The organism is Soehngenia saccharolytica DSM 12858 (genome assembly GCF_059568515.1).
The window spans coordinates 1-57,671 of sequence record NZ_JCANTN010000002.1 but is presented as its reverse complement, the minus strand read 5'-3'; the positions used below and the strand labels follow the sequence as shown (position 1 = coordinate 57,671).

Sequence of the window (57,671 nt, the reverse complement as noted above, 5' to 3'; positions counted from 1 at the left end):
ATCTGCAAAATCAAGATTTATCAAATTTGGAACTGATATCAAATCAGATATTCCTTGTATCCCTTGTTTAAGTACTTCATCCGCCATCATAAATGCATCTGCCATAGATGTCTTTTTATCTGATATTTGAAGTAATCTATCATTCGGTATAGTAATTAATGTATCCACTGTGTTTTTAAGATCTTCTATTCCTTTTTCTGCTTGCAATAATCTTTTCTTGCCTTCAAATGTAAAAGGTTTTGTTACAACGCCAACAGTTAGTATCCCCAGTTCTTTAGCTATTTCTGCAACAATTGGAGCAGCTCCAGTTCCAGTTCCTCCTCCCATTCCAGCAGTAATAAACACCATATCGGCACCTTTTAAACACTCTAATATGTCATTTCTATTCTCTTCTGCGGCTTTTGCTCCAATCTCAGGATTAGCTCCTGCTCCTAACCCTTTAGTTATCTTTTCTCCCAATTGAATTTTTATCTCAGCTCTTGATGAATACAATGCTTGTTTGTCTGTGTTTAGTGCTATAAATTCAATTCCTCTTACCCCAGATTCAATCATTCTATTAACAGCGTTATTGCCACCCCCACCAACACCTAAAACTTTAATCTTTGCAAATTGTTCTACATCAACATCAAAATCGAACATAAACTTTCCTCCATTCATATAGTGGTTCTATTATTATCTTTAATTGTTTTTCTCTTAGAAGTAATAATTCGTCTGATTTTAGCAAAATTGTCAAAAAGTCTATTGCCAAATGTAAATATTGCTGCATAATATAAAGGAACACCTAGTCGATCGCCAATATATGCCAAAAAGGCTGCTAGTATAGCATTCCCGATAAATCCTGATACAAATATCGTAGCATCAAATTTTCCCTCTAAGTTTGCTCTAATTCCACCAAAAATAGAGTCCATGCAAGCCAGAATTGCAACAGAAACGTATAAAGTGTAGGCTGAATTATAAGTAAATGGCAATAGAAATCCAATTAAAACTCCAATGAGCACACCTATTAATGCGTATACCATCTATCCACTCTCCCTTATTGAACTGCCTTTGCATAAAAGTAAGAGAAATCTCCACTATATGCTGGTATGATTAATTTGTCTTTAGAATATGGCTGAATGCCAATACCATAAACTTTCGTGAGCATTTCTGCGTAAGTCCCTGGTGCGCTTACAGAAGCCATTAAAAGTTTAGGGTCGCCTATTGCCGTTATTATGAAAGGCGTGCCTAAGCTTCTTCCATTTACTCTTATTACAGGTCCTGCACATTTAATATCTGAAAAAGAAAGCACTCTTTCGCCATTAATACTTATCGCTTCAGCTCCTGCCACTCTTAAATCATTTAATATATTTTGCATGTCTACATCATGTATTATACCATCATTAAAATCAAAGGACAATTCATCGGAGTTAATATTATCGAACATAACAATCTCAATTCCTGGCCCTGCTACTGTTTTATATCCTGCAAGGAGCATGTTTTTATCTCTTTCATCTTCTAAAACGGATATTATATTTTTTTCACTATAATCAGTATTCTCTATCAGATCCAAATATTTTTGTTTATCCTCTATATTTAATTTTAAATCATCAATGTCGGTTTTTAATGATTTTGCCTCAAGCTCGAGTCTTTGTATTGAACTTATAGTTACTGGTGTAACCATTTGAATATTCATTTTAACTTGAGATGCAAATAATATTCCTACCAATGCGCTAAAAATTCCAATTGTCAGTTTTGGGTTATACTCTTTCATATTATCTCTCCACTACTTATTCTTCTTCTACTGGCTTTGCATATATAAATTCTTTGGCCTTTCTATATCTTTCTATCTTTATATCTTGATTCTGTGTTAAATTTACAACATAATCGTAATTTCTTAATTGCCATACTATCCCCCATTTTATATTTAGTGCCGACTCCAATGTGTCTGGATTTCCAATTGCCTTAATTACAATCGGAGCTCCTGTTGAAGCCCCATTAATCTCAATGTGGTTTCCGGCTCTAACTATCTCAGTAAAAGATGTGTATCTCTGATCGTTTATGCTAATTGCCTCTGCATCTGCAGCATTTAATACGCTTATAACTTGCAGCAATAAATCCAACTCATCGACTATTCCATAACTATCCGATATTTGTGGGTCTATTGGTGGGTCGTTGATCTCCAAAATAATCCCAGGCCCGTGAACATCAGTATAACCTGCTAGCATTCTATATTTCATAGCGTCTTTATATAAATTCTCAGCATAAGTGTCATGAGAAATCCCTTCTTTTTCATATTGTTCAACTTTTTTTTCCAATTCTTCTAGTTGCTTAGTTAACAATTCTTTTTCACTTTTTAATTTAGATACCTCATTTGCTAATTCTTGAGCTCTCTGCGTAGGCAATACTCCATTCCCAACTGTTTTGTTAATGGTTTTAAATTGAACTGACAATATGAGCCCTAATACTAATGAAACACCAATAATTGCCAATTTTTCTCTTTTTTTGTTCATTTTATATTGCTCCTTAATTATCATCTCTTACTAAGATTGGATACTCTCCTTTATTCATAATTATCATTTTAGTAGGGATATTCTTTTTTTCAATGTCGTTTATGATTTCACCAAGTTGTAATAATTTATATTTTATATTATATAACGAACCAAACTCAACTGGTATATTTTTATTTAATATAATTTTAATATTTTGCTCATCTGAGAAATCTATCGATTTTATCTTGTTAATTATATTTATTATTTTCTCATCTTTAAATATTTCTACAAAATCGCTATCTATATTTAATTCTTGCCCTTCTTTTAAATCCTCTATTTGTAAGTTAGTTATTATAGTTAATCCTTCAAATGATTCTGATCTTCTTTCCAACAATATTCCATTGATGTCAAAGACATAGTATTTATCATCATAAAGAACTTCAACATATGGAGTTCTTTCCTTAATTGAAATCCTAATAGTCTTTGGCAAAACCTTGTCAATGTTTACTTCTTCTATATATCCTATTGTCATAATCCTATCGGCTACAGAAAATCTGTTTATCTTAAACAAATTATCTCCCAAATCTATGCCTGTTTTTTCAATTATCTGTGCCTCTGTAATTATATTATTACCAGTTATTTCTATTTTTTGAACATTAAATAAATCAATCCTTATAAGTGCATTATATAATACGACAATGAAAATAATAAACAGTGCTATTCTTCTAAAGAATCTCTTTTTTCTTCTCTTTTTTTCTACTCTAGTGAGCTTATTCATAAGATCCCTACTATCTTAAATATTGGTCCAACTCATCTACTATTTTTTCTGTAGCATTTGTATTCATAAGTTTTTTCGCATTATGTCCCATTTTTAAAAGCTTCTCTTTGTCATGTATTAATTCAAATATAGTTTTACTTAGTGCTTCCCCATCAATATCTTTTTCTTTAATTACCACACTTGCCCCAGCCTCTTCAAATACTTTAGCATTATACTCTTGGTGATTTTCAGCAGTATATGCTTTTGGAATCAATATGCTTGGAATTCCCAAAGCGCTTATTTCAGCCAATGTAATTGCACCAGCACTAGCAATGGCTAATGTGGCAATATTTAAAGCTTTTGGCAACTCGTATAAATAAGGGAATATTTTAATATTTTTGCAAGAGCTTACGCCCAGTTTATCTAATTCTTCTTCAAAATTATCATAATGAGATTTTCCAGTTATGTGAATTAATTGAATATCATTCTCACCTGATATGTTTTTAATAAAATTTAGAATCGCTTCATTTAAGCTTTTTTGTCCTCCACTTCCACCAAAAGACAATACTATTGGTTTGTCTCTTTCAAGATCAAATTCTTTATAAGCAGCATCTTTATCTACCAAAAATAATTCTTCTCTTATAGGATTCCCAGTTAATATAATTCGATCTGGATTTTTGAAATACTTCTTAGACTCATCAAAAGTTACAAAAACCTTGCTAGCATATCTAGAAAGAATCTTGTTTGTTATCCCGGGATAAGCATTTTGCTCATGTATACAAATCGGAACTTTCTTTACTTTACCCATGTATGATATAGGAAAACAAACATATCCGCCAGTAGCTATTATGAGTTTCGGTTTTATTTCATCTATTATTTTCCTCGAATCATTCAATCCAAGTAACAGCTCTTTTGCTGATGAAAAAGATTCTTTATTTAAACTTCTTGGCATGCCTTTGACTCTTACGTATCTATATTTGTATCCTTCTCTTTCAGCTAGATCTTTTTCCATCCCATTGGGTGTTCCAACATAGTATATGTCTACATTGTCTTTGTATCTTTTTTTTATTTCATTTGCAATAGCTAAAGCAGGATAAATATGTCCTCCAGTGCCACCACCACTAACTATTATGTTCATTTTTTTTACTCCCACCTATTTTTGTATATCTTGATATATTTAATAAAATGCCAATACTTGCTAGATAAAAAATTAAAGATGTACCTCCAGAACTTATAAATGGTAAATTTATTCCTGTTGGTGGTATGCTAGAAGTTACAACAGCAATGTTCATAAATGCTTGTATTGCTATCAATGAGCCTATACCACATGAAACAAAAAAAGCAAATTTATCATTCGAATTCTTTGCTACATTAAATGCTCTGAAAATTATTATTGCATAAAGGGCTAGTATAAATGTAGTTCCAACAAGTCCTAATTCCTCTCCAATTATCGAGAAAATAAAATCATTATAAGCCTCTGGTATGTAAAAGAACTTTTGCTTGCTTTTCCCAAGTCCAACTCCAAACAGTCCACCCGAGCCTAAAGCATATAATGACTGAACTATTTGATAGCCATCCCCCAATTTATCTGCAAAAGGATCCCTAAAAGATTTTATACGCTCCAATCTGTATTCGTTTCCTTCAGAATAGATAGCTACTCTTATAAAAATAGTTGCTAATACTCCTGATATTATAAAAACATAATATGGCATTCCAGCAATAAAATACATGCTTAGCATTGTCCCTGCCACTGTTATAGATGTACTTAAATCCTTTTGTAAATAAACTAATCCCGTTGACAATCCAATTACTAAAAACGCTGGGATCAATCCATCTTTTAAAGATGAGACTTTTTCTTTCTTGTTTTCTAGGAATGATGCAAAAAATATTATGCTTCCAAGTTTTATTGCATCTGATGGCATAAAAGTAGTAAAACCTAAGTTTAACCATCTTCTTGCACCTTTTAATTCTATTCCCAATGGAGTAAATATAAGCAATCCGAGTATAATCGTAAATACATATATCAGCGTTGAATGCTTTTTCCAAATATGGTAATCAATATTCATCAATACTATCATAGTTATTAAGCCTAATATTGCCCAAATAAACTGTCTCTTGAAAAAATATAACGCATCACCAAATTCAAGTAAAGCCTTTGGAGAACTTGCACTATAAACCATTATTACTCCTATAAAAACTAACATTATGGTAGAAAAAAGAATATAAAAATCTGGTTCATGTTTTCGAAATTTGCTTTTCATTCAACTCACTCCATAATGTCATTAACAATTTTCTTGAAATGATCTCCTCTTTCTTCGTAGTTCTTGTACATGTCCCAGCTTGCACACGCAGGAGACAAGAGCACTTGGTCATTTGGAGAGCTCATGTTATGTGCAATGTCAACAGCTTCCTTCATATCATTTGCAATAAATACATTTAAAAAATCATTGTTGTAAGCAGTATCTCTAATTTTTTCTTTTGTTTGCCCAAGCACAATCAATACCTTGCACTTATCTTTAAGCGCTTCTATCAATCGAGTATAGTCAGCATTTTTATCATAACCACCAGCAATTAATATGATTGGCCCTTTGAGTGCTTCAATAGCCTTAATACTCGACTCCACATTTGTTCCTTTTGAATCGTTGTAGTATTCTACATCATTTTTGGTGGCTACATATTCTATTCTATGTGCGACTCCTCTGAAAGTGCTAAGAACTTTTTCTATTGAATCATTAGATATTCCTAAATACTTGCATATAGCTAAAACGCCACAAATGTTTTCTAAATTGTGTTTTCCAGGTAATTTAATTCTTTCAATGTCAATTATTTCTTCCTCAATATGTTCATTCCTATAAATAATCTTACTGTCCTTGACAAAAATACCTTCATCAATAGTGTTATTTACGCTAAAATACATAAGTTTTGGCTTTCTATTTATGTTAATATGCCTCAATATATCATCGTCATAGTTTAAAACAAGCAAATCTTCTTCTTTCTGATTCGCAAATATCTTTGATTTTGCAGCAATATAACTGTCCATAGAGCCATGCCAATTCAAGTGATCCTCGGTTATGTTAAGTATTAACGCAACTTTTGGCCTAAAGTCATTAGTATATTCTAATTGAAAGCTGCTTAATTCTACAACAAAATGATCATCATGAGAACAATTTGTAAGTCTTTCGATAATAGGAGTACCTATATTGCCTAATGATTCAACTTTAAGTCCTTCTTGCCTAAGTATTTCAGTTAGCAATACTGTAGATGTAGTTTTTCCATTTGTACCAGTTATTCCGTATATATTTGAACTTTTTCTGTAGTGATACGCTAATTCAATATCTGAAATTATGGGTATTAATGATGATTTAGCTTTTAATATCACTTCGTGATATGGTGGAAAGCCAGGACTTGTTATTACGATGTCCATATCCTTTATCAATTCACTTTTCGAATCTAATATAACTATATTGCTAATTCCAAAATTATCCAGTTTTTCAACAATCTCTGTGTATGGTAGGTCATCATATACATAAATGTTATTTGTCTTAGATCTTAGAAAATTCAAAACAGAAATTCCCGTCAAACCAACACCTAGTACTAATACTTTCTTGTTTTCCAATATCATTTCTACACCATCCTATACACTAAATATGCCAATAAGTGCAAATATAATGCTTAAAATCCAAAACATATATACTACATTTATTTCTTTCCATCCTAATTGCTCAAAATGATGATGAAGTGGAGCCATCTTAAAAACTCTTTTCCCTGTCATTTTAAAACTGACCACCTGAATTATTACTGATAAGGCTTCAACAAAAAAAATCCCACCTACAATTGGAATTAAAAGCAATTTTCCTGAAAGCAATGCTATTGATGCTACTGCACCACCCAATGCTAATGATCCTGTGTCTCCCATGAATATTTTAGCAGGATGGTGATTAAAATATAAAAATCCCAATAAACCTCCAACAAGTGAGGAGCAAATTATTGAAAAATTATTTAGTCCCGACTTGTAAGCTATGTACGAAAAAGCAGAAAAAAATATTACCGAAATTCCGCTTGCTAATCCATCTAAACCATCAGTCAAATTAACGGAATTTACAGTTCCCAAAATCACAATCAAGAGAAAAGGTATTGTTAATACGCCTAAATCAAGATATCTGCCTGATGTAAAGGGAATCCAAAATTCAGCAGAATTCTGCGTATTGATCATATAATATGCCAACAAAATGCAAGAAAAAACAAGTTGTCCGATGATCTTTTGAATAGCTGTTAATCCAAGATTTCTCTTGAATTTCACCTTTAAAAAATCATCTAAAAACCCAACTAATCCGAATCCCAAAGTAATGAACAATATCATAATGCTATCGCTTGTTTTAACACCATAAATGATGTATGAAATTAGCAAAGCAATTAAAAATATTATGCCGCCCATGGTTGGAGTCCCAGATTTTGCCATATGGGAAATAGGCCCATCTTCTCTGATACTCTGTTTTGCCTTCATATCAGTTAAAATTTTGATAACTTTCGGTCCTATCAATATACTTAATACTAAACTAGTAGCAATGCTCAAAAACAATTTTAGTTGAAAACTCATTATTGTCTCTCCTTATATTGTAGTTTACCTTTATATTATATAAAAAAAATGATTGTATTACTAGTAGGTTAATAATTTATTATTATTTATTAATTTGCATTTTTGAAATACAAGTCAACAATGGAATTCACTTCAATTTCTTCACCTGCAGATGGATGTTGTTTAGTGACTTTGCTCGATTCTGAAATTTCCTCATAATCAATTACATACTTCAAACCCAACTCTTTGAGTATTTTTGTCGCTTCTACAACACTTAATCCTACAAGATCTGGAACTATTAGAGTTTCTGTGGTTTCACTCAGTTCTTCATCAGTAAATTCTCTTGGAACAGATAGATATTCTAGAGTGTTTTCAATAACCATTTTCGCATATGGGCCAGCAACAGTTCCACCGTAATATATGTCAGTAGGTTCATCTACAATAACTAAAACCGCAATCCTTGGATTGTCCACTGGTGCAATTCCTCCAAAAGATGAAATGTATTTCCCAGGTACATATTTACCATCGATTATTTTTTCAGCTGTTCCAGTTTTCCCGCCCACTCTATATCCAGGAATATAAGTCTTTGTTCCAGTACCTTCTGTAACTGTTTTTTCAAGCATTTCTAAAAGCACCTTGCTTGTCGTCTCAGAAATAACTTGTCTCTTTATTTCCGGCTTGTATTCTTTAATTAAATTTCCATCATCATCACTTACTGCTTTGACAATATGTGGTGTCATTAAGTTGCCCCCATTTGCTGCTGCTGATATAGCATTTATCATTTGAATTGGAGTAACAGCAACACTATGTCCATATGAAATTGTAGCTAGATTTACATCTCTGATGTCCTCAACTCTTTTTGGAATAATTCCCTTTTGTTCTCCAGATAAATCAATGCCAGTTATTTCACCAAATCCAAATGCTCTTATGTACTCAAGCATTTTCTCTTTCCCAACACTATTTGCCATATTTATAAAAGCGATATTGCAAGAATTGGCAAAAGCTTCGTATAAATCTTGATCTCCATGCGGATCATACCATTTTGCACATCTTAAAGTAACTTTTGGAATTTCCTTATAAAATCCATTACAATAGAAGTGAGTGTTTTTGTTAACGACTCCCTCTTCTAATGCAGCAGCTGCTGTTACAATCTTAAATGTAGAACCAGGTTCATATAAGTCATTAACGGAGTAATTTCTCCAAAGCTTGAACCATTCATTTTGAAGTTCTTCTGTGCTTAAATTGGACCACTCAGATTTAGTCTCCTGATCCATTGGATCTCTAGGTGAGTTTGGATTATAATCTGGTTTATTTGCTAATGCTAAAATCTCTCCTGTCATTGGGTCCATGACAATTATATTCACACTCTTAGCCTTATTATCTTCCAGTGCTTTTGATGCAGCTTCTTCTGCAAAACGTTGAATGTTTTCATCGATCGTCAACAATAAGTTATATCCATTCTGTGCTTCATAAATAATTTCACCATCATATGGAAGCTGCTTGTTTTTAGCATCAGTTAATTTTATCCAAAGTCCGGGTGTACCTTTTAAGTATGAGTCTAAAGTCTTCTCAATTCCATATTGTCCATTGTTATCAATATCTGTAAATCCTATAACATAAGATGCAAAATTATTAAGTGGATAATATCGCTTAGTTCCTTCTGTAATAGATATACCAGTAATGTTTAAATTCTTTAATTCTTCAGCTTGTTCCATAGTTATGGCTTGTTTTAGTTTCTTCATGTTTGTACCATTTTTAATTAAATCTACAATTTCATCTTCTGCTACTTCAATAATAGGTGAAATTGTCTTTGCAACTTCTTCTGGATTTTCAATCTCCGAAACATATGCCCAAACAGTATATGATGGAGTGTTTATGGCTAGTTTTCTACCATTTCTATCGTAAATAATGCCCCTCGTTGGTTCTATCTCAACTGATTTAGTCCATTGTCTTAAAGCTTGCTTTTTTAAATCATTTGCTTCTACTACTTGAATTTTTATCAACTTGTAAAATAAAAAAAACACGACTAAAGACACTACTGCAATAGCAATCTTCAATCGCACGAAATTGGCTCTATTTGGCTTTTTCATTTTTAATCACCTCTAATACAAACTAGAAAAAAAGCTTAGAACACTCTTGATTTTATCTATTAAGCTATATTGTACAGCATCATTAGTTTCATCAACAGCGATATAAACTATCTGATCTTTCTGCGGATAGCTCATGCCTAATATATCTTCAGCTTCTCTTTCTATTTCCTGGTTGTTTTTAAGACCTTCTAGTTTCGCAGATAAGTCATCTCTTTGTCTGTTTAATTCTTGTTTTTGTTTCTGTAATTGGTTGATTTCTAGTCTCATCATTTGAATATCTGAATAGCGTTGTAATAAAAATACAGAAGATATTAAGAAGCAAATAGAAATAAGTATGTAGGAAGTTTTGTTAATAGCAGTTTTCTTATGTACTAGCTTTTCTTTTTTTTCTACATAAGGCTCTTGCATAAGTTCATAGTCCATTTTTTCTGCAATCATTATAATACCTCCCCTTCATTACTAAATTCTCTCCGCTATTCTAAGTTTTGCAGAATGCGATCGAGGATTTTCAACTATCTCATCATCTGATGGCAATATGGGTTTTTTTGTTATAATTTCAATTTTTTTAACATGATTACATACACATACAGGCAAATCCTTAGGACAAATACAATCAGTATTTAACTCCCTAAACTTATCTTTTACCAATCTATCTTCAAGCGAGTGGAAAGTTATGATTGCAAGCCTGCCTCCTTCATTTAAAGCATCAACCATATCTTCAATAGTGTTTTCTAAAACTTCAAGTTCATTATTTACCTCTATTCTAATGGCTTGGAAAACTTTTTTCGCTGGGTGATGCCCTGATTGCCTTACTTTCTTAGGAATAGCTTTCTTTATTATACTTACTAATTCAAGTGTTGTATCTATAGATTTATTTTTTCTTTCTTGAACTATAAATTCGGCTATTCTCTTTGCCCATTTTTCTTCACCATATTTATAAAATATATTAGTTAATTCATCTAAGCTGTATTCATTAACTACATTCCACGCCGAAAAATCTCTAGTAGTATCCATTCTCATGTCTAGAGGAGCATCTAAATTATATGAAAAACCCCTTTGTGCAGTATCTAGTTGATGAGAGGAAACTCCTAAGTCGACTAGTATGCCATCTACTTTAGAAATCCCTAATTCAGTTAGAACAGTTTTTATTTCGCTATAATTTCTATGTACGAGAATAACTTTTTCTTTATATTCATCTAAAGTTTTTGAAGATTTATCAATTGCATCAATGTCTTGGTCTATCCCAATTAATTTCCCATTTTTTAGCCTTTTTGCTATTTCAATAGAATGACCGGCTCCTCCAATAGTTGCATCGACATATATCCCATTTTCTTTAATGTTTAAACCATTAATCACTTCATTGAGCATTACTGGTATATGTTTAAATTCCATATATAACACCTAAATTCCTAGCTGTGACATTTTTTCTGCGATGCTATCATAACTTAAATTATCATCGCCATTATATTCTTCCCATAGTTTTTTACTCCATATCTCTAACCTCGTAGATACACCAATAATAACTGCATCTTTTTCAAGTTGAGAATGCTCACGTAAGTTTGATGGTATTAAGATGCGTCCTTGCTTGTCTAAACTACATTCAGTTGCTCCTGAAAAGAAAAATCTTACAAAAGCTCTCGCATCTTTGTTTGTCAATGGCAAGGATTTTAACTTTTGTTCTAATAAATCCCACTCATTTTTAGCATAAACAAAAAGACAGTTATCTAAGCCTTTTGTTAAAATAAACTCATATCCTAAGGGTTCGCGAAATTTAGATGGAATTGTCAATCTGCCTTTATCATCAAGAGTATGGAAATATTCACCAATTAACATTTTAATCCCACCCTATTTATCCACTTTCCCCCACTTTGTACCACTATACGTATAGTGTATACCAATTGTTCAGAAATTTCTACTGTTTAATACGTTAAAGATAAAAAAAGGACATATGTCCCTAAAATAAAAAGCCCCTAGTATCTAGGGACTTAAAATAGTTTTATAGTTTTATAGTTTTATAGTTTTATGTTTTGACTTTTTCTCTTTTTTTCTTAAAAATAATAACCCCTATGATTATAAATAACAGACTTATCAACTGAGCAACCCTGATACTTCCTAACATCAAACTATCAGTTCTTAACCCTTCAATAAAGAATCGCCCAATCGAGTAGAATATCATATACAATGCAAAAACTTCACCATCGTTTTTAGCTATGTTCTTTTGATAGTATAGAAGTATGCCAAATCCGACTAAATTCCAAATTGATTCATATAAAAATGTGGGGTGAACTTTCTGGCCATCTATAATTATGCCCCAAGGCAAATTTGTTGGCCCACCATAAGCTTCTTTATTGGCATAGTTGCCCCATCTTCCAATGGATTGCCCAAGTATTAAACTAGGAGCAACTATATCAGCAAGTTTCCAGAAATTTATTTTCTTTATTCTTGCAAAAATAATCCCTACAATTATTCCTGCTATTATCGCTCCATGTATCGCTAATCCACCTGCTCTTATATTAAATATTTGAGATGGATTTTTAGAATAATATTCCCATTCAAATATAACATAATAAATTCTAGCACCAATAATTGCGCTAGGTAAAAGAAATAATGCGAAGTCTAATATATCATCTTCTTTAATTCCTTTCTTCCTAGCAGATTTCAGTGCAAGTAATATCCCAATTAGCACTGCTGTAGATATGATTATACCATACCATTTAATTTCTATTCCAAATATAGTGAATGCAACAGAATACATTTTTCTACCCCCCGCTATACTTATTCAGGAACAATTAAAGATAGACATAATCTATCTATATTAAAATGTTCATCAAATCTATCTTTTATCATTTTAAAATTGATCTCATCATATAAGTCTATATAATCAATTAATAGAAAGTCCTGGAAATATAAATCAGTAAAAGCATGTGCTATATACTCTACCGAATTTAGTCCTATTAGAAATTGCCCGATTTGTTTCTTCTTTATCCTTTCAAACCCATCCTCAGTTAGATATTTATCAGGGTTTTTGAATAATTTCACGATTCTTTCGTACACTTCATCCGGATTTTCGCTTGTTCCAGAAATAATTGAATGACCATAGTCAGTCTTCCCAGTATAGTATGCCCCAAATTGGTCATCTATCAAACCTTCTGTATATAGTTCTTGATAAAATTCGGAGCTTCTTGAAAATAATATTTCTAATATCAAATTAGAAATTATGTCTTTCTTAACAGCTTCTTTCCCAGTTATTCCAACGTTTACGTCTTTAATCCCGATATTAAAAATAGGGAGAGATGTGGACATTTTTTCTTCAATTCTCTTTTTGTTAATTATAGTTGGTTCGTTTTCATATATTTTTATACCTTTAAGTCTTTCGGTATTATATTTAGCAAATTCTGTGTTAAGTTCATTGATAACATTCTGAAAGTCTATGTCTCCGACTAAAACTAAAACCATTGATTCAGGGTTGTAAAACAATTTATAGGCTAGGTATAAATTATCTTTGTCTATTTTAGATATGCTATCTATACTTCCAGCGATATCAATCTTTATTGGGTGTTTTACATATAATCCATCTAATAAATTGAAGAATACTTTCCAATTTGGGCTATCTTGATACATCTGAATTTCTTGTGCTATAATTCCCTTTTCTTTTTCTACATTCTCATCCGTAAAAAATGGTTCCATAACTAAATTTACTAATTCTAATAAGCATTCTATAAAGTTTTCAGTTGTACTAAATAAATATGAAGTTTGGTTGAAACTTGTAAATGCATTTACATCAGCACCTAAGCCAGAAAATTTCTCAAAAAAATCTTTTTCAGGATCTTCAAAAAGTTTGTGCTCTAAAAAATGTGCAATTCCATCTGGCAGTGTTATACTTTCATCTTTTCCCTCTATTTTGAATTTGTTGTCGCAAGAACCATTCCCAGTAGAAAAAACAGCGTATTTCTTCGTAAAACCAGTCTTTGGATAATAATAAACTTTCAACCCATTGTTCAGTGTTTCTACATATATCTCTTCATTTATCCTTTCATTTTTAATCGTTAACATCAACATCGTCCTCGCCTTCTCTAGTTAATACATATATAGTGTCTAAATTCACTCTATTAAAAGCTTCCACAACTTCTTCTTTTTTTACAGCATTAATTTTATTGATTTTAACATCTATGCTTTCTGATTTGTTAGTCAATATATTATCTAATTCATGGCTTGCTATTGAATGATTTGAGTCTACTATAGCTCTTAATGATGTGATTATTTCTTTTTTTGCTAAATTCAATTCATTATCTGTAAAATCAGCTTCTTTTAATTTCTTTATCTGATCATTTGTTAAATTTAAAGCTCTTTGCATGTTTCTAAAGTCTACGCCTGAATCAATAATAATTATGGATTTATGTTTAAATAATATTGAATTAGCATAATATGCTAAACTGTACTTTTCACGAACTTCTCTAAATAATTTTGAATTTGGACTGCCGCCCAAAATTACATTCCCAACAGTTAATGCTTCAAATAGTTCATCTTCATATGGTATCCCAGTAAGTAACCCAAGGACTAATTTTCCTTGATTTACCTGCATTCTTTCTACGATATGATTTCTATATTGCGATTTTTCACGAATAACTTCTCTTGGAATGTTGATAGTAAATTGTCTATCTGTGATGTGTTTTGGAATGTATTTTATTATATCCAGTTTTTTCTCATTTCCAACATATATTATTTCAAAAGGAGTTTCGGAAATCAATTTCTTGTAGTGATTTGTCAATTTTTCGCTGTTTATTTCTCCTAAATCCTCTACATATCCCAAACTATATATTCCAAATCTCTCTGTTTTACACATTTCTTCAATGCATCGAGAAATTGCGTAGCTGCGTTTGTCATTAATTTTGCTACTTATCTTTCTCTGAAGATTTATTTTTTCTTGCTCAACATAATCTTCTTTAAAACATCCATTATTAAGCAAAGGATTAAATATAATGTTAAAAAATATCTCCATTACTTTATCATCAACTAATGTTTCATTAATATATTTCGAGTCAGCCCATTCTATTGAAAACTTAATTATTTGCTTTTCTCCGCTTTTATATACATCGTAGTCATAACTTGCTCCATAAAGCAATTCTAATTCCCTTTCAATCGCAATAAATTCATTGTTTACTTGATTTCCTCTACTTAATACCATTGGCAATAATGCATTCAAAGTGACATCTTCTCTGTCTAATGGTCTTATAAAATAAAAACTTAAATAGTTAGATTTAAACTTATCTGTATATATTGAAGTAAAATTAATTCCATTGCCTATTTTGCTTTTTATAGGATTTTCTATCAAATTGATCACTCCTTTTCCTAAACTTGTCATTTCATTAAATTTTAAGTGTTCTTATTGTTAATACCCAAAAAATATTTATTTAATAAAAAATAAGGGGATTTCCCCTTATTTTAGCTCTTTAATTATCTTAACTCCAGAACTTGTACCTATTCTAGTGGCACCTGCTTCAACCATTTTTTTAAAAGTTTCTAAATCCCTTATTCCTCCTGAAGCTTTTACTTCTAAGTCATCTCCTACTGTCTTTTTCATAAGTCTTACATCTTCAACAGTGGCTCCACCAGTGCTAAACCCAGTTGACGTTTTTACAAATCTAGCATTGGCTTTTTTAGCAAGCTCACACGCTTTAACTTTCTCATCATCTGTCAATAAACATGTTTCAATAATAACTTTTACTATTGCTTCTACTTCTTTAGCTTTATTTACAATTTCTCTAATTTCATTATAAACATAGTCAAAATCTTTGCTCTTTAATTTTCCAATATTTATTACCATGTCTATTTCGTTCGCACCATTCTTCAATGCATTTTCAGTTTCATACACTTTTGTTTCTATTGTGTTTGCCCCTAAAGGAAATCCTATCACAGTAGCAATTTTAACGTCGGAATTAGCTAAATGTTCTCTACATAAACTGACATAACAAGGATTTACGCACACTGCTTTAAATTCGTATTCTTTAGCTTCATTACACAATTTTATGATTTCTTCGCTTGTTGCTTCTGGTTTTAGCAAAGTATGATCTATATATTTATTTAGTTCCATTTTCTCACTCCTATTTTATTATTTCAACAATTTCTCCATTTTTTACACCGGCAGCATTGCCTTCCTCTATGTCAACATGCATTTCTAAAGCATATTCTGGATGAACTCTTACTAATACATTTTCAAATACTAGACCCCTCGGCCCATTAGTTTTTACTTTTACAATGTCTTTATCTTTTACACCAAACTCTTCTCCGTCTGATGTATGCATATGAATGTGTCTAGCTGCTACAATTACACCTTCCTTTATTTCGATTTCTCCCTTTGGTCCAATTATCCTAGCACCAGGTGTATTAGAAATATCTCCTGAATTTCTTATAATTGGTTCTACTCCAAGCGTAAATGCGTCAGAAATTGAGATTTCTATTTGAGTTTTTGCTCTAACAGGTCCTAAAATTCTTACATTTTTTATAGATCCTTTAGGTCCTATTACCTCTACTTTTTCTTCGCATGCAAATTGACCTGGTTGTGATAAATCTTTTGTTTTTGTCAAGACATAATCTTCACCAAATAATTTGTTGAGATCTTCTTTGCTTAAGTGAATATGTCTATTTGATAACGCAATTGGTAATTTAGTTTTCATTTGATGCCCTCCTATTATTTGTTTATCATATGATTATTATACAGTTTTATACTCTCAATTTAAAGTCAATATTCGATTATTTTATTTAAGTCCTCATAAAATCTGGGATAACTGACCTCAACACATTGATGGTTTAAAATATTAGTCTGTCCAAATGCTTTTAGGCCCGCCACTGTAAAAGCCATTGCAATTCTATGGTCATTTGCTGTATCAATTTTGCAGCCGATGAGATTATTATTCCCATTAATATAGATTGTATTGTTATCCAGTTTTACATCCGCTTTCATATTTTTTAAATTCCAATATATATAAAAAAGTCTATCGGATTCTTTCACTTTTAGCTCTTCAGCGCCTGTTATGATTGTTTCCCCATTAGCAAATGCAGCAGTCACAGCTAAAATAGGAATCTCATCAATGCATAGTGAAACATCTTCTTTATTTATGACTATCCCAGTCAGTTCGCTTGATTTTACTTCTATATCAGCTATATCCTCGCCATTTACGATTCTTTTATTAAAAATCCTTATATTTCCTCCCATTTTCTGCCATAAGCGAATAATATGAATTCTGCTATTGTTTATTCCTACATTTCTAATAATTAGTTTACTATTTTCTGTTATAAGTGCCAAAGCGATAAAATAGGCTGCTGATGAAATGTCTCCAGGTATATAAACGTCATTGGCTAATAATGTATTAGGATTGTTAATCGTAACTACGTTATCTCTTGAAACGATGTCGCAATTAAAATGTTTCAACATTATTTCTGTGTGATTCCTCGTGGGATACAATTCTTCTATCTCTGTTATACCAAATGTGTATAATGAGGCTAAAAGTATTGCAGATTTTACCTGTGCACTTGCTATATTCATAGAATACTTAATAGGAATTAGTTTTGAAGGTTCTATTATTATTGGAGCATGTCCTTCTGATAATTTAATTTTCGCTCCCATCATATTTAATGGTATCTGTATTCTAGCCATGGGCCTTTTGTTCAAAGATTCATCTCCATAAAGATATGAAAAAAATCTTTGCCCACTTAATAGACCTGCTAGTAATCTCATTGTAGTCCCTGAATTCCCACAGTCTATTTTATCTGTAGCTCTTAATCCATTTAGCCCTCTACCTTCTACAAATAAAGACGAAGACTTCTGATCTATATCTATATTCACCCCTAATTTTTTTAAAGCAGTTATAGTTGAAAATGTATCATCAGAAAACAGAAAGTTTGATATTTCAGTTCTACCATTTGCAATTGCGGATAAAATTGCTGCTCTATGAGAAATAGATTTATCTGGTGGAGCAACCAATTCTCCTTTTACTGTTTTTATAGGTCTAATAATCACAATATCATCTCTTATCAGTGTAATTTTGATAATTTATAAAATTTCTCTTTACTTCTTCCATTGAATCACCTGAGAATTTTTCCATGAATGCTTCTGATATGCTTATAGCAGCCATTGCTTCAGCAACAATTGACAATGAAGCTACGGCGCAAACATCAGATCTCTGGGCAAATGCTTTTGTTTCTTCTTTTGTGATTATATTTACAGTTTTTAACGGTTTCTGTTGAGTAGGAATAGGCTTCATTGTTATTCTAACTACAATATCTTCACCATTACTAATACCACCTTCAATTCCACCTGCCAAATTAGTTTTTCTATAATAACCTTTATCTTCACTATAAAAAATCTCATCATTCGAAAGATTACCATGATAATTCTTAATGGTTTCTCCTAAACCTATTTCAACAGCTTTCACTCCCGGAATGCTCATCATTGATTGTGCGATTTTCCCATCTAAACGTCTATCCCATTGAATGTGAGATCCAATTCCTATAGGTACATTTTTTATTATTATCTCTACTTTGCCTCCTAATGTAAAGCCTTCTTCATATCCAAAATCTATCCTCTCTTTAGCTATCTTCTCAGCATCAGAGTCGATCATTCTTAATGTGGAATTGTCTGCTAATGAAAAATCAATCTCAGACCCACTTTTATAATAATCAATATTTGACTCTATGTCAGAAATTGATATAACATGACTAAATATTTTAATTCCAAATTCTGAAAGAAATATTTTGCATATTGCTCCAATAGCAGTTCTCATTGCAGTTTCTCTCGCAGATGCCCGCTCTAAAATGTTTTTAGCATTCAGTTGATTGTATTTAATTAACCCAGCCAAATCCGCATGTCCTGGTCTAGGTTGAAGATAATCATCATTATTTGTTCCTTTAGCTAAATTGTTTATAACTAAGGATATAGGTGCGCCAGTTGTAACTTTCTCATCTAAGCCAGAAACTATTTGTACTTTATCAGATTCAATATTCATTCTGTCTGATCTACCATAGCCTTTCTGTCTTCTAGATAATTCATAATCTATATATCCATTATTTATCTTCAAATTAGATGGAATTCCCTCTAAAATTCCTATTAATTTATCCCCATGAGATTCACCCGCTGTAAGAAACCTTATCATATTATTCACCTCTTTAAATCAATAGGCTTCCCTTAAGGAAGCCTATTGATTGTTTTACTTTGCGAATTGCCTTAAAAATTTCATTAAATACGAAATGATGAAAGCATAAATTGGTATTCTAATTAAACTAGCAACTAATCGTGTTGGCAATAAAATAAAGAAACCCTTCCCATATAATTGAGAAATCCATAAAGTATTCAACAACACCGATACTATGATTGTTGTAACAATAGATGGTATCAACATGTTTTTAAAAGAATAAATATTCATATCCTTTTTCCTACTCTTAAAATAAATTACAAATAAACCCGGAATAACTCCCCAAAGTGCTGAGCTAATAGTAAATCCAGGATAATAAGGGCCCTGAGGATTTATCAGAAATCCGATTATATCTGCTGCAATACCTGTTAATGCCCCTACCATAGGTCCAAACATTACACCTGACATCATTAGTGGTACTTCGCCAAAGCTAATCCTAAGTGCTCCTACTCCAGCAAGCGGAATCATAACGTAAGCAAATCTAGTCATAACAATTGAAATTGCGACTAGAAATCCCGCCCTCACCATTGTGTTTAAACTAATTTTTTCTCTTTTTTTGTCCATAAAAATCTCCTTTCTTTAGCTGACAGTGCTTGTCGACTAAAGAAAGACTTTAATCGGCAGCGGATGCGGTATAGAATCGCAGAATTATCTTTCGTCTTGAAGCAACTTCCCATCTTCAAGCACTTAACGCTCTATACCTACTCTGTCAAATTTAATTTTATATTAATATTTTTTTGGACTCACATAATGAGGAATATTATATTTCCCTTTTTTATAAAAAATATATCCCACTAGTTGTCCAAATAAAATATATAATACGAATCTCAATAAAATTTTTGTTACAATATCGACAAAAAATACTTCTGGCATAATTTGAATCAATAAATCAGTTTTTGGATTCAATAGCCATAAGTCATTGTTAAAAAAAAGTTTATGAAATACTATGAAATATTTATTAAAATTAATTTTTACTAATACTCCTAAGATAATTAAAAAAATATAATTAAATGATAATCCTATTCCCAAATATTTTCCCATGATCTTAGATTTATCTCGCCTCAGATAAGCAAATATTATCATTAAACCCGAAACAGCTGATATGAATTTTAATGTCTTAGCAATACTAAATAAATTCTGGACATCTCTCATATGGGAGATCTCTTTTGAACTGAAATACGGGCTAAGTTCAGATACATCAGAGTTTCCTTTAAGTACTCTGATTATTGTTTTAGAGAGTTTTTCAAGTTCCTGATGTGACTTATGTGTAACTTCAAAAACACCATTCTTTTCATAAGAATCCATATAATAATCTAAGTCATAGGCACTCCGTTCTATTGCCATTACAAATGAAAATATAGATACATTAATTATCAATAATATGAGTAGAAAATAATCAATTTTTCTCAATAGAAGATCCCCCTTATTCTTCTTCAGGCATCTCCCAATTGTGATATACTTCTTGAACGTCGTCATTGTCTTCCAATAATTCTAGCAATCGATTCATATTTTTAATATCCTTCTCATCTGTCAAGGTAACAGTAGTCTGTGGTATATATGAAATTTCAGCCATTATAAAATTATATCCCGCTTCTTTTAATCCATCTTCAACTCTTGAAAAATCTTTAGGATCAGTAATTATTTGATATCCATCTTCTTCTATATATATATCTTCAGCTCCTAAATCTATAGCTAACAGGGTCAACTCTTCTTCATCTATATCTTCATCTTTTTCAATAGCAAGTATGCCTTTTCTATCAAATAAAAACGAGACTGAACCGCTTTGGCCTAAATTCCCTCCAAATTTATCAAATGCATGTCTTACATCTGAAGCCGTTCTATTCCTATTATCAGTTAAACAATTTACCATAATAGCTATTCCAGAAGGACCATATCCTTCATACATAATTTCCTCAAAAGTTTGATTGCCTAACTCACCTGTGCCTTTTTTTATAGCTCTCTCTATATTGTCATTTGGCATATTTTCAGCTTTTGCTTTTTCAATTGCAGCTTTAAGTGATGGGTTGTAGTCTGGATCTGGTCCACCTTCTTTAGCAGCAACCATGATATATCTTGCAAGTTTCGTGAACACTTTTCCTTTTCTCGCATCTTCTTTACCTTTTTTGTTTTTTATATTGTTCCACTTTGAATGTCCTGACATAAAACACCTCTCCTTTTATCAACTAACTTATATATTTTAGCATAAGAGAGATTAATTTTCACCAATTTTTTTATAAATAGGAGGAAATTCTCGTTTGTGTTGAGACTTGTTGTGTAATTCTTTTATCTTCTCTACTATATCTTCAGGACCTTCTCCAGTTATGATGTATTTATCCAAAACATCATAACTAAAACCTAATTCTTTCTCATCAGTTTGACCTTCCCACAGACCAGCAGTCGGTGGTTTTATTATTATATCCCTAGGTATTTTTAATTCTTCTGCTAGCTGCCTAATTTCTGACTTGACAAAATCTGCTAGAGGTAATAAATCCACTCCACTATCCCCATATTTAGTAAAATATCCGATTTCCAATTCAGATTTATTGCTTGAACCGCAAACTAGATAATTCATTTCTTGCGCAAAAAAATATAAAGTCATCATTCTAAGTCTTGGCTTTAAATTGGCTTTTGCCATAGGATTTTCTCCATCAAATGGCAATGATTTGAGAAAGTTTTGATAAATACCACTCAAGTCGATGTTTATGGTATCTAAATCTAATGTTTTTGCTACTAAAAGCGCATCGCTTTCATCTTGTACATTGCTATTGATGGGCATGATAACTCCTAATGATTCGCTTGGAAAAGCTAATTTGCTTATCCCTGCTACTACAGCAGAGTCTATCCCTCCACTCAAGCCAAAAACTAAACCTTTTGCTCCAGCTGACGATACTTTTTCTCTTAACCATTGAACTATTGATTCTATTTCTTTATGCGGATCTTTCATTATTTCACTCCCTAGTATAATAACGTCATAGCCAATGATGGCTATGCAATTGAAACATTTTACTAAATTTAGTTTTCCATTGCTTTAAGAGTTGCATATATGCAATCCTCTATTATATAAGATAACCCTAGTTCATCTGCTTTCTTAAGAACTTCTTCATCATATGATCCAGGTTGGAAAAATACAAGCTCAATATCTTTTTCTTTTATTTCATCTAATACATTTAAACTGATTTTAGGTGCAACTACCATGTCCACTACATCAATTTTATCAGGAATATCTCCAATGGAATGATATATCTTTACCCCTTCGATTTCATCATAGTTTGGACTAACTCCATATACATTGTATCCGTGTTCACCTAATATTTTCCAAATCTTATATCCGTATCTGTCTTTCTTTGCAGTTACACCTATTACTGCCCAATTCTTTAAGTTTAGCATTTGTTCTTTTAAGCTTTCATAACCTCTCATCTTAATCACCTCGCATAAATATATACCCATTTTAAAGTCATTATTCAACTGAAAATGGTTTGTATAAAACATTAATTTTTTCAATATTTACTTCACCATTTGTAGCATCTATAAGTCTACGTAAAATATGATCTTCTTTATCCATTTCAATTGCAATCTCAATAGATATTTTATCTAAATAGCTTGAGTTCTCTACTAATAAATTTTGTTCTTTTATCACTTTATCTACTATGTTCTTATGGCTGTAATTGATTGTCAGTCTATAAATGGAATGCTTTTTCATAATTGCTATCTTTGAATCTAGGATAGCTCCTAGTGCAGCGTTTGTATATGCTCTCACCAATCCGCCTTTACCTAACTTTACTCCTCCAAAATATCGAGTAACAATAATGAGGGTGTTGGTTAACTCTTTGTTTTTAATGATTTGTAATATTGGAAGTCCTGCAGTTCCAGAAGGCTCTCCATCATCGCTAAATTTCTCTATTAGATTAGAATTAGATATAACATATGCATAGCAATTATGTGTTGCATCTTTATATAGTTCTGAAATTTCATCGACTATATCAATAGCTTGCTGTTGAGTTTGAATAGGAAATGATGATGCTATGAATTTCGATTTGCTAATTTCCAACTCAGCTTTCCCATTTTTATAAAGTGTTCTATAAATTAAATTCTTCATAAATCATCCTCTAGTTCTAATTTAATGAAAATTCATTTTTTTATTGACGTCAATTTCTCTTGGATTCGCTCCAATAAATTGTCTATATCATTATCATCTAGTGCGGAAATAAATATCCTATCATCCAAATTGTTCATATTGAATACCAATTCAGTCTTTGAAGTCTTGTCTATTTTATTCAAAACGTTGATCATTGGAATTTGATTAGCTCCTAGCTCCTTTATTATATCTAGTGTGGTCTTTACCTGAAGATCAATATTTTTATTTGATGAGTCTATTACATGAATAAGCAAATCTGCATATTTTATTTCTTCCAGAGTGCTCTTAAAAGCTTCTACCAGTTTTGTTGGGAGTTTTGAAACAAAACCTACAGTGTCTACAAATATTACTTCCATTCCATTTGCCAATTTTGCCTTTCTATGGGCAGTATCTAATGTTGCAAATAGCATGTCTTCAGAATAAACTTTCTTATCAGTAGAAGAATGTTTTCTAATTATTTGGTTTAGTATAGTTGATTTTCCCGAGTTTGTATATCCGACTAATGCAACTACGGGTATGTTGGAAGATGTTCTTTTTTTTCTCTTTAATTCCCTTTCGCGTTCAATCTGTTCTAACTTGAGTTCTATGTTGTTAATCTTTTTTTGTATGTGCCTTCTGTCTGTTTCAAGCTTTTGTTCCCCAGGCCCTCTAGTCCCTATTCCTCCTCCTTCTCTTGATAGATAGTCTCTCATTCCAGTCAATCTTGGCATAAAGTATTTTAGTTGTGCCAATTCTACTTGAAGCTTGCCCTCCTTGGATATAGCTCTTTTTGAAAAAATATCTAATATGAGGGTAGTTCTATCAATTATTTTCTTATTTATGACATCTTCTAGATTTCTTAATTGTGCAGGTGAAAGTTCATTATTAAACACAATCAAGTCTACGTCCATTTTATCAGATATATCTTTTATTTCATCAACTTTCCCTTTCCCAATATAATATTTGGAATCTATTCTTTCTCTTTTCTGAACTACACTCGCTAAAACCTCTCCTCCAGCAGCTTTCACTAATTCTTTTAATTCGTCTAATGAATCTTCGATATCTTCACTAGGCAATTCCACACCGACTATCAGAGTCTTTTCTATATTTTCCATTTAAACACCACTTTTCAAAAATATTATAGCATTAATATGTTTATTATACTATATTTCTGCACTGTAATATGCAATACTTTTACAGATTCGATTATTATGTTATAATTATCAAAGTAATTCACTATTTAACATTTTAACATTTATTTTCTTTATAGAAAGTGAGGGCTACAATTTGAAAACTCTTAAAATAATATTACTTTCATTGTTGTTCTTAGGCATATTGTTGTCAGGTATTATGGGTATTGGCATAGTTGGAATTATTAAAGAAGCTCCAGAGATAGATCCAACTACAATAGTTTCTTCATTAAATCAAACTTCAACAATATATGACTTGGAAGGAAATGTAGTAGAAAAGATACAAGCAGAAGAATTAAGGACTGTCGTAAGTATAAATAAAATGCCTAAATACTTATTAGATGCTTTCGTGGCAATTGAAGATGAAAGGTTCTACGAGCACCCAGGCGTTGACATAAGAGGTATAGGAGCTGCAGTGATTGACAATATCAAAAGCGGTAGTCTCCGCGGTGGTAGCACGATAACTCAGCAATTAGTCAAAAATGTCTATCTGACTAATGATGTTTCAATTACTAGAAAAGTTAAAGAGGCTTATCTAGCATTGCAAGTAGAAAAAGTATTGACTAAAGAGCAAATTCTGGAGGCATATTTAAATAGAAATTATTTTGGTCAAAATGCTTATGGCGTACAAGAAGCAGCGAGAACTTATTTTTCTAAAGATGTTGAAGATCTAACTTTAGCTGAATCTGCAATGCTTGCGGGAATTGTAAAAAGTACAAGTAATTATCAACCATATTATAGAGTAAAACCTGAGGAATTCGACCCTACAACAGATTTCCAAGTTGGTGAAATAGAAGTTTTAGGCGAAAAATATATATGTGTGTTCAATGAAAAATCTGTAAGCAGGCAAAGAATCGTTTTACAAAAAATGTTAGAATTAGGCAAAATAACACAAGACCAATATAATGAAGCTATAAACCAAGATATAAAAATGAGCATTAAACCCGAACAAAAAAAAATAGCTGATATAACTTCATATTTTACAGATATGGTAAAGAATGATGTTGTAGATAAGCTAATGGAGGTTAATGGCTATACTTTAGAGCAAGCTCAAGATCTTCTTTATACAGGTGGTTTGAGTATATATGCGACTATAGATCTAAAGATGCAAAGACAGTTAGAAGATATTTATGATAATTTCTTAGAGATTTTGGTCGGAAATACTTCTGGCTATAAAAATCCTGTATTAATTGATTGGTCTAGCAATAGATCAGGTGACATAGTTGATTCAAATGGCAATATTATATTTTATAGAAAAAGCAATTTAATGACTGAAGATTTAAACTTAATATTGACTTCAAATGAATATGCATTTGAGAATGGTAACTTAATAATAAACAGCAAGAAAATTACGCCATACGAAAAACATTTTGATATTGCAGATTTTTATACTGTTGATGAAGATAAGAATTTAATAACCCATACTGTTGGTTCTGTAATGATTGATGAAAGTAAATATAAAGTGGATGATGGGAAAATTGTCATTGATAAATCTTATTTAGATTCCAATCAAGACTTCTTTGAATTAGTTGATGGAAATCTAATATTAAATAATAAATATTATTATGTCCAAAAACAAGGTATAGTACAACCACAATCAGCAACCATCACTATTGATTACAGAACAGGCTATATAAAAGCTGTGGTAGGCGGAAGAGATGTTAAAGGGTCTCGTATTTTAAATAGAGCCACTGATTCTCAAAGGCAACCTGGTTCTGCCATTAAGCCAATCGCTGTATATTGGCCAGCACTAAATTCTAGTTACACTGCTGCTAGTGTAATAGACGATGTTCCATATTATAATGCTAGCGGAGAACTTTGGCCTAAAAACTGGTACTCAGGTTATAGAGGACTCCATACGTTAAGAAAAAGTGTTGAACAATCTGTCAATGTGAATTCTGTAAAAGTACTAAAAGATATTGGAATTGATACTTCAATCTCTTTCTTAAATAAATTAGGTATTGATAAAAGCATTGTAACTGCAAAAGATAATCCTAATATTAATGATGAAAACTTATCAGCTTTGGGATTAGGTGGTATGAGCAAAGGTCTTACTCCATTGGAACTAACTGCTGCATATGGAGCTATAGCAAATAAAGGGGTATATGTTGAACCAATATCTTTTACTAAAGTCTTAGATAAGAATGGAAATGTTCTAATAGATAATATCCCTGAGGAAAATAGAATTACTTCTGAACAAGTGGCATATATAATGGGAGATATATTAAGAACCACTGTTACAAATGGTATTGCTTCTAGGGCAAAACTTCCTAATATGGCAGTGGCTGGTAAAACTGGAACTACGCAAAATCAAGCTGATATTTGGTTTGTGGGTTATACACCATATTATGTAACTGGAACTTGGATTGGAAATGATATGCCTAAAATAACGCTATCTAAAGGTAGTAGTACTGCTGCAATGCTGTGGAAACATATAAATACCGTTATACATGATGGTTTAGAGAGTAAAATGAGTTTTCCAAGACCTGATGGTATTGTGACTAAAACTATTTGCACTCAGTCAGGGTTGCTCCCATCTGAACTTTGTTCTAAAGATCCAAGAGGAACAGTGAGAGAGGAACTCTTCGTAAGCGGAACAGAACCTACTACATCGTGCACTACGCATGTAGAATTAATGATTGATAAAACAAATGGCAAAATAGCAAATGAATTTTGCCCGATTGAAAATGTAGAATCTAGAGTATTTATAAAAAGAAATCCACCATATGTTCCATCTGAAAATGGAGGTATAGCACCAAGCGATTATATATATGAAGCTCCAACAGAAATTTGTACTGATCATAATGAATCAACCATTGTCGTTCCTCCAATAGAAGAGCCTCAAAACCCTGAAGAACCTATGGAACCAGAAAACCCAATTGATAATGGTAATGGTAACAATGACAATAATGGCAACAATAACGGTAATAGTAATCTACCACCCGGAGATGAAAATAATCCATAAAAAAATCAACCTTGTTTAAATCAAGGTTGATTTTTTTATGGACGCTTTTACTACATTTTCTAATAAGACGCATGTTGTTATGCTACCAACTCCACCTGGTACTGGAGTAATCATTCCTACATTATTTACAACATCCTCAAAGTCAACATCCCCTGATAATTTCCCATCTTTGTCTTGACTCACACCAACATCAATCACTATAGAATTATTTGTAAAATAGTCTTTATTAAAATATTTTGCACGTCCTAATGCCGTTACTACAATGTCAGAGTTCTTAGTTATTTTCTTTAAATCATTAGTCTTTGAGTGGCAAATTGTCACAGTAGCATTGTTGGATAATAGCATCATAGATAAAGGTTTCCCGACAACCATCGATCTATTGATTACAGCAACTGTTTTGCCATCTAATTCAATTCCACTATTTAATATGGCCAATAATGCTGCTTTAGATGTACATGGTGTAAAACCACTGTAATCACCTTCAAATATCCTCTCTAAATTAAGAGGATGCATACAATCAACATCTTTATTGACATTTATTGAATTTCTAATTAAATTTTCATCTATATGTTTTGGTAGCGGTCTAAATAAAAGAATTCCAGATATGGTTGTATCTTCATTGAGTTGATTAATAATTTGTTGTAGTTCTTCAGTACTTATATTGTTGTCAAGTGTGAAATTTTTTGTTTCAATATTCACTTCTGTACATGATTTCATAATGCTCTTTTCATATGAAATATCTCCTGCGTTGTTGCCTAATCTTACAATCGCAAGTTTGGGAATATGATTTTCTTTTCTGAGATGTTCAACTTGTATTATGATGTCTTCTTTTATTTCTTTAGCTATCATTTTACCATCTATTATTAATCCCATATTTACACCTCTCGAACTTTATAAATAAAAGTGCTTTAGAAAAAGCACTTATTTAACTATTCTTCTAGCTGTTACATAGCGTCCACTGTACCATCCAGATAAAATAGTATCTATTCTAACCCTGCCTTTGCCAGAAGAAGCGTGTATCATATTCCCTTCTCCAATATACAACCCTACATGCGAAATATTGCTTCCCACAGTATTAAAAAACACCAAATCTCCAGGCCTTAACTCAGATTTGCTTATTTTAATTCCTGCTGATACTTGATATCTTGAAGATCTAGGTAGCACAATACCTAGAACATTTTTATATATTGAATATGTAAATCCAGAGCAATCAAAACTATTGGGTCCGGCTGAGCCATATACATATGGCTTTCCAATCAAACTATATGCCTTTGTAACGACATTTGTTATGTTCTCGCTTACCGATCTAGATGTACCTCTACTAGCTTCTTCAGATGTTTCATACAAATTAATTAAAGATTTCCCAACAATGAAAATATTTCCCTTCTTGTCAGAAACTTTATACTTACCATCTTTGTAATCTACAATAGATACGCTTTCATTTTTAATCAAAGCTAAATATTTTCCATCATTTTTTACTACTTTATCATCTGTTGCATATCCGTAAGTTATGTTCTGTTTCTCAATGCGTTTTAAAGATGAAAATTCAATAAATCCAGACTTCTTGTTGCTAGCATATGTAAAAAAACCAAAATTATTATGCGTCTTGTTCAAAGTAACAACAGTGCCTGCTTTAATAGTGTCAATAACCTCTGAGTCGCAAGAAGCTTCGGCATAGACTTTTGTATCAGAAATACTTTCATACTCATTGGTACCTCTCGTTGTTCTAATCATGACATTTTTGGGTATTAAATACGATGTGCCATCTTTGTTTACTTGATATGAATCTTTATTTTCTTTGATTAGTACTACTTTTTCTCCATCTTCAAAAGATTGAACAGATTTTTCCTCTTCTTTAACCGTATAGTCTGTAACAAAAACACCCGCATCTTTAAATCCAAAACCAATTACAACGACAAATAAAGCTAACATAATTGTATTGTATATTCTGTTTCTCAAAATCTACACCCCTTTGTCTTCTTAATTGCCCTATTAGTTAAATTATAATTTACTACGTCGAATTATACAACACAATTATTACAAAATGATTACAAAAATAAATCTATTTTTTAACAATATAATTATGTTAGCTTATTACCGCAATACGATTTCAATCCCATAATAGTAAAAACTATTTTCAAATAATTTTTCAGAAAATAGTTTGCACATGCCTAGCATAATTAGCTAATTAATCATAAGCGAGATCGTAAATTAAAAAGAACTGATTATGGGACTACCATAATCAGTTCATGTAACGAGTAAGTCTGTAAGCCGTGTTCTGTTTATATGGTCATCTATCTAGGCACATTGTCGCCAATATGCTCAAGCGACCTACCTTTGGAGCGATAGCGAGCAACTATCTTTTGTGGCTCCTACTTGGTCTTGCTCCAGATGGGGTTTACATAGCCACTTAGTCACCTAAATGCTGGTGAGCTCTTACCTCACCTTTCCACCCTTGCCATTAAAGGCGGTATATTTCTGTTGCACTATCCTTAGGGTCACCCCCACTGGGTATTACCCAGCATCTTGCTCTGTGGAGCACGGACTTTCCTCATGCTCTCGCATGCGACCATACAACTTACTCCTGATATTATTATACCACAAACATATATTCAAATAAATAGCCTAACTTAAACTCGGGAAAGAATTTACATAATTCTATTCTTTTTTATAGTATAAAATACACCCGCAATTTTCACATAAAATTATATCATCATTTTTTTGTAAAAAATCAAAGTATGATGTTGGTAATATCATTCCACATGAAGAACAAGCTTTGTCTTTAACTATTGCTACAGCTTTTTTTCTCTTTACTTTAATTTTTTCGTATTTCAATAATTTGTCTACTGATATGATTTCTTTCAAAGTCAGTATCTGGTATTTTAAGCTGACTATTTCCTGCTTTAAATCAATTATTTTTAAATCATAGCTTTTGATCAAATTCTCTAATTCTTCAGTAATTTCGTTGATCTTATCTTTAGTTTTAACAATTTTATTATTTATTTTATCCTCATTTATCATTATGTCAAGAATTTCTAATTCTGCGGTATCTATTTTTTCTTCATAATTCTCAACGGATGATATAAAATGTTCATATTGTTTGTTATCTATTACATTGGCTTTTTCAAAACTATTCTTTAAATTACTAAGTTTATATTTCATATCCTCTAATTGGTTTTCTTTTCTTCTTAACTCAGTTTGATTATCATTAATAATCTTATGTAAGTTTTCTAGTTCCAATTGATATCTTTGTTTTTCATCATTTCTCTTTTGTATATCAAGTCTTCTTTCTATATGTTCCAATTCTTTTTCTTTTAAATCCAATTCTAAATATAAATTATCAAGTTGATATATTAAATCTAAGTCCCTCATATTTTCTCCTCCTATAAAATATTATAGCAATACGATGGATCTTGATGTATAATACACTCAATTTGATTCCCAAATTTCTTATTTATGACTTCTCTTAGTTTTTTTAATACTGGTTTTTCAGTGTAATAATGACCAGCATCTATTAAAATCAAATCTAACTCTTTAGCTAGCTGTGCATCATGATATTTTATATCTGAAGTCAAATATAAGTCAGCATTTTCTTTTTTTGCTTCAACTATAAAGTCACTCCCACTTCCTCCACATACAGCGACTCTTCTAATTTGTATATCTTTATTGCAATAAACGATTAGGTTTTCAGTTTCTAATCTTAATTTTATTATATCGGCAATTTCATTTAACGATAAAGGATCCACATCTCCAACTCTTCCATAACCGTATTGTTCATTTGGGTTTTCCAATTTAAAAATGTCTAAAGCTACTTCTTCATAAGGATGCGATTTTTTTACTTCGAAGATTGTTTTATGTAAAATTTCTTTTGTCACTATAGCTTCAATTCTTACTTCTTCTACTTCTTCAACTTTATTTAATTCCCCAATAAATGGATTGCTACCTTCAAGAGGCTTAAATCTACCTATTCCGATCGAAGAAAAACTACAATCACTATAATTACCTATAAATCCTGCTCCAGAAATGGATAATGCTTTTAATATTTGTTGTTCATGAGTTTTTGGAACATACACCACTATTTTATATAAATAATTGTCTATTGTTGGCTTTAAAACCCTTGTATTCTTAATTCCAATAAGATTTGCGAGGATGTCATTTACCCCGTCTATTGTCAAATCTAGATTAGTGTGCGCTGAATATACACTTATATTTGCTTTTATTAAATTTTCTATTAACTTTCCTTTTGTAGTCGATAAATCTATTGAAGAAGTTGCATTGAATAACAATGGATGATGAGTTATGATCAATTCGCATCTATTGTCAATAGCCTTTTTTATTGCTCCCTCAGTTAAATCTAATGATAATAATACCTTATTAACGTTATTTGACAAACTTCCAACTTGCAGTCCTGGATTGTCCCACTCTTCTGATAGGAACAAAGGAGCATAATTCTCAATTACATTTATAATATCTCCTACAAGCATTCTAACACCTCCTGATATTTTGCTAATTTCTTCTCCAAGTTGTATTTTCTTTCTTGTGCTTTAAGTGAATCGCAGTGTTTGTTTAAATCCGAAATAATCGAATGAGCTTGATTTATTTTTCTGTGAATAAATTCTTCTAGCAAGGGGTGTTTGTTTTGTATTAATTTCCTGCCAATTTCAAAATATATATCATCCGGTATCAATTCGAGTCCTCTTTTTGCATGAATGATTTCATAAATAAAGCCGTCTTCTGCAACTAAGTCTTCATCAATTATTTCAAATCCGTTCTGATTTAAAAATAGCCTTAACTCGGTTGATGCGACCATAGGTTGTAAAATAAAATCAATAAAACTATCTGCTTTCTTTAAGTCTTTACTTAATATATCTGCTATAAGAGTCCCACCCATTCCGGCAATTATCACTGTGTCTACTTCAAACGGTTTAATTGGTTCTAATCCATTTCCTACTCTCGTAATTATTTCCTCACCAATTAATAAATCTTGTCTAATGGCAGATATTGTTTTGTTAAGAGAATCTTTGCTGATATCTGTAGCAATGACTTGTTTCGATTTCCTGCTCTCTATTAATTTATAAGGCACATAGCCATGATCAGTGCCAATGTCTGCAACAATTGAATTATGAGGCACAAAATTAACAATTGATTGAAGTCTTTCTGATAATTTCATAATTACTCCTTTCAAAAATAAGATTCGTTAAACGAATCTTATTCTAAAAAATCTTTCAATTTTTTGCTTCTACTTGGGTGTCTTAATTTTCTCAATGCTTTTGCTTCAATTTGTCTAATTCGTTCTCTTGTCACATCAAATTCTTTCCCAACTTCTTCTAGTGTTCTAGCTCTACCGTCTTCTAACCCAAATCTAAGCTTTAATACTTTTTGTTCTCTAGGAGTCAAGCTATCTAATACTTCCATCAGCTGTTCCTTTAACATTGTAAATGTTGCTGCATCAGCAGGAGCAAGTATTTCTTCATCAGGTATGAAATCGCCCAAGTGGCTATCTTCTTCTTCCCCAATAGGAGTTTCTAAAGAAACTGGTTCTTGAGCAATTTTCATGATCTCTCTTACTTTGTCGACGTCCATTTCCATTTCTGCAGCAATTTCTTCAGGTGTTGGGTCTCTTCCTAGTTCCATAACCAATTGTCTTTGAATTCTAACTAATTTATTGATTGTTTCTACCATGTGTACTGGAATTCTTATAGTTCTTGCTTGATCTGCTATTGCTCTGGTAATAGCTTGTCTAATCCACCAAGTTGCATATGTGCTGAATTTAAAGCCTTTTTTATATTCGAATTTTTCAACAGCTTTCATTAATCCAAGATTTCCTTCTTGAATTAAGTCTAGAAAAAGCATTCCTCTACCTACATATTTTTTTGCAATGCTAACTACTAATCGTAGATTTGCTTCAGCAAGTTTTCTTTTTGCTTCTTCGTCGCCGTTCTCCATTCTTTTTGCAAGTTCTATTTCTTCCTCTGTTGTCAGTAATGGAATTTTCCCAATTTCTTTTAAATACATTCTAACTGGGTCATCGACGCTTACGCCTTTAGGTATTGATATATCTCCTTTTAAGTCCTCATCTGCTTCAATATCTGTTTCATCAACATCTGATATTAAATCATCCGGATCTTCAATTATCTCTATATCTTCTATTTCTTCTTTGTCACCAATTATGTCAATATTTAAATCTTCTAGTTTTTGGTAAAATTCATCGATTTCTTCTGGTTCGAGCTCTACACTTTCAAGGGTGTCCAATATTTCTTTATGCGTTAACATGCCTTTTTTCTTACCCTTTTGAATCAAGCTGTTTTCTGCCATTTGTTTATTCGTTAAATTATTTTTATTTTCTTTTACTTTTTCGTCCAACTTACTTCCTCCCCACTAGTGTTAATAAGAGCTATCTTCTTATTAAGTTTAGCTACTTCTATTGTAAGTTTAATAACTTCTTCTTTGTAATTATCGTCATTCTCAATTTCTTTTATTTTACTTATCAATTTATCACGTTGATTAATAATCATATTCAGCTCCAAGCTTTTTACAATGTCATTTATAAAATCATTTAAATTGCTAAAATCATATTCTATCTCTCTATAAAGAATGTTTTCTATCTGTGGTCTGAATTCAGTATAATCTATGAGATCTTCTAAAATAGCTTGCGGTGATATTTCTTTCCCCGCTATTACTCTATTTTTTAACGTGGAAAAGCATAGTCTGCAGTAAAAATCTTGAAAATACTCGTCATCAAGTCTCTCTGCTAATTTCCTAGATTCCTCGTTATCCAATAATAGTAAAGAAATCGCTTCTAACTCAGCTTTTGGATACGAAGATTTGTTGATTTTAGTATTTTTATTTGTCTGTTTTGTTTCTCTATGAATATTTATACCCATTTCTGATAATATTGCTTCTTTAGAAACATTGTATTTATTAGAATATTTTTGTAAATATATCTCTCTTGCTACGGGAGATTTAACTTCACTCAATATTTTGGCCATTTCTCTTATAAATTCGATTTTTTGAGTTTCTTTAGTAATGTCGAACTTTCTTTCAATTGTAAATACCTTAAATTCAACATAGGATAAAGCTTTTTCTACTGCTTTCTCAAATTCATCAATTCCATTTTCTTTGATAAAATCATCAGGGTCAGTTCCAGTTGGTAACATTATTACTTTTGGCTCTATGCCCGCTCTTATGAAAATATCAATTGCCTTTAAATTTGCCCTTTGACCTGCTTCATCAGAGTCATAACACAAGTATACATTAGAATTGTACTGTTTTATGAGTTTTGCTTGATTAATGGTAAATGCTGTTCCTAAGCTTGCAACAGCACAGGTAATCCCATTACTGTAAAGTGAAATTACATCCATGTAGCCTTCAACCAAAATTATTCTTTCTTTATTAGATGATTTAAGGTAATTATTTAAACCATATAAATGATTCCCTTTATTAAAAACTAGAGTATCAGGTGAATTTAAGTACTTAGGTAATGAATTATCTAAAACTCTTCCACCAAATCCAATAACCCTTGATTTAATATCATAGATTGGAAATATGATGCGATTTCTAAATCTATCAACATATCCATTGCCATTCTTCTTTCTACTTGCCAATCCAGCTCTGACAATTTCCTCTTCAGATATTCCATGCTCTTTAAGAAAATTGACTAATCCATCCCATGAATCATCGGCATATCCAATATAGAATTCTCTAGCTGTTTTTGCATTAACCTTTCTTTTAGATAGATATTCTAAAGCAATTTTGTTTTTAAACAGACTATTATAATAGAATTCGCAGCTTAATTTATTTATATCATATATTCTATTTTTTAAACTATTGTCAATGTTATTCTCTTTTATATCTATATCTATGTTATATTTTTCAGCTATGAATTTTACAGCTTCAATAAAGTCAAGGTTCTCCTTCTTCATTATAAAACCAATAATATCTCCGCCTTCTCCACAGCCAAAACAATGGTAGAGCTTTTTATTCGGCGAGACAGTGAAAGACGGAGTTTTTTCACTATGAAATGGGCATAACCCTACATAGTTAATGCCAGTCCTTTTTAGTTGAACATAACCCCCTATTAATTCAACAATATCTACTTCTTCTTTTATTTTTTCGACAACATTCTCTCCTAACTGTACCATTCTCTTATCACCATCTTCAAATTCTGTCCCATGCCTTTGGAACGAATAAGTCCATAAATGTATTCAATATGAATCTGTCAGTCATACCAGCTATATAATCACATATGATATCCTCTTTTGTTGCTGGTGTATCAGTATAAATTTTTTTAGTGTCTTCAGGCAATTTGTCAAAGTGATTTATAAAATAATTATATACTTGTTCAACGATATATTCAGCCTTGTCATCTTCTTTTTTAGCTTTTTTATTAAAATACACATTTTCAAACATGAATTGCCTTAAATTTTCCATTTGCATACTAATTGCATCACTCATTGATATTGAATTTCGGTTGTTGCTATTCTCTATTATGTCAGTTATTAAGGTGTTGATTCTCTTTCCATGTGTTTCACCTAACACACTTAAACATTCCTTTGGTAACATTTTTACGTTGATAACTTCTGCCCTAATTGCATCATCAATGTCATGATTAATATATGCAATCCTATCTGCATATTTTACTAATTGACCTTCCAATGTACTTGATAAATTTTCTCCAGAATGATTAATTATACCCTCTCTAACTTCAAAAGTCAAATTAAGTCCAGGCCTGTCTTCATGATATTCTAACAAATCTACGACTCTGAGACTTTGTAAATTGTGTTTAAATCCATTTGGATGTAAATTGTTTAATACTTTTTCACCTGTATGTCCAAATGGAGTATGCCCAAGATCATGTGCTAGAGAAATAGCTTCGACCAAATCCTCGTTGAGTCTCAGCGCTCTAGCAATTGTTCTTGCAATTTGTGAAACTTCAAGTGTATGTGTCAATCTTGTTCTATAGTGATCCCCTTCAGGCGCTATAAATACCTGAGTCTTATGTTTTAACCTACGAAATGCTTTAGAGTGAATTATTCTATCCCTATCTCTTTGAAATTCCATACGTATCTCACATTTTGCTTCTTCTTTTTGCCTGCCTTTAGTATCACTACTCAATTTAGCATAAGGAGATAGTCTTATTTTTTCTTCTTCTTCAGCTATTTGCCGTATGTTCATATTATTATCTCCATTCTTGTTATAATAAAACACATATTTAATATTCTATTTAAATTTTTTAATACCTTGTTTAATTTGAATGAAAAAGAGTGCTCTTATTGAACACTCTAGCCTAAACCTATGTCTTATATCTGTATAAGTGATAAATCACAAATATCCAATGATTTATCTCTAATCAACTTAATCAATGCCAATCTGTTGTTTCTTATATTATCATCATCTACCATAACCATTACATTGTCTAGATATCTATTTATTGGATCTGATAAATATCCTAATAAATCCAATGCTTTATCATACTCTTTTTTATTTATATATGTGTTTACTTTGTCTTCTATTTTGTTATAAGCATCATATAATTCTAACTCATCCACAGATAATAAATTTCTGACAACATTGGAAGAAGTAGCTTTTTGAGACAAAGCAGTCAATCTATCGAAGGATACTATAGTTTTTTGTGCTTCTTCTCCTTTTAACCAATTCACAATCTTCTCTGCTCGAATGACTATGTCATAAATGTTGTCTGTTCCAGTGCTAATTATAGCATCTACAACATCATGTTTAATTCTTTGCTCTGTTAACATGTTTTTAACTCTTGCCATGAAGAAATCAAATATCTCGCTTCTGACTTTATTGAAATCACATGCTAGGCTATTCTCTTCAATATAAATGTAAAGCGAGAAATCAATCATATCTTTTAAAGACACATTTAATTTCTTGTCTATAATTATATTTATTATTCCCAATGCTCCTCTTCTCAATGCAAAAGGATCTTGAGAACCAGTAGGTTGAATTCCAATTGCGAATAGGCCACAAATAGAATCCAATTTGTCAGCTATAGATAAAATTGCACCAGCAGTCGTAGTAGGTAAATTGTCTTGTGCAAATCGTGGTAAATATTGTTCAAAAATTGCTTGGCTAACTATCTTGTTCTCTCCAGATTTTTCAGCATATTCCATGCCCATTTTACCTTGAAGTTCAGTAAACTCAGTAACCATTTTAGTTACTAAATCAGCTTTTGAAAGGTAACTAGCTCGTAAAATATTTTTCTTAGTTTCCTCCCCAACTTCTAAGTAATCAGCTATTTTCCCTGAGAGTCTTTGAATCCTTATGGTTTTGTCATACATAGTGCCCAATTTTTCTTGGAAAGTTAGTCTCTTAAGTTTTTCAACATATGTTTCTAAAGGATACTTAATATCTTCATTGTAGAAAAACCTTGCATCCTCTAGCCTAGCTCCTAGTACTTTCTCGTTTCCTTTAATTACTGTGTCAATAAATCTATCATCACCATTGCGAATAGTGATAAAATATGGTAGTAGTCTGTTTTTATCATCTACGCAGGGGAAAAATCTCAAGTGATCTCTCATAGGAGTAACAACTACATCAAATGGCAAATTCAAATATTCATCCTTAATTCTCCCCATAATAGGAGTTGGATACTCCACTAAATTTGTTACTTCATTTAACAATTCATCATCTCTTAAAACATTCCCACCCTTTTCTCTTGCTAATCTTTGTGAATTGTACTTAATTGTATCTTTCCTTTCTTGAGGATCCACTATGACGTAATTTTGTCTCATCAGTTCTTTGTATTGTCCAATTTCTGTTATTACAATGTTTTGACTTCCTAAAAATCTATGACCTCTTGTTACATTTGAAACTGTGATGCCTTCAAAATCAAATTCCATGATTTCGTCATCAAGTAGAGATACAATCCACCTGATTGGTCTAGCAAATTTTATGTTCTTTCCTCCCCATCTCATAGACTTAGGGAAAGTGATATTTCTTATATTATTAGCAATATTATCTTTCAATACATCTTCTAATAGTCTGCCCTCATTGATTTTTTTTACAAATACATATTCTTCATTGTTCACTGTATCAAAGTAAATGTCTTCTAATTTTACATTTTGTCCCTTCATAAATCCTTCCAATGCTCTAGTCGGATTGTTATCTTGATCAAATGCTATGCGCTTGGCAGGTCCTTTTACAATAACCTCTTCACTTTCACCTCGTGATTCTAATCCTATTAGATCAATAGCTAGTCTTCTTGGTGATTGAAATGTTGAAATAGCTTCGTATTTTATTCTATTTTCATTCATGGTGTTTTCAAAATTATTTTTTAATTGAACAAGAGCGTCATCTATAAATCTAGCAGGGAGCTCTTCAACACCAATTTCTAAAAAATATCTTCTAGTCATTCATTTCACCTGCCTTTTGTAAAAGTGGAAATTCCATTTCTTCTCTTTGTTTTATATACATAGAAGCTATATTTTTAGCTAAGTTACGAACTCTAGCTATAAAGTTTGTTCTTTCAGATACAGATATTGCGCCTCTTGCGTCTAATACGTTGAAAGTATGAGAACATTTAAGCACATAGTCATAAGCTGGTAACACTAATCCTTGTTCTAATATCTTATTAGCTTCATTTTCATAAATATTAAAAAGATTATTCAAAACACTTATATCTGCTTTTTCAAAACTGTATACCGAATGCTCGTACTCAGCTTTTGCAAATATGTCCCTATAAGTGATGTTGTCATTCCATTTAATATCAAAGACATTGTCAACATCTTGTAAATACATGGCAATTCTCTCTAGTCCATAAGTGATCTCTCCGGATTCTAAATCACAATTTATACCTCCAACTTGCTGAAAATAAGTAAACTGTGTTATTTCCATACCATCAAGCCAGACTTCCCAGCCCAGTCCCCATGCTCCTAAAGTCGGTGCCTCCCAATTGTCTTCTACAAATCTTATATCATGTTTGATTGGATCAATACCAATAGCTTTCAAACTCTCAAGGTATAAATCTTGAATATTATCTGGACTAGGTTTTAATATTACTTGCAGTTGATGATGCTGATAAACTCTGTTTGGATTTTCTCCATATCTTGCATCAGCAGGTCTTCTGGAAGGTTCAACATAAACAACCCTCCAAGGTTCTGGACCTAAAGCTCTCAAGAAAGTATGAGGATTCATCGTCCCTGCACCTTTTTCAACATCGTATGGTTCCATTATCAAGCAGCCCTTTTCCCCCCAAAAATTCAAAAGTTTTAACATAAGCTCTTGGAAATTCATATTAGTCCCCCTAATATTTAATTTTATTATAAATAACAAAAACCTTCCTGTCCCAGTAGGGACGAAAGGTTACTTCCGCGGTTCCACCCTAGTTGATGCAAAAGCACCCACTTGTAGTACATATACTCAAAAGCTCCAATCTAATAATCTACATGCCTAGTTTCCACCAATCTAAGCTCTCTATAAATAAGATTAAAAGACCTTCTTTATCATTGCATATCTATATTCATAACTTATTTTAATCTACCAAATTTTCTTTTATATGTCAAGTTATAGAATTTTCAAATAAATCTTTTAAAATGTTCCAAGACTTTATTTCTCTTATATCTAGCTTGGTCTGAATGTATTTATAAACTAAGTTATGCAATTTATACTTGTCTTCACTGTTAACAGTATAATTAGACAATTCATTGAAAGGTAAACTTATATACCTTGACATCTTGTTAACATGCTTATAGTCAATGTACTTGCTTTCCTTAGTTTTACAATTTGAACACAATATACCGCCTTGTTCAATATCGAAATACCAGCTATTAGAATTATTTGTATGGCAATCCATGCAATTTACTAAATATGGTTTGTAACCAATTAAGCTTATCAATTTTAACTCAAACCCGAGAACTAAATCTATATAATCAACTTCTCTGCCTTCTAGATTATTTAGCGCGACTATTAACATATTATAAATTTTTATATTTATTTCTTCCTCTGGAATAGATTTATCTACCAAATCAAGAAAATAGAAACCAACTGCCATTTTTTCAATGGATTCTCTTAGAAAGTAATGAGAATTAATCAAATCAGCGCTTATAATATAATAGAAATTTCTTCCTTTCTTCAAAATGAATTCACTTGTTGAAAACACTTCTGAGTATGCAAGAGCTTTAGAATTTGGCTTCATGACTCCTTGAGCCATGATATTAATCTTTCCAAACCTTTGAGTCAAAACGGTTAATATTTTACTATTTTCTTTAAATCTAGATGATTTAATAACTATTCCTTCAGTTTTTAATGTTTCTTCCATATTAATCCTTCTTCTAGCTAAGCTTATAACCAAAATATTTAACTTTATCTACTTTGTCTCTCCAATTTTTCTCAACTTTAACCCAGATTTTAAGATTTACTTTAGTATCCATTAGCTTTTCGATGTCACTTCTTGCTTCAGTACCTATTTTTTTAAGCATTTTCCCGTTTTTCCCAATTATCATGCCTTTGTGAGATTCTTTTTCACAGTATAAATTAACATATACATCTAAGAGATTTTTACCTTCTCTTTCTTTAATTTCTTGTACTTCTACATATATACCATGTGGAATTTCTTCCTCAAGATTATTAAGAGCTTTCTCTCTAACTATTTCAGCAATTATCATTCTTTCGGGTTGATCAGTTATCATATCATCTGGATAATATTGAGGCCCTTCAGGCAATAGCTTTTTTAACGCATTTATATATAAATCTACATTCTTATTTTGTATGGCAGATATTGGTATTATATCTTCAAACATGTTCATAGCTTCATATTTATTAATTAGATAATCAATCTCTTCTTTTGTTAGCTGATCGATTTTATTTATAAGCAGGATTATAGGAGTTTTAACATCTTTTAATTGTTCGATAATTCCTTTGTCTTGTTTTCCTATTTCCATGCTATTGTCAACCATAAAAGTCACAACATCAACTTCATCTAATGTTGATTTCGAAACTTTTAACATGTATTCTCCTAAGATATTTTTTGGGGTCTGAATTCCAGGTGTATCAAGGAAAACAATTTGAACATCTTCTTCAGTGTATACTAATTGTATTTTATTTCTAGTTGTTTGAGGTTTATCAGAAATTATGGATATTTTTTCTCCAATTATCTGATTTAGCAATGTTGATTTTCCTACATTTGGTCTGCCAATAACTGTTACAAAACCTGACTTATACATCTTTCTCTTCCTCTTTTATCAAGTTTTCAGGTCCAAAACTATTTGGCAACAAATCATTTAGATTGTATTTTTTATAGGCTTCTTCATTATTAGCAATTATTATCTCTGAATCTTTGCCGAATTCTCTAATTACTTGTCTGCATACTCCACATGGATATGTGTAATGCGAATCTCCCACAATAGCTATTTTGGTTATCTTTCTGTGCCCATCAGAAACAGCTTTTGCAATAGCTGTCCTCTCAGCACATATTGTTGGTGAATAAGATGCGTTTTCTATATTGCAACCAGTGTAGACACTTCCATCTTCAGTTATTAGGGCTGCACCAACTTTGAATTTTGAATATGGCACATAAGCATTTTCTTTGGCTTCCATCGCCAACTTTATTAATTCTCTATCGTTCATTATGTTCTCTCCTTATTTATTTGTATATAAATTGAAATATCATTATGCCTACTAAAGTTCCTATCAAAGCGCCAAAAACAACCTCTCTGGTAGAATGTATCCCCCCTTCTACTCTACTCTCAGCCACTAAAAAAGCTAGTCCATAGGATAATGTTATGGTAAGCAAATTATCAATAAGAGTTGAAAGAATCGTAGCAATTAAAAAAGCAATGGCACTGTGTCCACTAACTACACCACCTTGAAAAGGTGTCCCCTTTTTTCTATAAAATCTGCTCTTTAACCCAATAACTATGAGAACAACTATGAGTAATGCTATAAAAGTTAAATAGACAGGAGAATTCTTTATCCTCTGCAACACAATGTCTTTAAAAGGATTCAATCTATCAAAAAAGAGAAGGTAACCTACAATTACGGAATTGATACTAGCTATGAGAACTGCTCCTGCAGATATGTCTTTAATTACTCTCGCATACGGATGATATTCAAGTGTTATCATATCGACAGTTTTCTCAATGGCTGTATTGAACAATTCTGAAACCAAAACTAAAGTTATGGCAAAAATGAGAATTAAAAACTCCATCTTTGAAAAGTTAAGCATTAAGCTCAAGACTAAAACTATTATAGCTATTGTATAATGGATCTTCATGTTTCTTTCCATTTTTATAGTTGCAATAATTCCATTGACAGCATAGTTAAAACTTTCAATTAGCCTTTTTAAATTCAAATTAATCACCTTCGCCAGTTCTAAATATACCTATCTCTCTTAAAGCACTTTTTTCTTTTTCTCTCATAATTTGTTTATCCTCATCATTCATATGATCATATCCTAGTAGATGAAACATGCTATGCACGGTGAGATATATAATTTCCCTCAATATGCTATGTCCAAAATCCATAGCTTGCTCTATTGCTTTATCAGTTGATATTACAATATCTCCTAAAATATAATGATCAGTGTTATGATCGTAATCATCTAGTGGAAATGACAAAACATCAGTTGGTTTATCTAAATTCCTATACTCTTTATTTAAACTTTGAATTTCGTCATTATCAACAAAGGAAATGCTAACTTCGTAGTTCAAAGACCTTTTTTCTATTTGTAGGCATGTCCTTATCGCTTTATTTATTGCAGACTCAATTTCTTCGTCAATGTCAATTTTTCTTTGTCTATTATCTATTAGTACTCTCATACCTATTCCTCCAATGTCGTCTGATACTCTATTCTTTGATGATAGACTCCTCTAAAGTAGCTAATAAAGATTTCCTGTATGATGAGCAAATCTCTTACAGTAAGATGAGATTCATTAAGTTGCTCGTCATCCAATTTTGTTTTAACAATGTTCTTAATTGTTTTAGCAATCATTTCTTCATCTAGTTTGTTTATGCTTCTAATAGCTGCTTCACAAGAGTCAGCAAGCATCACAATAGCAGTTTCTTTTGTCTGTGGTTTCTTCCCCTTATACCTAAACCTATCTTGTGGAAGGCTTGACCCTTCTTCTTTAGCTTTATTGTAAAAATATGCAACTAATGTTGTGCCATGGTGTTGGTCAATAAAGTCTATTAGCTCATTTGGAAGTTTATATTCATGGGCTAAATGAATGCCATCATCTCTATGAGATGTTATAATATCAACGCTTTGTAGTAAATCAAGCTTATCATGCGGATTTTCTATGCCAAATTGATTTTCTTTAAACATTAGAGGCCTTTTTATTTTACCAATGTCATGATAATACGATCCAACTCTCGCAAGCAATGAATTAGCTCCAATAGCTTCACATGCTGTTTCCGATAAATTTCCTACCAAAATACTGTGCTGATAAGTTCCTGGAGCTTCTATAGCAAGTCGCTTCAATAATGGTTGGTTAGGATTTGAAAGTTCTATCAATCTAAAGGAAGTTAAAATTCCAAAAAGTTTCTCCCACATTGGCAAAGAGCCTAGAGCTATTATTGAAGAAATCAATCCTCCAAGAAATAACTCTACAATTGCAATTCTATAATCTAATTTACCATAATAGCCAGACAAAATAAACAGTGTGTACAAGATTATTCCAAAAATCCCAATTTGCATTCCGCATAAAATTAGATTGTTGCGCTGTACGGTTTCTTTTGTAAGCAATATTGCGGCACTTATACTAATCACTGATATTATTAAACTTACAGTATTCCCATGCAACAATATATTCAATATTAAATACATAAAGCAGTTTGAAGCTATAGCAATTTTATGATCTAGTAATTGAGATATTAAAATCGAACCAAATGAAAAAGTTACAATAAATAAAGCATAGTCCCTAAGAAAAAAACTAATAATTATGTTAATGCCCATTATTATAAATAACAATGCCAAATCGTTTCTCTTTAAAATTATTTCCTTAGCATAATTATATAAATAATATATGAATACAGATGTCAAAATTAAAATCAATAAGCTTATTCCAACTTTATTGATAATATTATTTCGCAAACCATTATTTAACTCATAAAATGTTTGGAGATTTTGATATCTAATTGCAAGCGCAATCATAGATATTAAAAACAATGATATGAATATAGCATTTAATTTATATCTATATATATAATTTATAAAATCATTTGCTTTTAGTTCTTTTCTATTCATAATATCTACCCTTATTGTTGATTGTCAACTCTCTCATATGCTTCAATAATCTTTTGTACTAATGGATGTCTTACGATATCTGCGCTTGTTAAATTTATAAATTCTATTCCTGATATGCCCTTTAATATTTTAGATACTGTGACTAAACCAGACTGTTTTCCTTTAGCTAAATCTATTTGTGTTACATCTCCTGTTATAATGGCTTTAGACCCAAATCCAAGCCTAGTTAAAAACATCTTCATTTGCTCATTTGTTGTATTTTGTGCTTCGTCTAATATTACATAAGAAGAATTTAAAGTTCTACCTCTCATATAAGCTAAAGGGGCAACCTCAATAAGCCCTTTCTCGAATAGTCTGAAGAAATTTTCCGAACCTAAAATATCAAAAAGCGCATCGTATATTGGCCTTAAATATGGATCTACTTTTTCTTGCAAATCCCCAGGCAAAAATCCTAGATTTTCTCCTGCTTCTACAGCAGGCCTTGTTAGTATAATTCTGTTGACTTCCTTGTTTTTAAAAGCTTGAACAGCCATAGCCATTGCTAAATAAGTTTTTCCTGTCCCAGCAGGTCCTATCCCAAATACTATATCATTTTTCCTTAAAGCATCGACATATCTTTTTTGTCCAATAGTTTTAGGCATTATACTCTTGCCTTGAGCACTAATAGTCACAACATCATTCATTATATCTAAAGAATTAGAGTCATCGCTGTTTTTTAATATATTTATAGAATAAACAATATCTTGATAAGATAAAAATTTCTGCTTTTTTATTATATCAATTAAATAATTTAATAAATTATAAGCAGATGACGCATTTTCTTTATCTCCTTGAATGACTATTTCATCGTTTAATAAATGAATGTTGACATTAAACTTGTTTTGTACTAGCTCAATGTTCTTATCTAAATTACCAAATAAGTTTTTTACAATATTTTCATCTTCTACCGTAATACTTAATGTTTCTTTATTACTTGACAATATTTTACCTCCTACATAAATCGAATATATATTTATCATAGCATAATAATCAACTGTTTTCTATGTTATTTTAGAGCGCAATGAAATAAGAGCTTCATCAGAAGCTCTTATTTCATTTTTTACATTTTGGTTTGCTAATTATCTCTGAAAAGATTATTCCTTTTAATATGTCTGTTTTTAATCCAGAATAACCATTTGAATCTCTTAATTCATCATAACTAAAATAATCTTTCTCAAAGGCATCTATTTCATAATCACTTTCAGAATAGAGTTCAGTTTCCCATTCAGCTAATTTTTGTTCAAGCGAATTGTCAATTTCCTTATAATTAGGTTCAGAACTTGATTTAGATCTGTAAATAGAAGGTTTATTCTCTTTGTAATTTGTTTGTGCTTCTTTTTTTTCATTCCTATAATATTTATTGTCAAATTGTTGCATTTCTTTCTTTTTGTTTTCTTCAACTTTCTTTTTTTCAGAATAGCTTCTACCCAGCACAAAAAGTAATATAGCAACAACTAAATTAAATATTGAACTGCCAATGTCTATTATTGGATCCAAATTATCACATCCTATTTGTCTTTCTTAGGTTCATTTTCGCCCGTTAATTTAGAAATAGAGGATCTCATATCAGTATCAGCCAATAGGTTTTTCATATTGTAGTAATCCATTACTCCCAGATTTCCTTCTCTTAATGCCTGAGCTATTGCTAATGGCACCTGTGCCTCAGCCTCAACTAGTTTTGCATTCATCGCTTGTACTTCTGCTTTCATTTCTTGCTCTCTAGCAACAGCCATAGCTCTTCTTTCTTCAGCTTTAGCTTGTGCAATTTTCTTATCTGCCTCTGCTTGGTCCATTTGAAGTTTTGCTCCAATATTTCTTCCTACATCAACATCTGCTATATCAATAGAAAGTATCTCAAATGCAGTCCCTGCATCCAACCCCTTTTGTAGAACTGTATAAGATATACTATCAGGGTTTTCTAACACTGCTTTATGAGTGTCAGAACTACCGACTGTTGTTACAATTCCTTCTCCAACTCTGGCTATTATAGTTTCTTCACCAGCGCCACCAACTAATCTTTCAATATTTGCTCTTACAGTTACTCTAGCAATAACTATTACTTCAATACCGTCTTTTGCTACAGCAGCAATTTTAGGAGTTTCTATAACTTTTGGATTAACACTCACTTGTACAGCTTCCAGAACATTTCTACCTGCTAAATCTATCGCTGCAGCTCTTTCAAAGTCGAGTGGAATATTTGCTCTTTGCGCTGCTATTAAAGCATCTACCAAAGTGTTTACATTACCGCCTGCTAAATAATGAGCTTCAAGCTCATCTATATCTATATTTAATCCGCCTTTAGTGGCCTTTATCATTGGATTAACTATTCTATTTGGTGCGACCCGTCTAAGTCTCATGCCTATTAAAGTTGATATTTTTACTTTGACACCTGAGAAAAAAGCAGTTATCCATAACCCTACAGGCACAAATGTAAAAAATAAAATAAGCAATATAATTATAACAACTGCTAATAATATGGTTCCTATCATTCTATTTCCTCCTAATAATTATTTTTGACCCTTCTACTCTAGTAACAATAATTTCTGTATCTTTTGAAATAAATCCTTCATCAGATATAGTATCTACTTTTTCATTTTCTATCATACTAAAACCTGATGGCCTATGATCTGTTATTGTTCTCCCATCTTTACCTGTCATATAAGATCTATCCGTATTACTTAGATAACCTTTATTGGTCACTAGCTTACTATTAAGAATTACTTTTCTGAACAATTTACTGTTGTATCCTTTCCGCACAAGTCCAATTCCTATAAATGTCGAAATTATTATTGCTATACTTAAAGACATTATAGCATATTCAAGATTATCCATAGCTAAAACTACGCCAACTAATATTATTATTATTCCTGATATGCCCGGCAATCCAAAACCCGGCGCTAGGGCTTCAATACCTAATAATATTAGCCCAATTATAAACAAAACTATCTCTGTCCAGCCAGAATTTCCTGCTAGTATGTTGCCTCCAAAGTATAATCCAAATCCAATTAACGATATTGCCGCACCTATGCCAAAACCTGGAGTAAATAATTCGATTACTAATCCAAGGAAGCCTAACGTAAGTAATAACGAACTAACAAGTGGACTTGATATCAATTTTGAAAATTGAATTTGCATACTTTCATCTACCATCTCAATATTAGAGTAATTTATTCCGAAATTTTCTAACATTTCATTATAATCGGATGAAATGAGTTCGCAAACACCATAGTCGTGTGCTTCAATCGCTGTAAGACTCAATAATTTGCCTTTTTCAATTACTCCCGGTATTGCAATATCTTTGTCTGCCATAGCTTCAATATATAACGGATCAATTCCTCTAAATTGTGCAGTGTCTCTCAACACAGATCTCCACATTGACAAAGTTTTTTCATCATTAGGTATGGTTTCTGCAGCTCCGATTACTGATGTTTCAGACATTACTACATGATCAGAAGCTATTGTTACAAGTACACCCGCAGACAAAGCTTTGTTGTTCACAAAGGATATAGTTGGTATATTTGATTCAATAATAGCATCCTTTATCTTAATTGCTGCATCCACCAAGCCTCCATAAGTGTCAATTTCAAATATTATAGCTGCAGCTCCATCCTTATTCAATTTTTCAATTTGATTTTCAACAAAATTGAATGTGGCATTATTGATTTCGCCTTTAATTGGTACGACATATACGTTTCCCTTGCTATTCATGTCTGCTGAATATGTAATTTGAATAGTAATTGTTAACATTAAAATTAGAGCAAAGATTATTCTTATACGTCTTTTCATTCAATCACCTCCCTCCAAACCAACTGTTTTAGTTATACCCATTATTTTGTTATTCACACAAAAATAACCTGAGTTTTCTCAGGTTATTCTAATAGCTCTTTTACAGCTTTATTCACTAGGCTTCCATCTGCTTTCCCTTTTACTTTTGGCATAACTTCCTTCATAATTCTACCTATGTCTTTGGATGTAACTTCACCCATATCGTCAATAGTATCTTTAACAATTCTCTTAACTTCTTCATAAGACAATTGCTCAGGTAGGTATTCCAAAAGAATTTTCATCTCTGCTTCTGTAAGCTCTACTAAATCTTCTCTATTTCCTTTTCTAAAGTCTTCTATTACCATTTTCTTTTCTTTTAATTGTTTTGATATAATGTCCAAAATTTCTTCATCACTAAGTTCTTTTCTTTCGTCTACTTCTTTTTGTTTTATCGCAGCTCTAACCATAGTAATAGTGTTTTTCCTGATAGTGTCTTTATTCTTCATGGAATTTTTCATATCATCCATAAGCTTATCTTTTAGAGACATTCTTTACACCTTCTTACTAATATCTAGCACTTTTCTTTCTTCTTGCTGCTTCAGATTTTTTCTTCCTTTTTACACTTGGTTTTTCGTAATGTTCTCTTTTCCTTACTTCTCCAATGACGCCTGATCTAGCACATTGTCTCTTAAATCTTTTAAGAGCATTATCAAGAGATTCATTTTCACCAACTTTGATTTCTGTCATAGACCCTTCCCTCCCCTCTTAACTACAAGAGTGATATAACACTATTTAACTATGATTTGACACTACCTCATTATACATCATAAATAACTTATTTTCAACTGTTTTTAACCTGGTGGCCACAACATTTGTCTTTTACCCAGAACATGAAAATGAATATGATCTACAGTCTGTCCCCCTAAATCTCCGCAATTATTGACAACTCTATATCCTTCATCTAGGCCAAATTCTTTAGCTAATTTGGGAATTAGTTTTGTTATATGTGTAATATAGACTAAATCAGGTTCTTCTAAATAATTCAAGGATTTAATATGTTTTTTGGGTATTATCAGAAAATGCACTGGCGCCTGTGGATTTATGTCATTTATTGCAATAACCAATTCATCCTCATAAACTATATCACTAGGTAATTCCTTGTTTATAATACTACAAAACAAACAATCCACTCTATCTCACCTCCTCGTAATTAAATAGCCATAATTTTATCATCTAAAATTTCTTTAAGTGTTACCTTCTTAATTTGACCTACTAAGTCGCTTTCAGACTTCTTAAAAACTCTAACATAGTTGGTTGTATACCCTTCATAGAGGCCTTCTCCCTGAAATTTGGATTCAAATAGTACATCAGCTTTACATCCTATCAACTTTTTGTTAAAGTCTTTCATCATACTATCGCTTACATCAATTAGAATTTTGCTTCTCTCTTCTTTTATACTGCTTGGCACTTGATCTTTCATGCTGTAGGCTTTTGTCCCCTTCCTTGGAGAAAATTTAAATACATGGATTTTCGAAAAGCCAATCTTCTGAACAAATTCTAGCGTCTGTTTAAATTCTTCATCAGTCTCTCCGGGAAACCCGACTATAACATCAGTCGTAATTCCAGCATTTGGAAAATACTTTCTGATTAAATCAACTTTCTCGTAATACTCAATAGTATTATACTTTCTGTTCATTCTGCTTAGCACTGTGTCGCTTCCACTTTGAAGAGATAAATGAAAGTGATCACATACTTTTTTAGTATTATAAGCTATCTTCATAAATTCTTCATCTATTATATTAGGTTCAATTGAACTTAATCTAATTCGCTGAATTCCTTCTATAAAGCTCAAATTGTAAATAAGCTTTTTTAAATCTATAGCTTCCAAATCTTTTCCATATGATGCAATGTGTATGCCTGTCAATACGATTTCTTTAAATCCATTTTTAGCAAGTTTTTTTACTTCTCTTTCTACTTCTAAGTATTCCCTGCTTCTTACCGGCCCTCTGGCATATGGTATAATACAATAACTACAGTATTGATTGCATCCATCTTGAACCTTTAGATATGCTCTAGTCTTTGACTCAATTGTATTTATTTTTATTTCTTCAAATGATCTGAGTTGATTAGATGTAATAACTTTGTTTATTTTCTCTCCAGTGTTTTTAGATTCTTCACAAAGTTCAACTATCATATTTCTATTGTTTGTTCCGATTATTACATCTACTCCTTCAATATTCTCTACTTCCTCAGGAGACACTTGAGAATAACATCCCACAACTGCTACTAGACAGTCTGGGTTGATTTTTTTTGCCTTTCTAATAAATTGTCTTGATTTTCTATCCGACATATTTGTAACAGTGCAAGTATTTATTACATAAATATCCGCGAAATCTTCCTCACTTACAATTGTATAACCTTTATTTTTAAATAATTCCATCATTGCTTCAGTTTCATACTGGTTAACTTTGCAACCTAATGTATGAAATGTTACCCTATCCATTTAATCACTCCTAAATCATGTGCTTCATGTAATAAAATCGTCGAAATCACAATGCCTGCTGTTTCTGTTCTTAGTATTCTTTGCCCTAACGAAACGATTATAGAATCTATTTTCTTTAGTTCTTGTATCTCTTGTTCGGTAAATCCTCCTTCAGGCCCAATAAAAATATTTACTTCTTCTGAACTAATATACTTTTCTCTCGTCGAGTGTAAATCTTCATAATGTTCATTTTCATATGGAACAATTGTTGTTTTACCCATAAATTGATTCAAAGCATCTCTAAAGTCTATGATTGAATTCACTTTTGGCACTATGTCTCTTTTTGACTGTTTCGCTGCTTCATATACTATGCTTTGCCAACGTGTGATTTTTTTTAATTCCTTACTTATATCATCTACTTTTACTATAGTTCTGGTAGTAATAACTGGAGTAAATGATACTACGCCTATTTCTGTACATTTTTGTAAAATCAATTCCATTTTAGTTGATTTTGGAATCGACTGATATAAATTTATTTTTAATTTTGGTTCATTACTTATACTTTCATATTGAATTACATTTAGTAAAACTAAGTTTGTATCAAAATTATCAATGCAGCAAATATATTTTACATTATCAGAAACTATCTCAACTTTATCCCCAATATTCATCCTTAATACATCTCTGATATGTTTTGCATCTTTTCCTCTTATTGTTATTAAATTGTCCTCTGGTTTTTCATCAATGAAAAATCTATGCATCTTATCTCCTCTTTGCTACTATGCAAATCCAATCATTAGTATTGTTAATCTCCAATATGTCAAAGGAATTTCTATTCAGTGCATTAATAACAATATCCTTCTTTTTATCTATAATTCCAGAGCAAATAAAAATTCCATCACCAGTTAAATACTTATTCAAATCATTGATTACATCTGCTACTATTTCAGCAACTATATTCATCACTATAACATCAGCTTTGTCAGTTATCTGTGATAATAAGTCACCATGCCTTATTTCTACAATGTCACTTACATTATTATTTAATATATTCTTCTTGGCAACTTCGACGCTCGTCATATCTAAATCTATACCAATGACTTCTTTTGCTCCTAATTTTGCCGCAATTATACTCAAGATTCCACTCCCGCAGCCTATGTCAAAGACTTTTTTCCCCTTTACACCAAGTTTTTCAAGAGCTTGTGCACACATATATGTAGTCTCATGGGTGCCTGTACCAAAAGCCATCCCTGGATCCAACTCGATAACAATATCGCTAGCCTTGGACAAATAGTTCTCCCACGTGGGTTTTATTATAATATTTTCACCAATTCTCATTGTATTAAAAAAAGCTTTCCAGTTATCTTCCCATTCACTTTCATCTACGACATTTATTGATAATGAGCCAATATTTTCATCTACTATTCTGTTGTTTAAAGTAGTTTTAATTAAATCTATATCATCTACTTCAGAGAAATACGCTTTAATAATTATATCTTCACAAATTGTTTCCTGCAAGGTCTCATCAATAAAATCCCATTTATCCTTTTGTTCAATGATTTCATTAATAACACCTCTATCAACAATTTCAAGACCTTTAGCGCCAATATCATATAAGATATATGTAATTAAATCTTCATTTTTTCTATTGGTACTAATTAGAAATTCATACCACTTCATTTTAACACTCCTAGCAAGTTATTTAATCAATAATATTATACCCTATGATAATAAAATTTGCTATATATGAAACAACAACCACTTTTGTGGTTGTTAGTGAAATACATCTTTGACTTTGTCAAAAAATCTCTTTTTTGTAGGAGCGCTGTATTTTTCACCTAACTCCTTAGATAAATCGAGTAACATTTTCTTTTGCTTATCATTTAAGTTAGTAGGAATTACAATCTCAACAGTAAAGTATAAATCTCCTCTTCCTGTGCCTTTTACATTAGGTACTCCTTTGTTCTTTAATTTAAATGTCGAATTAGACTTCGTTCCTTCAGGTAAACTGTAGTTTTCAATACCATCCAATGTGGGAATTTCTATCTCTGCCCCTAATGTCGCTTGAGTGAATGTTATAGGTATAATGACGAATAAGTCATTGCCTTCTCTTTTAAATACATCATCTTCTTTTACTGAAATGTAAACATATAGATCACCTCTTGGTGCACCTTTTTCACCAATGTTGCCTTCACCTCTTAAAGTAATTACATTCCCGTTATCTACACCAGCAGGTATATCTATAGTTATTTTCTTTGATTTTAACTCTTTTCCAGTGCCATGACAATGATCACATTTCTCTTCGATTATCTCTCCGCTTCCATTACATTCGTCACATGGCATAACTCTTACAAATCTTCCAAATGGAGTTTGCTGATTATACCTCAACTCACCAGTTCCCTTACATTTTGTACAAGTTGTTTTGCTTGTTCCCGGCTTTGCTCCTGTGCCATTACATACATGACATTCTTCCATTCTCTTTACAGAAATTTCTTTTTTTGCTCCAAAAACTGCTTCTTTAAATTCTAATCTTAAATCATATCTTAAATCTGTACCTCTCTCTGGGCCTCTCTTTTTATTATTGAAACCTCTTGAAAATCCGCCTCCAAAAATATCAAACAAATCATCGAATATATCTCCAAATCCTCCAAAATCAGCCCCTTGCTGATTCACTCCAGCATGCCCATATCTATCATATCTAGCTCTTTTTTCATCATCGCTTAATACTTCATAAGCCTCATTTACCTCTTTAAATTTTTGTTCAGCCTCACTATCGTTTGGATTTAAATCAGGATGATATTTCTTAGCAAGTCTTCTATACGATCTTTTGATTTCTTCTTGCGAGGCTTCTTTCGTAACTTCTAATATCTCATAGTAATCTCTCACAGTCATACACCAGCTCCTATCCCTATCTTAAAATTTTGAGTCAAAGCTAATATATATTAGCTTTGACTCTTAAATTTTAATTAGTCTTCATCGACAACTTCATAATCTGCATCTTCTACATCATCGGACTTTTTGCCTTCATCTGCCCCACCTTGTTGATATTGCACATTTTCATATAATTTTTGTGATATAGCTTGGAATTCGTTAGTTAACTCTTCTGTCTTTCTCTTGATGTCGTCTATGTCATCACCCTCAAGAGCTTTTTTGAGTGAATCCAGTTTGTCTGTAACTTTTTTCTTTTCATCATCTGATATCTTGCCTTCAAGATCTTTCAGTATCTTTTCTGTTTGATATACCATTGAGTCTGCATTGTTTCTAATTTCAATTCTTTCTTTTTTCTTTCTATCTTCTTCAGCAAATCTCTCAGCTTCTTTTATTTTCTTTTGAATTTCTTCTTCACTTAAATTTGCAGAAGATGTTATTGTAATTTTTTGTTCTTTTCCTGTACCTAAATCTTTTGCACTTACATTTACTATTCCGTTTGCATCAATATCAAATGTAACTTCTATTTGAGGCACTCCTCTTGGAGCAGGTGGTATACCAGTTAATTGGAATCTACCCAAAGTTGTGTTGTCACTAGCCATTTGTCTTTCCCCTTGAACTACATGAATGTCTACTGAAGTTTGATTGTCTGACGCTGTTGTAAATATTTGAGACTTTCTAGTTGGTATTGTGGTGTTTCTCTCAATCAACTTAGTTGTAACACCGCCTAATGTCTCAATTCCCAATGACAATGGTGTTACATCTAGCAATAATAAATCTTTAACTTCTCCGCTTAAAATTCCGCCTTGAATAGCAGCACCAATTGCAACACATTCATCAGGGTTTATATCTTTTTGTGGATCTCTTCCAATTATCTTCTTAACAGCTTCTTGTACAGCTGGAACTCTCGTAGACCCACCAACTAAAAGCACCTTTTCGATCTCACTAGCTTCTAACCCTGCATCTTTAAGTGCTTGTCGTACAGGCTCTATCGTCATTTCAATTAAATCAGCAATTAATTCTTCAAATTTCGCTCTAGTAATGTCCATATTTAGATGTAATGGTCCTTCACTAGTCGCTGTAATAAATGGCAGATTTATATTTGTTGACTTAGTGGTAGATAACTCTTTCTTAGCTTTCTCTGCAGCATCTTTCAATCTTTGTAAAGCCATTTTGTCATTTCTTAGATCTATGCCGTGCTCTTTTTTAAATTGTTCTGCTATATAGTCTACTAATCTATTGTCAAAATCGTCTCCACCTAGCCTATTATTTCCTCTAGTAGCTAATACTTCAAATACTCCATCGCCTACTTCTAGTATTGAAATATCGAAAGTACCTCCACCTAAATCGTATACCATTATCTTATGTTGACCATGTTCTTTATCAAGTCCATAAGCTAATGCTGCTGCAGTAGGTTCGTTGATAATTCTTTTTACATTTAATCCTGCTATTTTACCTGCATCTTTTGTAGCTTGTCTTTGGCTGTCTGTAAAATATGCTGGAACTGTTATAACCGCTTCAGTTATAGTTTCGCCAAGATAACTTTCAGCATCAGCTTTTAGTTTTTGCAATATCATTGCCGAAATTTCTTCAGGTGTATACTCTTTTCCATCTATTTTAACTTTATAATCAGTTCCCATATGTCTTTTTATTGATTGTATTGTCCTATCGGGATTTGTGATAGCTTGTCTTTTAGCAGTTTCTCCTACTAATCTTTCTCCATCTTTCGTAAATGCAACTACAGATGGTGTGGTTCTATTTCCTTCTGAATTAGGAATTATTATTGGTTCTCCACCTTCCATAACTGCTACGGCAGAGTTAGTTGTTCCTAAGTCAATTCCAATTATCTTACTCATAATATCTCCTCCTTTATTTTGATACTATTACCATAGATGGTCTAACTACCTTGTCTTCCATTAAATACCCTTTTTGATAAACTTCTATTACTGTTCCTGCTTCTTCTTTAGAATCGACTGTTGAAATCGCGTGATGAACATTTGGATCGAATTTCTCCCCAAGTGCTTTTATTTCCTTTATATTGTACTTTTCTAATAAATCATAAAGTTGATCTTTAATCATTTCTATCCCTTTATAAAAGCTATCTTCTTTATTAGTAGCAGAATCAAGTGCTCTTTCAAAATTATCTATTATAGGAAGTAAATCTGTTATTACAGCTTGTATTCCAAAGTTTACAGATTCTTCTTTTTCCTTTTCTGTCCTTTTTTTATAGTTCAAGAAATCTGCTTGCAACCTCATTATTTTATTATTCAAATCATTAATTTCTTCTTCTTTTTGGCGCAACAATTCTTTTGTATTATTTATGTCATCTACCCCCTTAAAATCTTCCTCAGATTTTCCTTCATTATTTAAATCAGAAATAGTATTTTCTACATCATTATTCTGCTGTATATTTTCTTCGGGTGTTTTATTTTGATCAACCATAATTATCACCTCTCGTTTCCACTGAAATAATCGTTCAAAATATCAGTAATGCTTTCAGAAAATACCCAAATAGTCTTTATTAGTTCAATATAATTCATTCTTTTAGGTCCAATAATCCCTATCTTTCCAGCAATTTCTCCGTCGCTATTATATGTGGCTGTTATAACACTTAATTCCTTCATAGAGTCATGATTGTTTTCTTCACCAATCTTTACGTCTATCTCTTCTAACTTATTGTTGGTAAGTGCAGAGATAAGTTTTTCTTTATCCTCTAAGACCGAAAGAACTTCTTTCGCTTTGTCTATATCTCTATATTCAGGAAACTCCAAAATATTTGTTATACCTTCTGCATATACTTTCATGCCTTCGGTGTCATCAATAGAATCAAAGAGTATCGGCAACAGTCTCTTTAACTCATTTTTATATTCAAAATAATCATCTAATATTCCATTGCCAATCTCATTAGCTAACTCTCTAAATGTCTTATTCTTTAACCTTTTAGACAGATAATTGCTTATATAAACAAGATTTTCTTCAGATATATTATTGTCTGTATTAATTATCGACTTCTTAATAAGCCCAGCTTCGTTAACCATGATCGCAAGAATTTGATTCTCATCCATTGGCAGCAATTGTATATGCTTTATCTTGGTTTCTTTAATTTGAGGTGATAATGCCACAGCAGTGTATTTTGTCAATTGAGCAAGTATCTTTGCTAAGTCGTCTATGAGTTGGTCGATTTCCTTGTATTCCTTTTTTAAAAAGCTCTTAATCTGGTCTTTTCTAGCCAAATCCAGTTGTAGGATACTATTGTTAAAAAAGTTGTCAACATAAAATCTATACGCTTTGTCTGATGGAACTCTTCCAGAAGAAGTATGCGTTTTATTAAGATACCCTAAATCTTCTAAATCAGACATCTCATTTCTTATAGTTGCAGAACTTACCCCTAGGTCATAAAATTTTGTAATTGTTCTAGACCCTATGGGTTCTCCTGTGATTATATAACTATCTATAACTGCTAATAGGACTTTTAACTTCCTTTCATCCAACATAAAATCACCTCTAACCTTTGGATGATTGTTAGCACTCTTACTTATTGAGTGCTAATTCTATATATAGACTACCATCTTATTCAATGTTTGTCAAGTATTTTTGTATTAAATGTATAAATATTCTATGATAATGTCATATTAAATTTAATCTGATAAAATGTCAGTATGAGAGAGGAGATTTTTAATATGACCCAAAAGGAAATAACAAGACTTAGGGTTATTAACCAAACTATTGATGGAGTATTAACTATTCGTGAAGCTGCTGAACTTTTAAACCTAAGTGAACGCCAAGTATTAAGGTTAAAGAAAGGAGTTGTAGAACAAGGACCTGCGTTCATTATACACAAAAATCGAGGTAGAAAGCCTAAGCATGCTATTGCGGATGATATTAAATCTTTAATTGTTGAACTTA

59 protein-coding genes, 1 other RNA gene and 1 riboswitch (1 of these 61 running past the window's edge) are annotated in these 57,671 nt (G+C 31.7%); of the genes, 2 read left to right on the top strand and 58 right to left on the bottom strand.

Annotated features, from left to right (window positions below):
- The 27 genes from ftsZ to hflX form a co-directional block, all read right to left on the bottom strand.
- Window positions 1-639, bottom strand: the 5' portion of a protein-coding gene (gene ftsZ / locus BO51_RS01055; protein ID WP_496483149.1) for a cell division protein FtsZ. 462 nt of this gene lie to the left of the window's left edge; the window shows 639 of its 1,101 coding nt (coding positions 1-639); its start codon is at window positions 637-639; the stop codon falls past the left edge of the window.
- A gap of 14 nt (window positions 640-653) precedes the next feature.
- Window positions 654-1,019 (bottom strand): small basic family protein, encoded by a 366-nt coding sequence (locus BO51_RS01050; protein WP_496483148.1) that lies wholly within the window; start codon window positions 1,017-1,019, stop codon window positions 654-656.
- A gap of 14 nt (window positions 1,020-1,033) precedes the next feature.
- Complete coding sequence (locus BO51_RS01045) at window positions 1,034-1,750, bottom strand: DUF881 domain-containing protein (RefSeq protein WP_496483147.1); 717 nt, start codon at window positions 1,748-1,750, stop codon at window positions 1,034-1,036.
- 16 nt (window positions 1,751-1,766) lie between these two features.
- Window positions 1,767-2,489 (bottom strand): DUF881 domain-containing protein, encoded by a 723-nt coding sequence (locus tag BO51_RS01040; protein ID WP_496483146.1) that lies wholly within the window; start codon window positions 2,487-2,489, stop codon window positions 1,767-1,769.
- 13 nt (window positions 2,490-2,502) lie between these two features.
- A complete protein-coding gene (locus BO51_RS01035; RefSeq protein ID WP_496483145.1) occupies window positions 2,503-3,246 on the bottom strand; it encodes a cell division protein FtsQ/DivIB in 744 nt (247 codons plus the stop codon).
- Between the two features lie 10 nt (window positions 3,247-3,256).
- Entirely contained in the window at window positions 3,257-4,363 is a 1,107-nt protein-coding gene (gene murG, locus BO51_RS01030) for an undecaprenyldiphospho-muramoylpentapeptide beta-N-acetylglucosaminyltransferase (RefSeq protein WP_496483144.1), read from the bottom strand.
- The gene (gene ftsW / locus BO51_RS01025) at window positions 4,347-5,486 is read right to left on the bottom strand and encodes a putative lipid II flippase FtsW (RefSeq protein WP_496483143.1); all 1,140 of its coding nucleotides are present in this window, start codon (window positions 5,484-5,486) and stop codon (window positions 4,347-4,349) included. The genes murG and ftsW overlap by 17 nt, the downstream gene beginning before the upstream one ends.
- A gap of 5 nt (window positions 5,487-5,491) precedes the next feature.
- Entirely contained in the window at window positions 5,492-6,847 is a 1,356-nt protein-coding gene (gene murD, locus BO51_RS01020; protein WP_496483142.1) for a UDP-N-acetylmuramoyl-L-alanine--D-glutamate ligase, read from the bottom strand.
- A gap of 12 nt (window positions 6,848-6,859) precedes the next feature.
- Window positions 6,860-7,822: a phospho-N-acetylmuramoyl-pentapeptide-transferase gene (mraY, locus tag BO51_RS01015; RefSeq protein WP_496483141.1), complete on the bottom strand. Its 963-nt coding sequence runs from the start codon at window positions 7,820-7,822 to the stop codon at window positions 6,860-6,862.
- An 89-nt stretch (window positions 7,823-7,911) separates the two neighbouring features.
- Window positions 7,912-9,891 carry a penicillin-binding transpeptidase domain-containing protein gene (locus BO51_RS01010; protein WP_496483140.1) on the bottom strand — a complete coding sequence of 660 codons (1,980 nt, stop codon included), beginning with the start codon at window positions 9,889-9,891 and terminating at the stop codon, window positions 7,912-7,914.
- Window positions 9,892-9,903: 12 nt separating this feature from the next.
- Window positions 9,904-10,329, bottom strand: coding sequence for an FtsB family cell division protein (locus BO51_RS01005; RefSeq protein ID WP_496483139.1), 426 nt, complete (start codon window positions 10,327-10,329; stop codon window positions 9,904-9,906).
- A 21-nt stretch (window positions 10,330-10,350) separates the two neighbouring features.
- Entirely contained in the window at window positions 10,351-11,283 is a 933-nt protein-coding gene (rsmH, locus tag BO51_RS01000) for a 16S rRNA (cytosine(1402)-N(4))-methyltransferase RsmH (RefSeq protein WP_496483138.1), read from the bottom strand.
- 9 nt (window positions 11,284-11,292) lie between these two features.
- Window positions 11,293-11,724: a division/cell wall cluster transcriptional repressor MraZ gene (gene mraZ, locus BO51_RS00995; protein ID WP_496483137.1), complete on the bottom strand. Its 432-nt coding sequence runs from the start codon at window positions 11,722-11,724 to the stop codon at window positions 11,293-11,295.
- A gap of 187 nt (window positions 11,725-11,911) precedes the next feature.
- Window positions 11,912-12,646, bottom strand: coding sequence for a prolipoprotein diacylglyceryl transferase (lgt, locus tag BO51_RS00990; protein ID WP_496483136.1), 735 nt, complete (start codon window positions 12,644-12,646; stop codon window positions 11,912-11,914).
- 20 nt (window positions 12,647-12,666) lie between these two features.
- Entirely contained in the window at window positions 12,667-13,944 is a 1,278-nt protein-coding gene (yfmH, locus tag BO51_RS00985) for an EF-P 5-aminopentanol modification-associated protein YfmH (protein ID WP_496483135.1), read from the bottom strand.
- On the bottom strand, window positions 13,931-15,223 hold the full coding sequence (gene yfmF, locus BO51_RS00980; RefSeq protein ID WP_496483134.1) for an EF-P 5-aminopentanol modification-associated protein YfmF: 1,293 nt from the start codon (window positions 15,221-15,223) through the stop codon (window positions 13,931-13,933). The genes yfmH and yfmF overlap by 14 nt, the downstream gene beginning before the upstream one ends.
- 105 nt (window positions 15,224-15,328) lie before the next feature.
- Complete coding sequence (gene deoC / locus BO51_RS00975; RefSeq protein ID WP_496483133.1) at window positions 15,329-15,982, bottom strand: deoxyribose-phosphate aldolase; 654 nt, start codon at window positions 15,980-15,982, stop codon at window positions 15,329-15,331.
- Between the two features lie 10 nt (window positions 15,983-15,992).
- On the bottom strand, window positions 15,993-16,565 hold the full coding sequence (gene pduL, locus BO51_RS00970) for a phosphate propanoyltransferase (protein WP_496483132.1): 573 nt from the start codon (window positions 16,563-16,565) through the stop codon (window positions 15,993-15,995).
- 65 nt (window positions 16,566-16,630) lie between these two features.
- Window positions 16,631-17,908, bottom strand: a complete 1,278-nt coding sequence (gene aroA, locus BO51_RS00965) for a 3-phosphoshikimate 1-carboxyvinyltransferase (protein ID WP_496483131.1) — start codon at window positions 17,906-17,908, stop codon at window positions 16,631-16,633.
- Window positions 17,909-17,912: 4 nt separating this feature from the next.
- Window positions 17,913-19,040 (bottom strand): chorismate synthase, encoded by a 1,128-nt coding sequence (gene aroC, locus BO51_RS00960; protein ID WP_496483130.1) that lies wholly within the window; start codon window positions 19,038-19,040, stop codon window positions 17,913-17,915.
- A gap of 54 nt (window positions 19,041-19,094) precedes the next feature.
- Entirely contained in the window at window positions 19,095-19,643 is a 549-nt protein-coding gene (locus BO51_RS00955; RefSeq protein ID WP_496483129.1) for a folate family ECF transporter S component, read from the bottom strand.
- 55 nt (window positions 19,644-19,698) lie between these two features.
- Window positions 19,699-19,790, bottom strand: a riboswitch (THF riboswitch).
- 15 nt (window positions 19,791-19,805) lie between these two features.
- Complete coding sequence (locus tag BO51_RS00950) at window positions 19,806-20,489, bottom strand: TIGR01906 family membrane protein (protein ID WP_496483128.1); 684 nt, start codon at window positions 20,487-20,489, stop codon at window positions 19,806-19,808.
- Between the two features lie 13 nt (window positions 20,490-20,502).
- Window positions 20,503-21,240: a YebC/PmpR family DNA-binding transcriptional regulator gene (locus BO51_RS00945; RefSeq protein WP_496483127.1), complete on the bottom strand. Its 738-nt coding sequence runs from the start codon at window positions 21,238-21,240 to the stop codon at window positions 20,503-20,505.
- Between the two features lie 51 nt (window positions 21,241-21,291).
- Window positions 21,292-22,023: an NAD(+) synthase gene (gene nadE, locus BO51_RS00940; RefSeq protein ID WP_496483126.1), complete on the bottom strand. Its 732-nt coding sequence runs from the start codon at window positions 22,021-22,023 to the stop codon at window positions 21,292-21,294.
- 68 nt (window positions 22,024-22,091) lie between these two features.
- Window positions 22,092-22,496 (bottom strand): CoA-binding protein, encoded by a 405-nt coding sequence (locus BO51_RS00935; protein WP_496483125.1) that lies wholly within the window; start codon window positions 22,494-22,496, stop codon window positions 22,092-22,094.
- A gap of 40 nt (window positions 22,497-22,536) precedes the next feature.
- Window positions 22,537-23,175, bottom strand: a complete 639-nt coding sequence (locus BO51_RS00930) for a YigZ family protein (protein WP_496483124.1) — start codon at window positions 23,173-23,175, stop codon at window positions 22,537-22,539.
- 32 nt (window positions 23,176-23,207) lie between these two features.
- A complete protein-coding gene (hflX, locus tag BO51_RS00925) occupies window positions 23,208-24,308 on the bottom strand; it encodes a GTPase HflX (protein ID WP_496483123.1) in 1,101 nt (366 codons plus the stop codon).
- A gap of 172 nt (window positions 24,309-24,480) precedes the next feature.
- On the opposite strand from hflX, the gene BO51_RS00920 reads away from it, so the two are divergent.
- Window positions 24,481-27,348, top strand: a complete 2,868-nt coding sequence (locus BO51_RS00920; protein ID WP_496483122.1) for a penicillin-binding protein 1A — start codon at window positions 24,481-24,483, stop codon at window positions 27,346-27,348.
- Between the two features lie 15 nt (window positions 27,349-27,363).
- Here the strand turns inward: BO51_RS00920 and BO51_RS00915 are convergent, their stop codons facing one another.
- The 31 genes from BO51_RS00915 to hrcA all read right to left on the bottom strand — a co-directional run bounded on the left by BO51_RS00915 (window position 27,364) and on the right by hrcA (window position 57,259).
- A complete protein-coding gene (locus BO51_RS00915; protein WP_496483121.1) occupies window positions 27,364-28,221 on the bottom strand; it encodes a bifunctional 5,10-methylenetetrahydrofolate dehydrogenase/5,10-methenyltetrahydrofolate cyclohydrolase in 858 nt (285 codons plus the stop codon).
- A 48-nt stretch (window positions 28,222-28,269) separates the two neighbouring features.
- Window positions 28,270-29,307: a C40 family peptidase gene (locus BO51_RS00910; protein WP_496483120.1), complete on the bottom strand. Its 1,038-nt coding sequence runs from the start codon at window positions 29,305-29,307 to the stop codon at window positions 28,270-28,272.
- A 292-nt stretch (window positions 29,308-29,599) separates the two neighbouring features.
- An RNA gene (rnpB, locus tag BO51_RS00905) (RNase P RNA component class A) lies at window positions 29,600-29,933 on the bottom strand.
- A 73-nt stretch (window positions 29,934-30,006) separates the two neighbouring features.
- Window positions 30,007-30,720, bottom strand: coding sequence for a zinc ribbon domain-containing protein (locus BO51_RS00900; RefSeq protein ID WP_496483119.1), 714 nt, complete (start codon window positions 30,718-30,720; stop codon window positions 30,007-30,009).
- Window positions 30,721-30,731: 11 nt separating this feature from the next.
- Window positions 30,732-31,832, bottom strand: coding sequence for a Nif3-like dinuclear metal center hexameric protein (locus tag BO51_RS00895; protein ID WP_496483118.1), 1,101 nt, complete (start codon window positions 31,830-31,832; stop codon window positions 30,732-30,734).
- The gene (locus BO51_RS00890) at window positions 31,823-32,518 is read right to left on the bottom strand and encodes a tRNA (adenine(22)-N(1))-methyltransferase (protein WP_496483117.1); all 696 of its coding nucleotides are present in this window, start codon (window positions 32,516-32,518) and stop codon (window positions 31,823-31,825) included. The genes BO51_RS00895 and BO51_RS00890 overlap by 10 nt, the downstream gene beginning before the upstream one ends.
- Window positions 32,519-32,556: 38 nt before the next feature.
- Window positions 32,557-33,711, bottom strand: coding sequence for an RNA polymerase sigma factor RpoD (gene rpoD / locus BO51_RS00885; protein ID WP_496483116.1), 1,155 nt, complete (start codon window positions 33,709-33,711; stop codon window positions 32,557-32,559).
- The gene (gene dnaG / locus BO51_RS00880; RefSeq protein WP_496483115.1) at window positions 33,696-35,489 is read right to left on the bottom strand and encodes a DNA primase; all 1,794 of its coding nucleotides are present in this window, start codon (window positions 35,487-35,489) and stop codon (window positions 33,696-33,698) included. The genes rpoD and dnaG overlap by 16 nt, the downstream gene beginning before the upstream one ends.
- A gap of 16 nt (window positions 35,490-35,505) precedes the next feature.
- Window positions 35,506-36,522: a deoxyguanosinetriphosphate triphosphohydrolase gene (locus BO51_RS00875; protein WP_496483114.1), complete on the bottom strand. Its 1,017-nt coding sequence runs from the start codon at window positions 36,520-36,522 to the stop codon at window positions 35,506-35,508.
- A gap of 125 nt (window positions 36,523-36,647) precedes the next feature.
- Window positions 36,648-38,723, bottom strand: a complete 2,076-nt coding sequence (gene glyS, locus BO51_RS00870) for a glycine--tRNA ligase subunit beta (protein ID WP_496483113.1) — start codon at window positions 38,721-38,723, stop codon at window positions 36,648-36,650.
- Window positions 38,716-39,603 (bottom strand): glycine--tRNA ligase subunit alpha, encoded by an 888-nt coding sequence (gene glyQ, locus BO51_RS00865; RefSeq protein ID WP_496483112.1) that lies wholly within the window; start codon window positions 39,601-39,603, stop codon window positions 38,716-38,718. The genes glyS and glyQ overlap by 8 nt, the downstream gene beginning before the upstream one ends.
- A 265-nt stretch (window positions 39,604-39,868) precedes the next feature.
- On the bottom strand, window positions 39,869-40,627 hold the full coding sequence (gene recO / locus BO51_RS00860) for a DNA repair protein RecO (RefSeq protein ID WP_496483111.1): 759 nt from the start codon (window positions 40,625-40,627) through the stop codon (window positions 39,869-39,871).
- A gap of 13 nt (window positions 40,628-40,640) precedes the next feature.
- On the bottom strand, window positions 40,641-41,531 hold the full coding sequence (gene era / locus BO51_RS00855; protein WP_496483110.1) for a GTPase Era: 891 nt from the start codon (window positions 41,529-41,531) through the stop codon (window positions 40,641-40,643).
- Window positions 41,524-41,934, bottom strand: coding sequence for a cytidine deaminase (locus tag BO51_RS00850; RefSeq protein WP_496483109.1), 411 nt, complete (start codon window positions 41,932-41,934; stop codon window positions 41,524-41,526). The genes era and BO51_RS00850 overlap by 8 nt, the downstream gene beginning before the upstream one ends.
- 16 nt (window positions 41,935-41,950) lie before the next feature.
- Window positions 41,951-42,658 (bottom strand): diacylglycerol kinase, encoded by a 708-nt coding sequence (locus BO51_RS00845; RefSeq protein ID WP_496483108.1) that lies wholly within the window; start codon window positions 42,656-42,658, stop codon window positions 41,951-41,953.
- A gap of 1 nt (window position 42,659) precedes the next feature.
- A complete protein-coding gene (gene ybeY, locus BO51_RS00840) occupies window positions 42,660-43,124 on the bottom strand; it encodes an rRNA maturation RNase YbeY (protein WP_496483107.1) in 465 nt (154 codons plus the stop codon).
- A gap of 2 nt (window positions 43,125-43,126) precedes the next feature.
- On the bottom strand, window positions 43,127-44,551 hold the full coding sequence (locus BO51_RS00835) for an HD family phosphohydrolase (protein ID WP_496483106.1): 1,425 nt from the start codon (window positions 44,549-44,551) through the stop codon (window positions 43,127-43,129).
- A gap of 11 nt (window positions 44,552-44,562) precedes the next feature.
- Window positions 44,563-45,531, bottom strand: a complete 969-nt coding sequence (locus BO51_RS00830; RefSeq protein ID WP_496483105.1) for a PhoH family protein — start codon at window positions 45,529-45,531, stop codon at window positions 44,563-44,565.
- A 112-nt stretch (window positions 45,532-45,643) separates the two neighbouring features.
- On the bottom strand, window positions 45,644-46,087 hold the full coding sequence (locus BO51_RS00825; RefSeq protein ID WP_496483104.1) for a hypothetical protein: 444 nt from the start codon (window positions 46,085-46,087) through the stop codon (window positions 45,644-45,646).
- 11 nt (window positions 46,088-46,098) lie between these two features.
- Window positions 46,099-47,079 carry a flotillin-like protein FloA gene (gene floA, locus BO51_RS00820; protein ID WP_496483103.1) on the bottom strand — a complete coding sequence of 327 codons (981 nt, stop codon included), beginning with the start codon at window positions 47,077-47,079 and terminating at the stop codon, window positions 46,099-46,101.
- Window position 47,080: 1 nt separating this feature from the next.
- Window positions 47,081-48,376 carry an NfeD family protein gene (locus tag BO51_RS00815; protein ID WP_496483102.1) on the bottom strand — a complete coding sequence of 432 codons (1,296 nt, stop codon included), beginning with the start codon at window positions 48,374-48,376 and terminating at the stop codon, window positions 47,081-47,083.
- Between the two features lie 83 nt (window positions 48,377-48,459).
- Window positions 48,460-48,903, bottom strand: a complete 444-nt coding sequence (locus tag BO51_RS00810) for a GatB/YqeY domain-containing protein (protein WP_496483101.1) — start codon at window positions 48,901-48,903, stop codon at window positions 48,460-48,462.
- A gap of 16 nt (window positions 48,904-48,919) precedes the next feature.
- On the bottom strand, window positions 48,920-49,102 hold the full coding sequence (gene rpsU / locus BO51_RS00805) for a 30S ribosomal protein S21 (protein WP_135271125.1): 183 nt from the start codon (window positions 49,100-49,102) through the stop codon (window positions 48,920-48,922).
- A gap of 104 nt (window positions 49,103-49,206) precedes the next feature.
- Window positions 49,207-49,545: a histidine triad nucleotide-binding protein gene (locus BO51_RS00800; protein ID WP_496483100.1), complete on the bottom strand. Its 339-nt coding sequence runs from the start codon at window positions 49,543-49,545 to the stop codon at window positions 49,207-49,209.
- Between the two features lie 20 nt (window positions 49,546-49,565).
- Entirely contained in the window at window positions 49,566-50,858 is a 1,293-nt protein-coding gene (gene mtaB / locus BO51_RS00795; RefSeq protein ID WP_496483099.1) for a tRNA (N(6)-L-threonylcarbamoyladenosine(37)-C(2))-methylthiotransferase MtaB, read from the bottom strand.
- Window positions 50,846-51,598, bottom strand: a complete 753-nt coding sequence (locus tag BO51_RS00790; RefSeq protein ID WP_496483098.1) for an RsmE family RNA methyltransferase — start codon at window positions 51,596-51,598, stop codon at window positions 50,846-50,848. The genes mtaB and BO51_RS00790 overlap by 13 nt, the downstream gene beginning before the upstream one ends.
- A 1-nt stretch (window position 51,599) precedes the next feature.
- A complete protein-coding gene (prmA, locus tag BO51_RS00785) occupies window positions 51,600-52,517 on the bottom strand; it encodes a 50S ribosomal protein L11 methyltransferase (RefSeq protein ID WP_496483097.1) in 918 nt (305 codons plus the stop codon).
- 93 nt (window positions 52,518-52,610) lie between these two features.
- Window positions 52,611-53,729: a molecular chaperone DnaJ gene (dnaJ, locus tag BO51_RS00780; protein ID WP_496483096.1), complete on the bottom strand. Its 1,119-nt coding sequence runs from the start codon at window positions 53,727-53,729 to the stop codon at window positions 52,611-52,613.
- A gap of 74 nt (window positions 53,730-53,803) precedes the next feature.
- A complete protein-coding gene (gene dnaK / locus BO51_RS00775; protein WP_496483095.1) occupies window positions 53,804-55,621 on the bottom strand; it encodes a molecular chaperone DnaK in 1,818 nt (605 codons plus the stop codon).
- Window positions 55,622-55,634: 13 nt separating this feature from the next.
- The gene (gene grpE / locus BO51_RS00770) at window positions 55,635-56,207 is read right to left on the bottom strand and encodes a nucleotide exchange factor GrpE (protein ID WP_496483094.1); all 573 of its coding nucleotides are present in this window, start codon (window positions 56,205-56,207) and stop codon (window positions 55,635-55,637) included.
- A gap of 5 nt (window positions 56,208-56,212) precedes the next feature.
- A complete protein-coding gene (gene hrcA, locus BO51_RS00765; protein ID WP_496483093.1) occupies window positions 56,213-57,259 on the bottom strand; it encodes a heat-inducible transcriptional repressor HrcA in 1,047 nt (348 codons plus the stop codon).
- Window positions 57,260-57,445: 186 nt separating this feature from the next.
- Here hrcA and BO51_RS00760 point away from each other — a divergent pair.
- Window positions 57,446-57,671, top strand: a 226-nt coding sequence (locus BO51_RS00760; RefSeq protein ID WP_496483092.1) for a helix-turn-helix domain-containing protein, incomplete at its 3' end; no start/stop codon positions are given.

Bases quoted from the DNA above. Each gene is read 5' to 3' on its own strand.
- BO51_RS01050 (WP_496483148.1), bottom strand. From the start codon at position 1,019: ATGGTATACGCATTAATAGGTGTGCTCATTGGAGTTTTAATTGGATTT.
- BO51_RS01045 (WP_496483147.1), bottom strand. From the start codon at position 1,750: ATGAAAGAGTATAACCCAAAACTGACAATTGGAATTTTTAGCGCATTG.
- BO51_RS01040 (WP_496483146.1), bottom strand. From the start codon at position 2,489: ATGAACAAAAAAAGAGAAAAATTGGCAATTATTGGTGTTTCATTAGTA.
- BO51_RS01035 (WP_496483145.1), bottom strand. From the start codon at position 3,246: ATGAATAAGCTCACTAGAGTAGAAAAAAAGAGAAGAAAAAAGAGATTC.
- murG (WP_496483144.1), bottom strand. From the start codon at position 4,363: ATGAACATAATAGTTAGTGGTGGTGGCACTGGAGGACATATTTATCCT.
- ftsW (WP_496483143.1), bottom strand. From the start codon at position 5,486: ATGAAAAGCAAATTTCGAAAACATGAACCAGATTTTTATATTCTTTTT.
- murD (WP_496483142.1), bottom strand. From the start codon at position 6,847: ATGATATTGGAAAACAAGAAAGTATTAGTACTAGGTGTTGGTTTGACG.
- mraY (WP_496483141.1), bottom strand. From the start codon at position 7,822: ATGAGTTTTCAACTAAAATTGTTTTTGAGCATTGCTACTAGTTTAGTA.
- BO51_RS01010 (WP_496483140.1), bottom strand. From the start codon at position 9,891: ATGAAAAAGCCAAATAGAGCCAATTTCGTGCGATTGAAGATTGCTATT.
- BO51_RS01005 (WP_496483139.1), bottom strand. From the start codon at position 10,329: ATGATTGCAGAAAAAATGGACTATGAACTTATGCAAGAGCCTTATGTA.
- rsmH (WP_496483138.1), bottom strand. From the start codon at position 11,283: ATGGAATTTAAACATATACCAGTAATGCTCAATGAAGTGATTAATGGT.
- mraZ (WP_496483137.1), bottom strand. From the start codon at position 11,724: ATGTTAATTGGTGAATATTTCCATACTCTTGATGATAAAGGCAGATTG.
- lgt (WP_496483136.1), bottom strand. From the start codon at position 12,646: ATGTATTCTGTTGCATTCACTATATTTGGAATAGAAATTAAATGGTAT.
- yfmH (WP_496483135.1), bottom strand. From the start codon at position 13,944: ATGTTAACGATTAAAAATGAAAGGATAAATGAAGAGATATATGTAGAA.
- deoC (WP_496483133.1), bottom strand. From the start codon at position 15,982: ATGGAACTAAATAAATATATAGATCATACTTTGCTAAAACCAGAAGCA.
- pduL (WP_496483132.1), bottom strand. From the start codon at position 16,565: ATGAAAACTAAATTACCAATTGCGTTATCAAATAGACATATTCACTTA.
- aroC (WP_496483130.1), bottom strand. From the start codon at position 19,040: ATGATAAGGTTTCTTACAGCGGGTGAATCTCATGGGGATAAATTAATA.
- BO51_RS00955 (WP_496483129.1), bottom strand. From the start codon at position 19,643: ATGGACAAAAAAAGAGAAAAAATTAGTTTAAACACAATGGTGAGGGCG.
- BO51_RS00945 (WP_496483127.1), bottom strand. From the start codon at position 21,240: ATGTCAGGACATTCAAAGTGGAACAATATAAAAAACAAAAAAGGTAAA.
- nadE (WP_496483126.1), bottom strand. From the start codon at position 22,023: ATGAAAGATCCGCATAAAGAAATAGAATCAATAGTTCAATGGTTAAGA.
- BO51_RS00935 (WP_496483125.1), bottom strand. From the start codon at position 22,496: ATGAGAGGTTATGAAAGCTTAAAAGAACAAATGCTAAACTTAAAGAAT.
- BO51_RS00930 (WP_496483124.1), bottom strand. From the start codon at position 23,175: ATGAAGAATTTAATTTATAGAACACTTTATAAAAATGGGAAAGCTGAG.
- hflX (WP_496483123.1), bottom strand. From the start codon at position 24,308: ATGGAAAATATAGAAAAGACTCTGATAGTCGGTGTGGAATTGCCTAGT.
- BO51_RS00915 (WP_496483121.1), bottom strand. From the start codon at position 28,221: ATGGGATTAATAATAGATGGTAAAATGATAGCTAAAGAAATAAAAGAA.
- BO51_RS00900 (WP_496483119.1), bottom strand. From the start codon at position 30,720: ATGAGGGACTTAGATTTAATATATCAACTTGATAATTTATATTTAGAA.
- BO51_RS00895 (WP_496483118.1), bottom strand. From the start codon at position 31,832: ATGCTTGTAGGAGATATTATAAATGTAATTGAGAATTATGCTCCTTTG.
- BO51_RS00890 (WP_496483117.1), bottom strand. From the start codon at position 32,518: ATGAAATTATCAGAAAGACTTCAATCAATTGTTAATTTTGTGCCTCAT.
- dnaG (WP_496483115.1), bottom strand. From the start codon at position 35,489: ATGGTACAGTTAGGAGAGAATGTTGTCGAAAAAATAAAAGAAGAAGTA.
- BO51_RS00875 (WP_496483114.1), bottom strand. From the start codon at position 36,522: ATGAACATACGGCAAATAGCTGAAGAAGAAGAAAAAATAAGACTATCT.
- glyS (WP_496483113.1), bottom strand. From the start codon at position 38,723: ATGACTAGAAGATATTTTTTAGAAATTGGTGTTGAAGAGCTCCCTGCT.
- glyQ (WP_496483112.1), bottom strand. From the start codon at position 39,603: ATGAATTTCCAAGAGCTTATGTTAAAACTTTTGAATTTTTGGGGGGAA.
- recO (WP_496483111.1), bottom strand. From the start codon at position 40,627: ATGGAAGAAACATTAAAAACTGAAGGAATAGTTATTAAATCATCTAGA.
- era (WP_496483110.1), bottom strand. From the start codon at position 41,531: ATGTATAAGTCAGGTTTTGTAACAGTTATTGGCAGACCAAATGTAGGA.
- BO51_RS00850 (WP_496483109.1), bottom strand. From the start codon at position 41,934: ATGAACGATAGAGAATTAATAAAGTTGGCGATGGAAGCCAAAGAAAAT.
- ybeY (WP_496483107.1), bottom strand. From the start codon at position 43,124: ATGAGAGTACTAATAGATAATAGACAAAGAAAAATTGACATTGACGAA.
- BO51_RS00835 (WP_496483106.1), bottom strand. From the start codon at position 44,551: ATGAATAGAAAAGAACTAAAAGCAAATGATTTTATAAATTATATATAT.
- floA (WP_496483103.1), bottom strand. From the start codon at position 47,079: ATGATAGGAACCATATTATTAGCAGTTGTTATAATTATATTGCTTATT.
- BO51_RS00815 (WP_496483102.1), bottom strand. From the start codon at position 48,376: ATGAAAAGACGTATAAGAATAATCTTTGCTCTAATTTTAATGTTAACA.
- BO51_RS00810 (WP_496483101.1), bottom strand. From the start codon at position 48,903: ATGTCTCTAAAAGATAAGCTTATGGATGATATGAAAAATTCCATGAAG.
- rpsU (WP_135271125.1), bottom strand. From the start codon at position 49,102: ATGACAGAAATCAAAGTTGGTGAAAATGAATCTCTTGATAATGCTCTT.
- mtaB (WP_496483099.1), bottom strand. From the start codon at position 50,858: ATGGATAGGGTAACATTTCATACATTAGGTTGCAAAGTTAACCAGTAT.
- BO51_RS00790 (WP_496483098.1), bottom strand. From the start codon at position 51,598: ATGCATAGATTTTTCATTGATGAAAAACCAGAGGACAATTTAATAACA.
- prmA (WP_496483097.1), bottom strand. From the start codon at position 52,517: ATGAAGTGGTATGAATTTCTAATTAGTACCAATAGAAAAAATGAAGAT.
- dnaJ (WP_496483096.1), bottom strand. From the start codon at position 53,729: ATGACTGTGAGAGATTACTATGAGATATTAGAAGTTACGAAAGAAGCC.
- dnaK (WP_496483095.1), bottom strand. From the start codon at position 55,621: ATGAGTAAGATAATTGGAATTGACTTAGGAACAACTAACTCTGCCGTA.
- grpE (WP_496483094.1), bottom strand. From the start codon at position 56,207: ATGGTTGATCAAAATAAAACACCCGAAGAAAATATACAGCAGAATAAT.
- hrcA (WP_496483093.1), bottom strand. From the start codon at position 57,259: ATGTTGGATGAAAGGAAGTTAAAAGTCCTATTAGCAGTTATAGATAGT.